The organism is Acinetobacter sp. 12966, from assembly GCF_031196995.1.
Taxonomy (GTDB): domain Bacteria; phylum Pseudomonadota; class Gammaproteobacteria; order Pseudomonadales; family Moraxellaceae; genus Acinetobacter; species Acinetobacter geminorum.
Genome location: NZ_JAVIMC010000071.1, coordinates 173,015 through 230,685, shown reverse-complemented (window position 1 = coordinate 230,685; position 57,671 = coordinate 173,015). Strand labels below are relative to the sequence as shown.

At 40.2% G+C, this 57,671-nt stretch carries 50 protein-coding genes and 1 riboswitch (2 of these 51 running past the window's edge); of the genes, 25 read left to right on the top strand and 25 right to left on the bottom strand.

Features of this window, described 5'->3' with window-relative positions; all coding sequences use genetic code 11:
• From hisIE to RFW85_RS11915, 7 genes are all read right to left on the bottom strand, one after another.
• Positions 1-589: the 5' portion of a bifunctional phosphoribosyl-AMP cyclohydrolase/phosphoribosyl-ATP diphosphatase HisIE gene (gene hisIE, locus RFW85_RS11945; RefSeq protein WP_309171559.1), read on the bottom strand. 185 nt of this gene lie to the left of the window's left edge; the window shows 589 of its 774 coding nt (coding positions 1-589); it begins with the start codon at positions 587-589; its stop codon lies off the left edge, out of view.
• Between the two features lie 174 nt (positions 590-763).
• Positions 764-1,150 carry a VOC family protein gene (locus RFW85_RS11940; RefSeq protein WP_078220074.1) on the bottom strand — a complete coding sequence of 129 codons (387 nt, stop codon included), beginning with the start codon at positions 1,148-1,150 and terminating at the stop codon, positions 764-766.
• A 26-nt stretch (positions 1,151-1,176) separates the two neighbouring features.
• Positions 1,177-2,490 (bottom strand): NAD(P)/FAD-dependent oxidoreductase, encoded by a 1,314-nt coding sequence (locus RFW85_RS11935; protein ID WP_078220075.1) that lies wholly within the window; start codon positions 2,488-2,490, stop codon positions 1,177-1,179.
• 123 nt (positions 2,491-2,613) lie between these two features.
• The gene (locus RFW85_RS11930; protein ID WP_078220076.1) at positions 2,614-4,233 is read right to left on the bottom strand and encodes an AarF/ABC1/UbiB kinase family protein; all 1,620 of its coding nucleotides are present in this window, start codon (positions 4,231-4,233) and stop codon (positions 2,614-2,616) included.
• Between the two features lie 12 nt (positions 4,234-4,245).
• The gene (locus RFW85_RS11925) at positions 4,246-4,914 is read right to left on the bottom strand and encodes an SCP2 domain-containing protein (RefSeq protein WP_134854067.1); all 669 of its coding nucleotides are present in this window, start codon (positions 4,912-4,914) and stop codon (positions 4,246-4,248) included.
• A gap of 11 nt (positions 4,915-4,925) precedes the next feature.
• A complete protein-coding gene (gene ubiE, locus RFW85_RS11920) occupies positions 4,926-5,873 on the bottom strand; it encodes a bifunctional demethylmenaquinone methyltransferase/2-methoxy-6-polyprenyl-1,4-benzoquinol methylase UbiE (RefSeq protein WP_002114829.1) in 948 nt (315 codons plus the stop codon).
• Between the two features lie 147 nt (positions 5,874-6,020).
• Positions 6,021-6,728, bottom strand: a complete 708-nt coding sequence (locus RFW85_RS11915) for a hypothetical protein (RefSeq protein WP_005079311.1) — start codon at positions 6,726-6,728, stop codon at positions 6,021-6,023.
• Between the two features lie 209 nt (positions 6,729-6,937).
• On the opposite strand from RFW85_RS11915, the gene RFW85_RS11910 reads away from it, so the two are divergent.
• The gene (locus RFW85_RS11910; RefSeq protein ID WP_309171558.1) at positions 6,938-8,356 is read left to right on the top strand and encodes a phosphate--AMP phosphotransferase; all 1,419 of its coding nucleotides are present in this window, start codon (positions 6,938-6,940) and stop codon (positions 8,354-8,356) included.
• 22 nt (positions 8,357-8,378) lie between these two features.
• On the opposite strand, the gene RFW85_RS11905 is transcribed toward RFW85_RS11910, so the two are convergent.
• Complete coding sequence (locus tag RFW85_RS11905) at positions 8,379-8,885, bottom strand: hypothetical protein (protein ID WP_005079307.1); 507 nt, start codon at positions 8,883-8,885, stop codon at positions 8,379-8,381.
• Between the two features lie 168 nt (positions 8,886-9,053).
• Here RFW85_RS11905 and RFW85_RS11900 point away from each other — a divergent pair, with 168 nt between their 5' ends.
• The 3 genes from RFW85_RS11900 (at position 9,054) to recD (ending at position 18,251) form a co-directional block, all read left to right on the top strand.
• Positions 9,054-12,689: an exodeoxyribonuclease V subunit gamma gene (locus tag RFW85_RS11900; RefSeq protein WP_309171557.1), complete on the top strand. Its 3,636-nt coding sequence runs from the start codon at positions 9,054-9,056 to the stop codon at positions 12,687-12,689.
• A gap of 3 nt (positions 12,690-12,692) precedes the next feature.
• The gene (locus RFW85_RS11895; RefSeq protein WP_309171556.1) at positions 12,693-16,391 is read left to right on the top strand and encodes a UvrD-helicase domain-containing protein; all 3,699 of its coding nucleotides are present in this window, start codon (positions 12,693-12,695) and stop codon (positions 16,389-16,391) included.
• Between the two features lie 108 nt (positions 16,392-16,499).
• Entirely contained in the window at positions 16,500-18,251 is a 1,752-nt protein-coding gene (recD, locus tag RFW85_RS11890) for an exodeoxyribonuclease V subunit alpha (RefSeq protein WP_309171555.1), read from the top strand.
• Positions 18,252-18,953: 702 nt separating this feature from the next.
• Here recD and RFW85_RS11885 read toward each other — a convergent pair.
• Complete coding sequence (locus tag RFW85_RS11885) at positions 18,954-20,252, bottom strand: serine hydrolase (protein WP_262470007.1); 1,299 nt, start codon at positions 20,250-20,252, stop codon at positions 18,954-18,956.
• Positions 20,253-20,462: 210 nt separating this feature from the next.
• On the opposite strand from RFW85_RS11885, the gene rpsO reads away from it, so the two are divergent.
• The 3 genes from rpsO to RFW85_RS11870 all read left to right on the top strand — a co-directional run bounded on the left by rpsO (position 20,463) and on the right by RFW85_RS11870 (position 24,374).
• Positions 20,463-20,732, top strand: coding sequence for a 30S ribosomal protein S15 (gene rpsO, locus RFW85_RS11880; protein WP_002114951.1), 270 nt, complete (start codon positions 20,463-20,465; stop codon positions 20,730-20,732).
• A 257-nt stretch (positions 20,733-20,989) separates the two neighbouring features.
• Positions 20,990-23,077 carry a polyribonucleotide nucleotidyltransferase gene (gene pnp / locus RFW85_RS11875; protein ID WP_171071986.1) on the top strand — a complete coding sequence of 696 codons (2,088 nt, stop codon included), beginning with the start codon at positions 20,990-20,992 and terminating at the stop codon, positions 23,075-23,077.
• A gap of 85 nt (positions 23,078-23,162) precedes the next feature.
• Positions 23,163-24,374 (top strand): magnesium transporter CorA family protein, encoded by a 1,212-nt coding sequence (locus RFW85_RS11870; protein ID WP_086264328.1) that lies wholly within the window; start codon positions 23,163-23,165, stop codon positions 24,372-24,374.
• 230 nt (positions 24,375-24,604) lie between these two features.
• Here RFW85_RS11870 and RFW85_RS11865 read toward each other — a convergent pair whose 3' ends face one another.
• The 6 genes from RFW85_RS11865 to RFW85_RS11840 form a co-directional block, all read right to left on the bottom strand.
• Positions 24,605-24,934 (bottom strand): chaperone modulator CbpM, encoded by a 330-nt coding sequence (locus RFW85_RS11865; protein ID WP_002114963.1) that lies wholly within the window; start codon positions 24,932-24,934, stop codon positions 24,605-24,607.
• Positions 24,935-24,945: 11 nt separating this feature from the next.
• Positions 24,946-25,902, bottom strand: coding sequence for a DnaJ C-terminal domain-containing protein (locus tag RFW85_RS11860; protein ID WP_309171554.1), 957 nt, complete (start codon positions 25,900-25,902; stop codon positions 24,946-24,948).
• A 134-nt stretch (positions 25,903-26,036) separates the two neighbouring features.
• On the bottom strand, positions 26,037-26,648 hold the full coding sequence (locus tag RFW85_RS11855; RefSeq protein ID WP_170247576.1) for a LysE family translocator: 612 nt from the start codon (positions 26,646-26,648) through the stop codon (positions 26,037-26,039).
• Between the two features lie 138 nt (positions 26,649-26,786).
• Entirely contained in the window at positions 26,787-27,662 is an 876-nt protein-coding gene (locus tag RFW85_RS11850) for an Hsp33 family molecular chaperone HslO (protein WP_017385390.1), read from the bottom strand.
• Between the two features lie 163 nt (positions 27,663-27,825).
• Positions 27,826-29,670, bottom strand: coding sequence for a monovalent cation:proton antiporter-2 (CPA2) family protein (locus RFW85_RS11845; protein ID WP_309171553.1), 1,845 nt, complete (start codon positions 29,668-29,670; stop codon positions 27,826-27,828).
• A gap of 76 nt (positions 29,671-29,746) precedes the next feature.
• Positions 29,747-31,975: a primosomal protein N' gene (locus tag RFW85_RS11840; protein ID WP_170247578.1), complete on the bottom strand. Its 2,229-nt coding sequence runs from the start codon at positions 31,973-31,975 to the stop codon at positions 29,747-29,749.
• Positions 31,976-32,123: 148 nt separating this feature from the next.
• Here RFW85_RS11840 and gspF point away from each other — a divergent pair, with 148 nt between their 5' ends.
• The 4 genes from gspF to RFW85_RS11820 all read left to right on the top strand — a co-directional run bounded on the left by gspF (position 32,124) and on the right by RFW85_RS11820 (position 34,962).
• Entirely contained in the window at positions 32,124-33,329 is a 1,206-nt protein-coding gene (gspF, locus tag RFW85_RS11835) for a type II secretion system inner membrane protein GspF (RefSeq protein ID WP_170247579.1), read from the top strand.
• A 23-nt stretch (positions 33,330-33,352) separates the two neighbouring features.
• Complete coding sequence (gene gspG / locus RFW85_RS11830) at positions 33,353-33,868, top strand: type II secretion system major pseudopilin GspG (protein WP_000784786.1); 516 nt, start codon at positions 33,353-33,355, stop codon at positions 33,866-33,868.
• 266 nt (positions 33,869-34,134) lie between these two features.
• The gene (locus RFW85_RS11825; RefSeq protein ID WP_017481973.1) at positions 34,135-34,479 is read left to right on the top strand and encodes a hypothetical protein; all 345 of its coding nucleotides are present in this window, start codon (positions 34,135-34,137) and stop codon (positions 34,477-34,479) included.
• A 144-nt stretch (positions 34,480-34,623) separates the two neighbouring features.
• A complete protein-coding gene (locus tag RFW85_RS11820) occupies positions 34,624-34,962 on the top strand; it encodes a tRNA-binding protein (protein WP_017481974.1) in 339 nt (112 codons plus the stop codon).
• Position 34,963: 1 nt separating this feature from the next.
• Here the strand turns inward: RFW85_RS11820 and lnt are convergent, their stop codons facing one another.
• Positions 34,964-36,523: an apolipoprotein N-acyltransferase gene (lnt, locus tag RFW85_RS11815; RefSeq protein WP_309171552.1), complete on the bottom strand. Its 1,560-nt coding sequence runs from the start codon at positions 36,521-36,523 to the stop codon at positions 34,964-34,966.
• Positions 36,520-37,359, bottom strand: a complete 840-nt coding sequence (locus RFW85_RS11810; protein ID WP_002114976.1) for an HlyC/CorC family transporter — start codon at positions 37,357-37,359, stop codon at positions 36,520-36,522. The genes lnt and RFW85_RS11810 overlap by 4 nt, the downstream gene beginning before the upstream one ends.
• A gap of 184 nt (positions 37,360-37,543) precedes the next feature.
• On the opposite strand from RFW85_RS11810, the gene tusA reads away from it, so the two are divergent.
• Positions 37,544-37,801 (top strand): sulfurtransferase TusA, encoded by a 258-nt coding sequence (tusA, locus tag RFW85_RS11805; RefSeq protein ID WP_002053527.1) that lies wholly within the window; start codon positions 37,544-37,546, stop codon positions 37,799-37,801.
• A 228-nt stretch (positions 37,802-38,029) separates the two neighbouring features.
• Positions 38,030-38,998, top strand: coding sequence for a hypothetical protein (locus RFW85_RS11800; protein WP_170247582.1), 969 nt, complete (start codon positions 38,030-38,032; stop codon positions 38,996-38,998).
• A 32-nt stretch (positions 38,999-39,030) separates the two neighbouring features.
• Here the strand turns inward: RFW85_RS11800 and RFW85_RS11795 are convergent, their stop codons facing one another.
• Complete coding sequence (locus RFW85_RS11795; protein ID WP_005065953.1) at positions 39,031-40,743, bottom strand: electron transfer flavoprotein-ubiquinone oxidoreductase; 1,713 nt, start codon at positions 40,741-40,743, stop codon at positions 39,031-39,033.
• A 187-nt stretch (positions 40,744-40,930) separates the two neighbouring features.
• Here RFW85_RS11795 and RFW85_RS11790 point away from each other — a divergent pair, with 187 nt between their 5' ends.
• From RFW85_RS11790 to RFW85_RS11770, 5 genes are all read left to right on the top strand, one after another.
• Positions 40,931-41,542, top strand: a complete 612-nt coding sequence (locus tag RFW85_RS11790; RefSeq protein WP_170247583.1) for a DUF1285 domain-containing protein — start codon at positions 40,931-40,933, stop codon at positions 41,540-41,542.
• Positions 41,543-41,588: 46 nt separating this feature from the next.
• Positions 41,589-42,455, top strand: coding sequence for a glutamate racemase (gene murI, locus RFW85_RS11785; RefSeq protein WP_170247584.1), 867 nt, complete (start codon positions 41,589-41,591; stop codon positions 42,453-42,455).
• 116 nt (positions 42,456-42,571) lie between these two features.
• Complete coding sequence (locus RFW85_RS11780) at positions 42,572-43,576, top strand: DUF4062 domain-containing protein (protein ID WP_170247698.1); 1,005 nt, start codon at positions 42,572-42,574, stop codon at positions 43,574-43,576.
• A gap of 73 nt (positions 43,577-43,649) precedes the next feature.
• The gene (hemH, locus tag RFW85_RS11775) at positions 43,650-44,666 is read left to right on the top strand and encodes a ferrochelatase (protein WP_063098029.1); all 1,017 of its coding nucleotides are present in this window, start codon (positions 43,650-43,652) and stop codon (positions 44,664-44,666) included.
• A gap of 23 nt (positions 44,667-44,689) precedes the next feature.
• Positions 44,690-45,334: an MBL fold metallo-hydrolase gene (locus tag RFW85_RS11770; protein ID WP_170247585.1), complete on the top strand. Its 645-nt coding sequence runs from the start codon at positions 44,690-44,692 to the stop codon at positions 45,332-45,334.
• On the opposite strand, the gene RFW85_RS11765 is transcribed toward RFW85_RS11770, so the two are convergent.
• Positions 45,331-45,525: a DNA gyrase inhibitor YacG gene (locus tag RFW85_RS11765; RefSeq protein ID WP_016144208.1), complete on the bottom strand. Its 195-nt coding sequence runs from the start codon at positions 45,523-45,525 to the stop codon at positions 45,331-45,333. The two genes, RFW85_RS11770 and RFW85_RS11765, sit on opposite strands and share 4 nt — an antisense overlap.
• Before the next feature lie 87 nt (positions 45,526-45,612).
• Here RFW85_RS11765 and RFW85_RS11760 point away from each other — a divergent pair, with 87 nt between their 5' ends.
• The 4 genes from RFW85_RS11760 to crcB all read left to right on the top strand — a co-directional run bounded on the left by RFW85_RS11760 (position 45,613) and on the right by crcB (position 48,552).
• Positions 45,613-46,251, top strand: coding sequence for an SAM-dependent methyltransferase (locus RFW85_RS11760; protein WP_170247586.1), 639 nt, complete (start codon positions 45,613-45,615; stop codon positions 46,249-46,251).
• Complete coding sequence (locus RFW85_RS11755; RefSeq protein ID WP_170247587.1) at positions 46,241-47,446, top strand: TIGR03862 family flavoprotein; 1,206 nt, start codon at positions 46,241-46,243, stop codon at positions 47,444-47,446. The genes RFW85_RS11760 and RFW85_RS11755 overlap by 11 nt, the downstream gene beginning before the upstream one ends.
• Positions 47,447-47,524: 78 nt before the next feature.
• On the top strand, positions 47,525-47,935 hold the full coding sequence (locus tag RFW85_RS11750) for a GFA family protein (protein ID WP_068930417.1): 411 nt from the start codon (positions 47,525-47,527) through the stop codon (positions 47,933-47,935).
• A gap of 45 nt (positions 47,936-47,980) precedes the next feature.
• Positions 47,981-48,047, top strand: a riboswitch (Fluoride riboswitch).
• Between the two features lie 124 nt (positions 48,048-48,171).
• Positions 48,172-48,552: a fluoride efflux transporter CrcB gene (crcB, locus tag RFW85_RS11745; protein ID WP_170247588.1), complete on the top strand. Its 381-nt coding sequence runs from the start codon at positions 48,172-48,174 to the stop codon at positions 48,550-48,552.
• Between the two features lie 502 nt (positions 48,553-49,054).
• On the opposite strand, the gene RFW85_RS11740 is transcribed toward crcB, so the two are convergent.
• The 3 genes from RFW85_RS11740 to RFW85_RS11730 all read right to left on the bottom strand — a co-directional run bounded on the left by RFW85_RS11740 (position 49,055) and on the right by RFW85_RS11730 (position 51,292).
• Positions 49,055-49,387 (bottom strand): HopJ type III effector protein, encoded by a 333-nt coding sequence (locus RFW85_RS11740; RefSeq protein WP_002114866.1) that lies wholly within the window; start codon positions 49,385-49,387, stop codon positions 49,055-49,057.
• Positions 49,388-49,637: 250 nt separating this feature from the next.
• Entirely contained in the window at positions 49,638-49,892 is a 255-nt protein-coding gene (locus RFW85_RS11735) for a type B 50S ribosomal protein L31 (RefSeq protein ID WP_002114896.1), read from the bottom strand.
• Between the two features lie 101 nt (positions 49,893-49,993).
• A complete protein-coding gene (locus RFW85_RS11730; RefSeq protein ID WP_170247589.1) occupies positions 49,994-51,292 on the bottom strand; it encodes an AarF/ABC1/UbiB kinase family protein in 1,299 nt (432 codons plus the stop codon).
• Positions 51,293-51,548: 256 nt separating this feature from the next.
• Here RFW85_RS11730 and RFW85_RS11725 point away from each other — a divergent pair, with 256 nt between their 5' ends.
• Positions 51,549-52,796 carry an SfnB family sulfur acquisition oxidoreductase gene (locus RFW85_RS11725; RefSeq protein ID WP_170247590.1) on the top strand — a complete coding sequence of 416 codons (1,248 nt, stop codon included), beginning with the start codon at positions 51,549-51,551 and terminating at the stop codon, positions 52,794-52,796.
• 32 nt (positions 52,797-52,828) lie between these two features.
• Positions 52,829-54,079: an acyl-CoA dehydrogenase family protein gene (locus RFW85_RS11720; protein WP_170247591.1), complete on the top strand. Its 1,251-nt coding sequence runs from the start codon at positions 52,829-52,831 to the stop codon at positions 54,077-54,079.
• Between the two features lie 33 nt (positions 54,080-54,112).
• On the opposite strand, the gene abeM is transcribed toward RFW85_RS11720, so the two are convergent.
• Both abeM and RFW85_RS11710 read right to left on the bottom strand, forming a co-directional pair.
• Positions 54,113-55,459, bottom strand: coding sequence for a multidrug efflux MATE transporter AbeM (gene abeM / locus RFW85_RS11715; protein ID WP_060465223.1), 1,347 nt, complete (start codon positions 55,457-55,459; stop codon positions 54,113-54,115).
• Positions 55,460-55,491: 32 nt separating this feature from the next.
• Positions 55,492-55,953, bottom strand: coding sequence for a DMT family transporter (locus RFW85_RS11710; RefSeq protein ID WP_199977357.1), 462 nt, complete (start codon positions 55,951-55,953; stop codon positions 55,492-55,494).
• Positions 55,954-56,069: 116 nt separating this feature from the next.
• On the opposite strand from RFW85_RS11710, the gene hemW reads away from it, so the two are divergent.
• On the top strand, positions 56,070-57,224 hold the full coding sequence (gene hemW, locus RFW85_RS11705; RefSeq protein ID WP_170247592.1) for a radical SAM family heme chaperone HemW: 1,155 nt from the start codon (positions 56,070-56,072) through the stop codon (positions 57,222-57,224).
• A gap of 46 nt (positions 57,225-57,270) precedes the next feature.
• Here hemW and RFW85_RS11700 read toward each other — a convergent pair whose 3' ends face one another.
• Positions 57,271-57,671: the 3' portion of an SDR family oxidoreductase gene (locus tag RFW85_RS11700; RefSeq protein WP_309171551.1), read on the bottom strand. 355 nt of this gene lie beyond the right edge of the window; 401 of the gene's 756 nt are visible here — the last part of the coding sequence; the start codon falls outside the window, past its right edge — the gene reads right to left on this strand; it ends in the stop codon at positions 57,271-57,273.

Here is a 57,671-nt window from a genome sequence, read left to right as displayed (position 1 = left end):
CTTTCGCAGCAATAATAGTTTCTACGCTTTCTTCACCGACTTTTTCCAAGATTTTATTGATGCCCTTTTTGTAGAGGCTTGCAACATATGACGTATCCGCTTCTGCTTGTTTACGCTCTTGCATTAATTGCCCTAAGTGAGCAAGTACATCCACTTGTTCTGTCGTGTGATCATGATCGTGGCTTTCAGTTTTGGCTTTATCGCCATAAATTGCAGTAGGATCTTTTAATTGTGCATCGACAATTTCCCAGCCCTGTGGGGTAAGTTTACGGTAGAAACAAGACTCACGACCTGTATGGCATGCAATACCGCCGTGTTGCTCAACTTGTAATATGATTACATCGCCGTCGCAGTCTAAACGAATTTCATAAACTGTTTGGAAATGACCTGATTCTTCACCCTTGTGCCAAAGTTTTTGGCGAGAGCGAGAGAAATACACCGCCTGTTTTTTTTCTGCTGTGAGCGCAAGTGATTCACGGTTCATCCACGCCACCATCAAAATACGTCCGGTTTGATGATGTTGAGCAATGGCAGGGATAAGACCTTGTTCGTTAAATTTTACTTCATCGAGCCATTGCGTGTTATTCATGAGGAATCACCAAAGAAATATGAACTATAAATTGATTTCAATCTGATGCTAAAAAATAGCTTGTATAGTGTACGGCATCAACGTCGCTTTGCGGAAAAATTCTTTGTCCTTTTTGTCTTTGCTAGCGTAATGAATAGCTTGTAACATTTACCAATCTGTATCTTATTCAAATGACTAAGGCATGAGGATATTTGAAATCTCAATCAAATTTTGATCTGGATCACGAATATAAACTGAAAGAATAGAATGCATTGCACCCGTACGTTCAACAGGACCTTCTTCAATTTGAATATTTAACTGATTAAGATGCGCAACCACTTCTGAAATGGGAGTGTCTGAAATAAAACACAAGTCGGCAGATCCGGGAGTCGGCTGTAATGCCTTCGGTTCAAACTCGTTGCCTTGATGGTGTAAATTTATCTTTTGATTTCCAAACTTTAGAGCCTTTCTATTACCTTTAAACGTGATGACTGCAAACCCCAATACGGTTTGATAGAAATGACAGGTAGATTCAATATTTGAGACAGTTAAAACAAGATGATCAAGATGGCTGATTTTCATGTGTTAATCACTATTATTTGGTGGGGTTAATAGTCAGACAGAGATTCGCTTTCTAAATGAAACGCACTGTTTCCTTTAGGTAATTGAGCAACCTGATCATAGTCAAGTTGTTGGAGTGGACCAGTCTTTAAGCCTGAAATTGTAATTGCCATTTCTTTTCGAAAATAAGGGATTTGATACATCCACGGAAAAACTAAATCTCTTAAACCTCCAGCCCACCAATGATCAGACTGATAAAGTGGTGTTAATAAGCGACTAAGAAATTGATAAAACTGGGTGGATGAACGGCGAAGCTGGTGGTAGTGCTGCCAGAGCAGGGACCAATCAATATTCTGGTTTTTTTGAGCATGTTGCAATGATTGAGAGAAAGCCCAAGCATCCAATAATGCCATATTTGCACCTTGACCTAACTGTGGACTCATTGCATGAGCTGCATCGCCAATTACCCCAATTCGACCTTGACCAAATTGAGTCATAACGACATCACGGTAGTTTGCAGATAACCATTTGGGCTGAGTTTGACTGTTATACAAAATTTCTTTCAGCCATTCTGCAACTTTGGGCCAACGTTCTGAGACTTGCTTTATCCAAGCTTGTTTAGCCTGCTCATCTTGTAAAAAGCTTTGTAATTGTGGAGTAGGTAAGCTCCAAAAAACGCTTGAAAGGCGTTGTTGAGGTTCTGTTGGAATGGCGCCTGTAGGAAGAATTCCCATCATAATTTTCGAGCAATCATAAAATTGATGCAGAATTTCAGAGTCGAGTACTTGGCACTCAGGAACGATACTCCACGCCGCACCCCAAGGGTAAGCTTGGTCAACCTTTACCCATGCTTTAGGTCTTAATTGACTACGAGCACCGTTGGCAATAAGTAGGCCATCAAAGCAAGCATCAAACTTATAGTTTTGATGCATGCCGAATAGCTGAACTTCATTGTTATGTTCTTCGAAGCTTTCAACAGAGTGGCTCATATACCAAGTAATTTGGCTTGAATATTCACTAAGCTTTTGAGTGAGTACATGACATAAAGTAGCTCGGTGTATACCTAAACCATAGAGATGTGCTGATGCTTCGTGATAGTGACTGTTAACTAAAAGACGCTTGTCTGGAAGTTGTCCTTCTAGACCTGTGACTCTTGCACCTAATGTTAAAGCTTTGTCGAGCACACCTAAGTGTTCAAATACAGCTAAGCCCGCAGGTTGTAGTAATAAACCGGCACCTACTGGAGATAACTCATCAACTTGTTCAAAAATAGTAACGTTATTGCCTTGGCGGGCGAGTAAAATCGCTGTGGCTAAACCTGCTGTACCAGCACCGATAATGGCAAAATGAGGTGTTTTCATTGTTTGTTCTTTTTAAGCATTTATGGGTTCAATTTAGCAATGAATGAATAGGTGAGCTATAAATTTTTTTAAAACTAAAGTTTTTCCATAAAAAATCCCTTGCACTGGCAAGGGATTTTGAACTTATTTCAATATGCGCCACAGCGCTAATAAACTACTCAGCACAATCAGAATAATCGAGACAAACCAAGGACTAATAATCGCAATAGTCAGTAAAATCAGCATGCTACTACCGAATATCCAACTGCGGCGTTGCTGATGTTCCATTTGCAAACGAAGTTGCTGAATTTCTCGTAACTGACGGTCTTGCCAAGCCGACTGATTTTTTAAACCATTTAAGCTATCAATAATTAAGCTTGGGAAATCTTGAGCGCCTAAAAGCAGGTCAGGTAATTGCTGGCCGAGCTCTTTTACATTTTTGACTGGGTTCATATTGGATTTGACCCATTCCGTCAAAATTGGTTTTGCCAATTTCCAGATGTCGAGCTGCGGATAAAGATCAGTACCTAAGCCTTCTACATGCACTAAAGTTTTGAGTAGCAGCATGAGCTGTGGTGGTATCTCAAGATGGAAGCGTCGAGCAATATCCATGACTTGAATTAAGATACCCGCAAAATCAAGTTGATCCATTGGTTTAGACACCATTGGCCCAACAGTGCGGCGCATTTCACGTGCTAAAGCGTCTTGGTCTGTACCTGGTGGAATCCAGCCAGCTTGATGCACAATTTGAATGAGCTGCATAAAGTTACTGTTCATGACCGCAAGCAACATGCGGGCAACCGTCATCTGGTCGTGTTTAGATAGCTCGCCCATAATCGCACAGTCCAGTGCAATAAAGCGTGGATTGTTTGGATTAATGGTTTCTACAAAGACATTACCAGGATGCATGTCGGCATGGAAAAAGTTATCGCGGAAGACTTGCGTGAAGAAAATGGTTAAACCTTTTTCTGCAAGTTGTGCGCGGTCCATGCCTAAACGGTCAAAGGTTGCCGTGTCTGAAATAGGAACACCTGTAATGCGCTCTGCCACCATGACATCTTTGGTGTCCATGTAGACTTCTGGCACATACATCATGGTTGAGCCAGTAAAGTAATGGCGCATACGGCGGGTGTTATCTGCCTCAATACTCAAGTCCAGTTCATTTAAAATGATCTGGCGATAGTCTTGAATAATTTCGGTGAGATGCAACGCACGGGCAGCTTCAAGGCGGCTTTCTAGCGTATTTCCTAGCCATGCCAGAATTTCAAAGTCTTGCAAAATTTGATTGCGAATGTCAGGGCGAGTGACCTTAACAACGACTTCGCGACCATCATGCAAAGCAGCAGTATGTACTTGGGCAATTGATGCGGCAGCTAGTGGCTGGTCATCAAAGCGAGCAAACAATGTATTAACGTCGGCTTTTAACGAATCTTGAATACGTTGTTTGGCAACATCTCCATCAAAAGGTTTTACTTGATCTTGAAGTAAAACCAGTTGAGCGAGCACCTCAGGTGGAATCAAGTCACGACGAGTAGACAGTAATTGACCAAGCTTGATTGCAAGTGGTCCCATATCTTCTAATGCTTCTTTGAGCTTTAAAGGATTTTTACGTTCACGACTCGACCATGCAGCTGGATGCATTTTAATAATATTTAATGCATGCCGAGCTTTAACTGGTAATTCATCCGCAGGGAACAACGTATCGAGTCTATAGTGCGCTGCAATACGCCAAAGTTCGAGTAAACGTGAAACATGCGGAATCATATACAGTCTTACCTAGTCTTGAGAGGGTTGTAGTTGTGCATTGAGTTGCTGCAATCTTGCTTCAAGACGGTCAATGTCTTGATTAAGCTTGCGAGTTGCTTGAGTTAAGTCGTCCATTTCCCAGCGAGGAGCGAATAGGCCGCTATCTTCTTTTAAGGCATCTTCAGCAAAAAACAGATGGCTTTGCACGGAGCGTTTTAAATGTTTTGGTGCAAGTTGAATCTTGCCAATTTCGTGGGCGAGTTGAGGACCGACCCATCTTGATAAATGCGCAGCTAAATCAGGTTCAGCTTGCTGCATAATCTTTTGAATATCCTGTAGGAGGTGGTAATCACCTTGGAGCGGGATATTACCAATCTGGTCTGGATCGCTGACCAATAATTTAATTAGTTCAACGACATCATTAACATGCAAAGTTGCAGTTGCTTCAGAAATTTTGAATTGGGCATCAAAAGGACGCTGTTCAAAAATAGAAGGCTTTTCACTATGACCTGTTACGGTAGGTTCAAGACGTACTTTTTCTTGGTCAAAGAACACATCGACAGAAAGCTGCGGGCTATCGATGACAACACGCAACATTTTGCCCTGTAACTGATTAAGCTGAATGCGGGTAACCGCATCCAGATCGATCAGATGATGAATGATACGTTCGACTGCACCGAGTGCCAGAATCGACCACATATCGTTATCCCTTACAGTTTGAAGCCACGGTGAACGGCAACGATACCGGCAGTAAGGTTGTGATAGTCACAGTTCTGGAAGCCAGCATTTTCCATCATACCTTTTAAAGTACGTTGGTCTGGATGCATACGGATTGATTCAGCCAAATATTTATAGCTTTCTGAGTCATTCGCAACCAATTTACCCATGATCGGTAAAGCAGTGAATGAATAGAGGTCATAAAGTTTTGAGAATGGCTCAAATACAGGTTTAGAAAATTCAAGAATCAGTAAACGGCCACCTGGTTTTAATACACGGAACATAGAAGCAAGTGCTGCGTCTTTATCTGTCACGTTACGTAAACCAAAGCTAATGGTTACAAGGTCAAAGCTGTTGTCTGCAAAAGGTTCTAATGTTTCAGCATTGGCAAGAACGAAGTCAACATTGGTACAGCCTGCATCAATTAGACGGTCACGGCCAACATTGAGCATAGATTCGTTAATGTCTGAAAGTACAACGTGACCTTGCGGACCAACTTCACGGCTAAATACTTTTGCTAAGTCGCCTGTACCGCCAGCAATGTCTAACACGTGTTGACCACGGCGAACACCAGACATGTTAATTGCAAAACGCTTCCACAAACGGTGAATACCAAATGACATCAAGTCATTCATCAAGTCATATTTGCTTGCAACTGAATGGAAAACTTCTGCAACTTTTTGTGCTTTATCTTCAGTTCTAACAGTTGAGTAACCAAAGTGTGTGGTTTCACCAACGTTGCCAGTATTGCCAGCACCACGAGGTAAATTGTATTTAGGTACAGAACCATTCACAGGTGTGTCTGTTAAGGTTTGCTGTAAAGTTTGTTGTTGCCCTTGAGGAGTACCTTGAGGTAAAGGTGAGCTTAGGAATGGGCTAACTTTGTCTGAACTTTGTGCCTGCTCAGTTGGAGATGTTGGCTTTTGGTTTTCGTTAGACATATTGTCTCTCCTAGACTCAAACTCAAGTGAAACGGAATAAGTTCTGCATGATGACAGATTTTGTCTATTTTTACAGGCATCATCATGCAAATATAATGAATAAAATCTCAACTTCGCGAGGTTGAGTTTTTCTATGTGCCGACCTTATCACACTCTAAACGGATTCGGATGCCCTGAATGTACATTTTCAATAATCTGGCGTTCTTTTTCAGTAAAAGTCTTGATAAAGGTCTCGGCCGATTTTAACGGTTTCATCGCACTAAAACCATCTTGAATGAAATCATACATCAATTCGAAGTGATATTTTTGGGCAATACCTTTACACATTTTAAAAGCAGTAAACATCATAAATGAACGCATGTATTTATCGAGTGCTGCTCCTAAATCGTCAAGCAGAGCAAGCTGCTGGTAACGAGCTTCTGCTTGATCGAGCTTAATTAAGGTTAAACGCATAATCTCATCAGTGAGTACTGTATCTGCCGGATAGTCCTCAAGAAGTTGCATTGCTACTTGCTCATCAAGTTGGGTTGCAAGTACAGCCAAACTTACCGATTTAGTACCCGTTTTAATTGCATTTTCAGGTAAGACTTTTTCTGCTTTATGCGCATATTTCAATAGGCGTTCAATTTGAGCTGCAAGAGCATCAAACTCTGGGCCACCATATAAACGATTTAAAAAGTACTCTGACATGAGCTTGTGCGCTGGCAAATTAAAAAAGTCATGATGCGTATCTTTCATCCGCTCTTTTAGCCATGTTTGTACATCTTGCAAACGCTGGGCAAGCACTGGATTATCGTGATAATTAAACGTTTTATATTGTTGTAAAAGATCATCAAAAGCAGCGAGTTTAGACATTTAAGGCTCTAATATTGGGCTATTTGCAAAAAATCATAAAAGGCATTGTAACCTTGTACTATGGCGAGTAGATGTAAAAAAAATGATTCATGCGTCAATTTTTAAACAGAATTTTGTCGCAATGACATAATTTGTATAGCAATTCATCATTTAACCGCATAAGTTAAAGATCATCGAAATTAAACAATAAAAGATTAGAGCCGTGGACTATGAGTGAACAACAACCAAAATTTGAGATTCGTGATGAAGAACAGCTTTCAGTCGATTTGATTGAAGCACAATATGCGTTAAAAGAAAGTCGGGGCAAACCCAACGCTAAAAGCACACTGATATTAATGAGCGGTATTGAATTGGCTGGAAAAGGTGAGGCTGTTAAGCAACTTCGTGAGTGGTTAGACCCTAGATATTTACGAGTCAAAGCAGACGCGCCACGTGTGCTGACAGATACAGAAGCATTTTGGCAATCTTACTCGGAGTTTATTCCGACTGAAGGACAAATTGTGGTGATGTTCGGCAACTGGTATAGCGATTTGCTCGTCACAGCAACGCATGTTTCCGAGCCTTTAGATGATTCGCGTTTTGATGAATACGTTGAAAATATGCGGGCATTTGAGCAAGATTTAAAAAATAACTATGTCGATGTGGTTAAAGTCTGGTTCGATCTATCATGGAAATCACTACAAAAACGTTTAGACAAAATTGACCCGTCAGAGCAACACTGGCATAAGCTGCATGGCCTAGATTGGCGTAATAAAAAACAATATGACACTTTGCAAAAGTTACGCCGTCGTTTTACCGATGATTGGTACATTATTGATGGCGAAGATGAAAAGCAGCGTGATCAGTTTTTCGCTCAATACCTTTTACAACACATGCGTCAACTTCCAGAGCATGAAACTGAAGTTAAAGGAAAATGGCAGCAGGCTAAAATTCCAGAGAGTTTATTAAAACCTTCTAATGAACCACTTGAAAAAGCTGAATATAAAAAAGAGCTTGATAAACTGAGTAAGAAAATTGCTGATTCAATGCGTTTCGATAAACGCAATGTCGTCATTGCTTTTGAAGGCATGGACGCAGCTGGTAAAGGTGGGGCCATTAAGCGAATCGTTAAAAACCTAGACCCGCGTGAATATGATATTCACTGTATTGGAGCACCTGAACGTTTTGAAGCACGTCATCCTTACTTATGGCGCTTTTGGAACCGCATTAATGAGGCCGAAAAAATCACGATTTTTGATCGGACATGGTATGGACGTGTACTCGTTGAACGTGTCGAAGGTTTTGCTTCACCTTTAGAATGGCAGCGTGCCTATGATGAAATAAACCGCTTTGAAAAAGATTTATTTGATAGTCAAACGATTGTAGTAAAAATTTGGCTGGCGATTAGTAAAGATGAGCAAGAGCAGCGTTTTAAGGCCAGAGAAGAAACACCGCATAAACGCTTTAAAATTACCGCAGAGGATTGGCGTAATCGTGATAAGTGGGACGATTATTTAAAAGCGGCCGCAGATATGTTTGAGCGAACTAGTACTGAATATGCACCTTGGTATATTGTCGCAACCGATGATAAATATACGGCACGTTTAGAAGTGTTGAAGGCCATTTTAAAACAGCTGAGAGCAGACTAAGCTCTCAGCTACAAGGCAAACATTAATTTACAATAGTGCTACGGCTTTTTTGCTGAATACGTTTTGCAAGGTTATAACTATCATTCAGATGAGTTTCTGCTATTTTTTTCATCATGAAATAGCCCAAACTTGCTGCTACAATTTGCCCACCTAGTGGTATAAATTTAGTCACCTGTTTCGTTACGATTTTGCCAAGAAAGCCATTAAATGTTTTTTTAACTGTAGTACGCGCTACTACAAAGCCTGAAAATTCAAAACCGCGTTTACGTAATTCATCCCAATGAATTGTTTTAGTTTTCGGGTCGTAGACACTCACGTGTTCAGGTGCTAAGCCAAAACGGGAATTGATATCTGGAATAAGGTACGACAAAATTCCCAAATCGACTGCTACGTCAAAAAAAGGAATCGGTACAATTGCCGCTCCTGCTGAGACGTAAGCTCTTTTTTTGATGAGATCATGACACTCATCGCGAATTTGTTCCAGATTTAGGCTAGGATCAATATAGTCAGGAATCTTGTCAATTTTCATAATGTCTACCTGTATAAGTTTCTTGATGGCGTCATTTAAACCAAGTGTAAGTGACCCCAAAGTTAAATTATGCTGTGTTTAAACCAACGTGACATAGTCAGATTCAGTTGTATAGTAATGAATGTTTATGATTTTGTGCATAAATTATGCAAGCAGGATATGAAATAAATGGGGATTCATGTTATTCAAAGTCAACGTATTGATGTGTTGTTGCAAGGTGTATTGACGTCTACATCTCAAGCTTCAGCGCATCCATTACAGGTTTTGAAAACCCAGCATTTTATTGTTCCAAGTCCTGCGGTCGAGCAGTGGCTGATACAAAAACTTGCAGAACAGCAAGGCATGAGTGCTAATTACCAGTTTCACCAACGGGTACGCGGCTTCCAGTGGTACGCCTACCAGCAAGTTTTAACTGCGCATAAAGAACAGGTTCGTAAAGCGAACATCCCCCGTTTAATTTTTAAATGGCGGGTGCATCAAGCTTTGCACGAATTCATTCAACCTGACACGATAAGTATAGATTCGTCGCATCCTTTACATTCTATTGTTCAGCGTATTTATGACAGCGCAGATCGACTCGAACAAGGCATAGACAAACAATTAAAAAAACAAAAAATGCTGTACTGGGTCGCTGAGCAGGTTGCTGATCTATTTAGTAACTATATGATTTATCGTGGGCAATGTCAGCGTGGTTGTGAAAATAGTTGTACCTGTCCGGAAAACTGGTTGTCTGCTTGGGGGCAGGGCCGAGCACTAGATATTGAAAAATATATTGTGCAAAAAGATGAAGAAGTGACTGCTTTTGCATTACATCAAACTGAGGAGCTAGAACGTTGGCAGCGTTGGTTGTGGCAACAACATTTTCATGATGACTTTTTGCAGATGCAGCAAATTGATGCATTGTTTTGGCAAGAGTTAGATCATTCAGACCGCAGTAAGCGTGCTATTTCAAGATTACCTAATCAGGTGGTGATCTTTACCTTATTAGATTTGCCGCCAAGCCAGTTACAGTTCTTGCGCCGTTTAGGCCAATACGTTGATGTACTGATTTTGCACTATAACCCTTCACAAGAATATTGGGCCGATAGTGTCGATCCACTCTGGAAGCAGCGTTATGATTTAGGTGTAAAAGAGCGTTTTATTGCGAAAAATCCAAAGGCTACTGATGCTGAAATTAGCGATTTCTTTAATAAATTTACACTCAATTTTAATGCTGAAGCGCGTGAGTCTAGACACCCGCTTTTAACTAGATTGGGTAAACAAGCCCGCGACCACTTTTCGCTATTGTCGAATTTATCTACGGGTGAAGAAGGTAAGTGGGTTGATGCTTTTGTGGATGATTTTCCTGAAAGTCTGCTCGGTAAAGTTCAGTCAGATATTTTGCATTTAGTGGAACCTCAAGCTAAGCAATATGAACTCGCTCCAGACGATGACTCTATTCAGATCCATGTTTGTCATTCAACTTTACGTCAGCTTGAAGTTTTAAAAGAGCAATTGATTGGTTGGTTGGCCAAAGCACATGAACAGCCGCGCCGCCCAAACGATATTTTAGTTTTAATTCCTAATTTAGCCGACATAGAGCCTTTAATTCGAAGTGTATTTCCTGCTACTGCCACTGAGCAGGGTGTGCATTTGCCAGTCAAGATTGCAGGTGTTGCATCACTTGATGCACTGAATGCTTGGCGTGCTGTAATTGGGCGTATTCAGCTGATGCAAGGACGTTTTAGCTTTGATGATTTTGCTGACTGGTTAAGCTTGCATGCGACTCAGCAACGATACGAACTTGAATATGCTCAGGTTGAGCGAATTTTAAATTTACTCGCCGATGCAGGCTTTAAACGAGGATTGGATGCAGAGCATCTCAAGTGCAGTTTGTGTGAGGGTGATGATGATTATCGATATAGTTTTAAATTTGCCTTAGAGCGATTGGCCCTTGGCATTGCTGTGCCTGTGCATGCAACATTTAATCAGGTGTTGAGTTATGCCAAAGTTCAACCGAGCGATTTCGAGTTGGTGGGTACACTCATTCAGATTTATCAGGATTTGAATGAGCGTCGTGATTGGCTTACTCTGCATGAGCAGGGGAAAGTCTATACCGTTGAATATTGGCTTCAGGTACTGAGCAAAGATATTGTTGAATTTGAGCAGGTTGGTGTTGCTGCCCTAAAAGCTGTGCGAGAAATTGTTAAAAAACAAGAGCGAATGTTGACCCTCGCAAGTTATTACGCCGAGACAGAAACAGGAACTTTGCGCAAAATCACCTTGCCACTACCTTATATTATTGAAGAAATTCAACGGACTTTAGAAAGTCAAAGTGCGCAAGCTGAGCCGACTGGGCAAATTACTTTTGCCCAAATTGGACACATTCGACCGTTACCTTATCGTTTAATGGTCCTGCTAAATCTGGATGCAGGGCAATTTCCAAACCGCGATACCCATGTTCCATTTGATTTAATGGATGCACTGCGTCAACAGTTAGGCGATCGTTCTCGACTTGAAGATGATCAAGGGGCGTTTTTAGATGCTTTATTATTAGCCCAAGACAATTTATGGCTGTTTTATAACGGCTTTGATGTGAACGATGGCGAGGTGCGAGAACCTTCGAGTATTCTTCAAGAGTTCCGTGAACATCTTGCCTTGATTGTGAAAGCTGAAGACGGTGTACCTGAAAGTGTCGTTATTGAAGGGATTGAAATTCCATCACAATTAAAACAACTCTATCACTTACATGATTTACAGCCCTTCGATCCGAAAGGTTTTACTGTAGAAAAAAGTGTTATTCGCTATCAAGATCATTGGTTTAAGGTCGCTTCACAAATTCAGCAAGTTTCAGGAAACCGTCAACCTTGGGCGAACACAACCTATCCGCTACAAGCACCGGACATGTTGGTTTTAGAGAGCCAACAGTGGATACAGGATGTGACATTCCCTGCACGGTTATATTTGAAAACTTTAGGGGTAGAAAACTTAGGAAGTGTCGGAGTGCTCGACCAAAATGAACCTTTATTATTAGATGGTTTAGGGCGCTATGCGATCCGACATTTTTTACAATACTCTGAACAGCAAGCACAACCTGAAGTATTAATTGATCAGTTGCCTGTAGGTAAAGTCAAATATAGCGCATGGCAACAAGGTGTGTTCGAGCAAGAATGTTTGCTTGAACGCCTTCATCATTATGCACCTGCAGTGACACAAACAACTCAGCGTATTTGGCGAATTGCTAAACAGCTTCATATGAATATTACCGTTCCGAAGTCTGAAACTCGGGACTGGGTCAGCATGGAACCTTCAAGTGCTCGCGCAAAAAGACGTGCTAAAGTTTGGTTAGAATATCTGCTCTGGTTAGCTTATTTGAATGAGGGTAGTGCAGGAGCTGAAAAACGCCGTATTGTGGTTTTTAGCGATCAAACTGTGATTTGTAGTGGTGTAAGTTCTGAGCAAGCTCGGCAATATTTACAGCCATGGTTTAAAATCTGGCGTCATGCACAGCAACAACCATTGGTTCTACCAGCAGCCTTATTATTAAAACCATTAGAAAAAGCCAAAGCATATCAGTGGGAAACAACAAATCAGGCAGAAAAAGCAAAACTGGATGAGAAGAGCTACACTGAGCTGTTAAAATACTGGAATGAAACAGGGTCATTTACCACAAGGGATATGACTCAAAATGAAGCTTGCAAGTTGCATCGAGACTGGAGCTTTATTTTACAAGAACAAGATGCGCAAGCTTTGCTTCAACATGCTTGTGATGAGTTTGCGTATGATCTGTATCATCCAGTTTTTCAATTTCAACATTCGGAGTAAGACATGAACTCAAGAGTACAGGTGTCTTATCAACCTATTATTGATATTGAATTTAGTGGCTTACACTTAATTGAAGCTTCGGCAGGTACAGGAAAAACCTATACTTTATCGAGCTTAATGGTCCGTATCTTTCTTGAAAAGTACTTGCCTCGACAAGTCATTGCAACCACGTTTACCCGTGCTGCCGCTGCTGAGTTAAAAAGTCGTATTCGCGCCCGTTTGGTCGAAACGTATCGTTACTTAGAGACCAAACGCAGTTTTACAGAACAAGAAATACTTACGCAGGCCGAGCAAGAGCCTGACGTATTACTCCAACATATTTTAAAAAGCTTTGCGACGCGTATTGCCTATGCGTGTGAACGTTTAAAATTGGTCATCGATCAGTTAGACGAGTTATTTGTCGGGACACTCGATAGCTTTAGCCAAAAACTATTACGTGAGTTTGCCTTTGAGAGTGGTAAAATTGAACGCGCTCAAATCACTGATGATGCAAAAACCTATAGTCGACAACTGATTCATGATGTTTTGCGTGAATGGATACAGTCTCAACCTCAAACTGTGATTGATGCTTTATATCTGGCAGGAGAGTTAAAAAGTGTCGATAGTTTTGTCAAACTGGTCGAAGACTCACTTAACTTTAGTTCCGCTCATTTTAAACTTCCCGAAAAACCAACCATTCAATTTGAACAACTTGCTCAGCTCAAACAGTTGGCAACAGAAATTGACTTAAGTCTTTTAGAGCCGTATTACTTGCTTGATGGCGAACACTATAAGCATGTGAGCGGGACGGTATTTCGTAATGGGGCGTTTAACAAATTATTTAGTGAATGTTTACCGCAGCTACTACAAGTTTTAAAGCAAAGCGACAGTATTTTAGTTTTTGATGGGTCTTTGACTGCACAACGTGAGCTTGTTTTTAAGTTTTTAGGTCAACTTGTCGATCAAAAAGTTTTTAAGAAATGTCCTGCCGAAATTTCAGATGGTTTCTATCAACATCCTTGTATTCAACAGATTCAACAGCTATTTGGTGTGCTGAAAAACTACGCTGAGCAGTTCGACCAGCTTCATATTTTTTTAAAAGCCTATTTATGTGTTGAGGTTAAAAAACGTTTACCACAGGTTTTGCAAAATAAAGGTGAAACTACTTTTTCTCAGCAAATTCGAATACTTTCTGAAGCTTTAAAAGGTGAACAGGGACAGCGTTTCGCTGTGTTTGTGCAGGCGCGTTATCCCTTAATTTTGGTCGATGAATTTCAGGATACCAACCAAGATCAAGACGATATGCTGGCGAGCATTTGGCGTCATCCAGAGCGCTACCAAAAAAGTTGCATGATTATGGTCGGTGATCGTAAACAGGCGATTTACGGTTTCCGTGGTGGGGATATGCTCACCTTTTTAAATGCCTATAAAGATATTCAAGCCAAACATGGCCGCGAATATAAGTTAATTCATAACCATCGTTCCGTTGCAGATCTGGTTGAAGTGGTCGATGCCTTATTTCAAAGGCAAATCGACTTTGGTGAAGAGGTTCAATATGACCCAATTCGAGCAGGAACTCGACCTCATCCGGTTTTAGTTGATCAAAACCAGCCTAACCCACATCCTTTGCGGTGGTTGATGCTCAAAGATAAAGAAACAGAAGCTCAGCAAGTTGCTTGGAAGATTCGAGATTTACTTAACCAGTCACATGTTGGAGAGCTATATTTTCAAAAAGATGCTCAGACTCAAACCTTAAATGAAGACGATATTGCGGTATTGTCTCGTAATCATGATGGGCTGGATAAAGTTCAATTTGAGCTAGAGCGTTTAGGAATACGAGTTAACAGGCCATCAAAACGAAGTGTTTTCGATTGCTCGATTGCTCAAGATGTGGGTGCTTTGTTGACTGCCATACTTCATCCTTACGATGAGGCAAAAGTGAAGCGAGCTTTAATTAGCCGTCTATTTGCCATGGATTTAAAACAACTCTTGCAACTTGAGCAGACAGCCGAAGGGTTAAGCCAGTTTATGACTGGTTTTGACACGATTAGAGAGTTGTGGTCCGCTCAAGGCTTTTTAGTGGCATGGCAACAATGTCTCATCCAGTTTGATATATGGCAAAATTTAGTTGCTGCTCAAAGTAAAGATAATGAACGGGTTGTGGTGAACTTGCGTCATTTAACTGAAATTTTGAGTCAGCACAGTGAGAAATACTCAGGCGCGCAAAACCTTTACCATTGGTATCTCAAACAGTTGCGTTCTCCTCTTGACCGTGATTGGGAGCTAGAACGTAAATTGTCGAGTGAGGCTGGTGTTCAACTCATGACCATTCACCAGTCAAAAGGGCTGGAATTTAAGATTGTATTTTTACTAGGTGCAGACAAGCCCTTTCGAGAAAATAATAAAACACTCAATTTTTCGACCCAAGACATTGTCAAACCGGACTCAAACCAGACTTTGACTCAACGTGTCGTTGCGATTGCTGACAAGACTTATTTGAATGAAATAGAACTTAAGCAACATGAAGACCGAGCGCTCGCTGAACAGAATCGTCTTTGGTATGTTGCTTTAACGCGAGCAAGCCACCGCGTCTATGCTGTTCTACAAGATATTGATGGCAAGTCAGTATCAGGCCTCGCGTTTTGGAAAAATAGGATTGAGCCTTTTCAACACCGTTGCTGTACGGATGAAATGGTTTTGGAGCAGATTCCACAGGCAATTCACTTAGCCAAACAAACAAGTATTATTGAAATACAAGCACAACGGTTTCCGGAACAACGTTTTTATTCGAGAGGTAAAACTAGTTTCAGTTACTTGGCACAGCATTTAAAACATAAAGCTGGCACAGATTTATTGGCGAGTCAGAGCAATGATGCTGTATTAGCAGAAGATGAGTTGGACTTGGTCAACACTGCTGAAGCAAGCAGTGCTCAGCCGATTGACTGGATAAAGAGTAACTTCCCTCGAGGAACGCTTGCCGGTAATTTTTTGCATGAAATATTTGAGCATATTGACTTTCAATGTTCAGATGACTGGGTCATAGAAATACGTCGTCGTTTTAAAAATGACTATAGTGGCCTTTGGCAAGATTTACTTAATAAATATAACGAGAGTTTCCCAGAGCAAGAAGATGCCGAAAATCTGCTTTACCAGTCCGTTGCAGACTGGTTGAAAGATATTTTGCGAACACCGCTTTATCAAGGTTTCCGGCTCAATCAACTTCAACAAGAACAGTATTTGTCAGAATTTCCTTTTTATTTGGCGCTCTCAGATCGGGTTTTAGCAATGACACGTATTCAGCAACTCTTCGCTGAGTATGGGTTGAATATGCCGGAGTTACTTGAGGCTCGCTCAGCACGTTACCTCAATGGTTCTATCGATTTGGTTTATTTTGATGGGCAGCGTTATCACATTGCCGATTATAAAAGTAATTACTTAGGTGATGATCTTGCAGACTATCGTAGCGATAGCATTGCTCAAAGTATGTCTTTGGCAAGTTACTGGCTACAAGCAGGTTTATATCTCGTTGCGTTACACCGCTATTTGCAAGTCAAAATGCAGGATTATCAGATTGAGCAACATTTGGGTGGGGCAACTTATCTTTACTTACGTGGTATGAATGGTGAAGCGGAGCAGGGGTATTATTACTGGGAACCTAGTGTCGAGTTTATCCTTCGTCTTGATGCCATTTTGGGATATTTTGCTGAGGATAAAATAGCATGAAAAATGCTGATAAAAAGCGTAATTTGAAGATTAACAAATACTTGACATGTGGATAAGCCTGTCTATAACCATGTGGACAAGCGTGTGGAAAACTAGGTGGATAAGTGTGTGGACAATCTAAATAGCCCTGAACAAGCCGATTTAAGCTGGTTAACAACGTGGAGTAACTTCTTAAATCAGGTTCCATTTACTGAACAATCGCAAGTACCAGAAGCCACTTCTTACTTGCAACAGCTTATTGAAGCGAGCTTACAAGGCGATAGTTGTATTGATATCAGTTCAGAGCAAATTGCAGCACTTGGTCAGCTTGCTATATCTGCCGATCAAGCAACTTCAAAAGTTGCGCCATGCGTCTACGATGAGCAGGGGTTGGCATTATACCGATATTGGCACCTAGAGCAACGACTTGCAGAACAAATTTGTCGATTAAAGCAACAATTAATTCAACCTGTTTCTTGTGATGACTATTTAGACCTGCTTACCGATCCTCATCAACAGGCAGCTTTAAAGATGGTTGCTCGGCAGGGCTTGAGTATTATTACGGGTGGGCCAGGTACAGGCAAGACTTATACACTTGCACGTATCATTGCTGTACTTAGCCAAGCAATTCCACATATTCGTGTGGCGATGGCTGCTCCAACAGGTAAAGCCGCACAGCGCATGCAAGAGGCCTTACAGAACTCATTTAATGACCCTAAATTGCTTGAGTCTGGATTAGTGAGTGAAGAGCTAAGAAATCAGGGAACACAAACGATTCACCGTTTGTTAGGGATGGGACATAGTCAGACACCACGGTTTAATCAAAAACAGCCTTTGCCTTATGACGTGATTGTCGTGGATGAGGCTTCTATGCTGGATTTAAACCTGGCTACTCTTTTATTTGAAGCTGTGCCTGAGTCCTGTCGAATTATTTTATTAGGAGATGCAAATCAGCTCGCTTCTGTCGATGTTGGGGCGGTTCTTGCAGATTTGCAGCAAATACAGGCACTAGCCGACAACAGAGTACAACTACAAACCAGTCGTCGTTTTGCTGAAGGTGCATTGATTGGACAAGTGGCTAAATTTATTCAAGCTCAAAATTATCAACAAGACCATGTAAAGGTTTTGCAGCGATTTGAAGTTGATATTGTTCAGGTGTCAGAATTAAAGCCCATACTTTTACAAAGAGATATGCCAGATGTTATTCAGCTTGAATATTTACCAGAAGGAAATCACGCAGAAGTCGAAATTTATTATCAGAAGCTCATGCTCGGTTTCCAAGGATATGTAAAAAGCCTAAAAAATTATTTAAAAGAAGAACGCTCGATTGAACAGGTCCAAAACGTAGTAAAAGCATTTGATGACTACCGGATTTTAACCGCGGTTCGTCATGGCCCGTTTGGGTTGCAGCAGTTAAACCAATATGCGCAGCGTTGGTTGCAACAGCAACTTTCAATAGTGACTCTCGGAGGATGGTATGTCGGTCGTCCTGTAATGATGACTTATAACGATTATCAGCTCGGTATTTCAAATGGGGATATTGGTTTGTGCTTTGAGCATAGAACTCAGCCACAACAATTTGAAGTATATTTTCCAAGTTTGAACAAATGGGTCGCTGCAAATCGATTGCCTAAAAGTATTCAGAGCGCATTTGCCTTAACAATTCATAAATCGCAAGGGTCTGAATTTACTCATACTGCTGTCGTTTTAGATCAGGCTGCCAAGAACTTATTAAGCCAAGAGTTAATCTATACAGCCATTACACGCGCTAAGAAAGTAGTCAGTCTTTTGGTGCATCAAGAGGCTTTGTTACAAGCATTTACAGTTCGTACTACACGAAAAAGCGGTTTAGTTCAAAAAGTTAATCGGTTAGTTCGTTAAGCCAAACTTAATATTTTCACCCTTGTAAGAAAAAGCTTACATAGATTCGAGATATTTGCTGCTAGAGTACACCCCGTGTTTTTGAGATTATAAACACACAACGAGCTTGGCACGGAATGTCGGGCAAAATCGCACAATAATAATAACTTAAGTCGAGAGACTGCGAACTTACAATGAAGTAGGTGTATAAAGAGGAAACTTACAGCCGCTAAGCCTTGTAGTTTTGGGAGAGACTACAGGGCTTTTTTATATTTTGCTTTTCTAAGGCTTCTAAAAAACTACCAGAAAAGATCAATTTTAAGCCTATCTCTAGTATATTTCGGTTGAGAAAAATATATCAATAATATCAATATATTTATCTGTAATATGATTCTTAAATAAGCATTTTTCCTGTGAATTGTTAAGTTATATGTTATACAGAACTGTACGTTAAATGTTGAAAATGACTAAACACCAAATATTATACAGACCTGTACGTTTTTACTTACATGATGATAAGAAAAATACTACTTTTCTTCATAATTGGATGTGTCACAATACATCACATAAGGAAATAGAAACGAAAACATTGGAAGTGAGTTAAAACAACAAGAAGGATGTGACTAGCATCTCACCAACGATAATAAAAACAGTAATAACACGATAAACAAAAACTACAGCGCAAAAAACCCAAGCAGAAATGCTTGGGTTTTTTATTTGCTTTTAAACTAAGTTGGTTTCATGAGAGTCGCTGCCGAATAAAGAACGACGTTGATCTCTAGGAATTCGTGGGCACTGGCTGGAGATTTGATAGAGTACTTTAGCTAAAGCAGGTAGGTGAGTACCTACTACAGATTTACCTGTCGTTAATAGGGAAACACTAATATCTCTTTCTGGATCGGCCCAGCATAAGATATTGGAGAACCCTAAATGGCCAAATGCTTGTCCTGTCATTGGACCAAAAAGGCCTACCGGGTTACTGCCTAACATTGGCCCTAAAGCATAGCGCATTGGAATTAATAAAGTCCGGTCAATGTTAACGCCTGTGGTTGGTAGTGTTGCTCTGAAAATTGTTTTCTCACTAAAGATTTGCTGACCGCCGTAGCTTCCTCCACTTAAAAGCATTTCAAAGAAGCGGCCGGCTTGTTCTGCACTGGTATAGATGTTTCCAGCTGGACAAATGGTGTCCATAAAACGACTATCGTTCGTCACATCAACTGCAAGTTGTAAACCGCCACCTAACACATGATTCAGGTAGTGATCGGTACCAAGGCGAGGGTGCAGACCTGTTGCACAGTTTAAGGCGACTTCTGAACGGTACTCTGGTTTTAAGCCATAGTTGAAATAGGGCATTCCCATCGGTTTTTCGATAGTTTGATGTACAAATTCACGTAAATCCTGCCCAGTCACCCGTTCAATGACTTCTCCTAAAATATAACCTGCCGTAACAGCATGATAGGCAAGGTGATTGCCAGCAGGAGACACAGGTCGGGCAGCATATAAACGTTTTAAAATTTCGTCTTTATCAAATAACAATTCTGGTGTGACATCGCCATCAATATAGGGAATGCCGCCACGATGTGCTAATAAATGAAAGATCGTTGCACGGCGCTTACCATTGACCCCATATTCAGGAACATAATAGCTCACGGGATCAAGTAAATTGATTTCACCCTTTTCATCTAATAGATGAATCAACATGGCTGTAATCATCTTTGATGCTGAAAATAGGCAAACAGGTGTATCTGGTGTTGCAATCAGAGCATTTTCTTGAAGTCCTGCCGGAGAGTTCCCTTGGGCATATCCAATACTTCTATTCAGCAAAATTTTATCTTGCCTGCGTAAACAAAAGGTAATGAGTGGATAGTTTCCGGTTTTATATAGTGCTTCTATACTTTTCCAGATTTTTTGAATCTGGTGATCGCTCATTCCACCCTGTTCAGCAGCAACTTCATCTTTTTGTCGAATGACTTGCTCAATATTGTCCGGTACTGGACAAGTGTTAGTTGAAAAAATTTTCACACGTCCCTCGCGCTTCTTTCTTTTTATTCGAGGCTAGTGTGAAGGGTTAAGGTCTTGATGTCAGTGTCTAAAATGACAAGTTACTGAAAACTATTTTGCAATCCACCTATAGATACCTTAAAATAGGCGACTTGCTGTAGTGATGCACGGCAGTCAGTTGCCTCAACTGATTAATATCGTTTACTTTTTTAAGCATCTCGGAGAAATCGAATGGCTTTAACTAATGCAGACCGCGCAGAGATCATTGCTAAATTTGCTCGCGCTGAAAATGACACTGGTTCACCAGAAGTACAAGTAGCTTTATTGACTGCTCAAATCAATGATTTACAAGGTCACTTCAAAGCTCACAAACACGACCACCACAGCCGTCGTGGTTTGATCCGTATGGTTAACCAACGTCGTAAATTGCTCGACTACTTAAATGGTAAAGACCACGGTCGTTACACTGCTTTGATCGGTGCTTTAGGTTTACGTCGTTAATTCGATTTTCACTTTGTTTTCGCTATTTCGCATGTCGCAATGCTTTATCGCTGAAAAGAGAGTTTCACTTAATGCTAGGTTAAGTGATTTTTAGAAGGGGCGCTTGTGCGCTCCTTCTTTGCGTTTAACTTATTTTAAATAATTGATCTAGTGTGATGGCTTCTAAGCTTTGTCATTTATCTACCAATCGGTGTAGTCTGAATGCCAAACCTTAGGGGTCTCACTAGAATAAAATTAGGAAAATACAATACATGTCAATGTTTAATATCGTTCGTAAAGAATTCCAATTCGGTCAACATCAAGTCGTTTTAGAAACGGGTCGCGTTGCACGTCAAGCAAACACAGTTTTAATCACTATGGGTGGCGTAACTGTTTTAGTTGCAGTTGTTGCTCAACCTAAAGCAAAAGCGGGCCAAGACTTCTTCCCGTTAACAGTTAACTATCAAGAAAAACAATATGCAGCTGGTCGTATCCCTGGTGGTTACGGTAAGCGTGAAGGTCGTGCTTCTGAAGCTGAAACTTTAATTTCACGTCTTATTGACCGTCCAATTCGTCCGTTGTTCCCAGAAGGTTACTTCAACGAAATTCAAGTAACAGCAACTGTTGTTTCTTCTGACAAAACTATGGATGCTGACATTGCAGCAATGCTTGGTACATCAGCAGCATTGTCTATTGCTGGTACTCCTTTCCGTGGCCCAATCGGTGCAGCACGTGTTGGTTTAATCAACGGTGAATATGTTCTTAACCCGAACTTTGAACAGTTGAAAGAAAGTGACCTTGACCTTGTGGTTGCAGGTACAGAATCTGCTGTACTGATGGTTGAATCTGAAGCGAAAGAACTTTCAGAAGACCAAATGCTTGGTGCTGTGCTTTTCGGTCATGACGAAATGCAAATTGCAATTCAAGCAATTAAAGAATTTGCGGCTGCTGCTGGCGCTGTTGAATCAACTTGGGTTGCTCCAGCTAAAAACGAAACTCTTCTTGAGCAATTAAAAGCAGCTTTCGAAGCGAAAATCTCAGAAGCATATACAATTGCAGTTAAACAAGACCGTTATGCAGCACTTGATGCACTTTATGCAGAAGCTTTAGCTCAGTTTGTTCCAGAAAATGACGAAACTGGTATTGCTGATGAAGTAAACGAATTATTCGAAGACCTTAAATACCGTACAGTACGTGACAACATCTTGTCAGGTAAGCCACGTATTGATGGTCGTGATACTAAAACTGTTCGTGCTATCGACGTTCAAGTTGGCGTATTAGATCGTGCACACGGTTCTGCATTATTTACACGTGGTGAAACTCAAGCGTTGGTAACAACAACTTTGGGTAATACTCGTGATGCGTTAATGGTTGATACCCTTGCTGGTACTAAGACTGACAACTTCATGTTGCACTACAACTTCCCTGCATACTCTGTAGGTGAAACAGGCCGTGAATCTGGTCCTAAGCGTCGTGAAATTGGTCACGGTCGTTTAGCACGTCGTGGTGTTCAAGCAGTTCTTCCTGCGGCTGACCGCTTCCCGTATGTAATTCGTATTGTATCTGACATTACTGAATCAAACGGTTCATCTTCAATGGCTTCTGTATGTGGTGCTTCATTATCACTTATGGATGCAGGTGTTCCGCTTAAAGCACCAGTTGCGGGTATTGCAATGGGCTTGGTGAAAGAAGGCGAGCGTTTCGCAGTACTTTCTGACATCTTGGGTGATGAAGATCACTTAGGTGATATGGACTTTAAAGTAGCAGGTTCTGCAAACGGTATTACTGCACTTCAAATGGACATCAAGATTGAAGGTATTACTGAAGAAATTATGGAAGTTGCATTAAACCAAGCATTTGCTGGTCGTATGCACATCCTAAACGAAATGAATAAAGTCATTTCACGTGCGCGTGCTGAAATCAGTGCTCATGCACCGACGTTTGAAGTTATTAACATTAACCCAGACAAGATCCGTGATGTTATTGGTAAAGGCGGCGCAACTATCCGTCAAATTACTGAAGAAACTAAAGCTGCAATTGATATCGAAGACAACGGTACTGTTCGCGTATTTGGTGAAACTAAAGCTGCTGCTAAAGCTGCAATTGCTAAGATTCAAGCAATTACTGCTGAAGTTGAACCAGGTAAGATCTATGACGGTAAAGTAATTCGTATTGTAGAATTCGGTGCGTTTGTAAACATCATGCCGGGTACTGATGGCCTTCTTCACATTTCGCAAATTTCAAATGAACGTATTGCGAACGTAACTGATGTTCTTAAAGAAGGTCAGGAAGTGAAAGTACAAGTTGCTGATGTTGATAATCGTGGTCGTATTAAATTGACTATGAAAGACATTGAACAAGCATAATTGTTCTGGTGACATGAAAAAGTCCGCTTGATGCGGACTTTTTTTATGGCATGATGCAAGTAATACAAAAACAGATCATTGTGGTATGCAGGTTTATTACTTTTATCGCCATCACGCTGACGGCTATGTCTTTTTAAGCCGTGAGCAGCATAATGAACACATTCTGGAGTTTTTCTGGATTGATAGTGTCAGAACGGATGTGGTGAACCATAACGAAGAATGGCAACAAACGATTCAGCAGCTTTCAGACGTGGTTATCAATGAATTTCATATGCGGGATATTGCGAATATTGAGCATCCTTGTGCATTTGATACGCTTGAAGAATACGACCTGCTTATTTTTAGAAAGCTCGTTACACCTGATGATGAAATTAAAAATGGGGAATCCCATGAGAGTGTATTTGGTCTAGCAACCACGCCGATTAGCTTTATTTTTACCCCTAAAGTTCTGATTAGTGTTCGTGAGCAAGGCAATAAGTCGATTGAAAACTATATTCAACGTCTCGAAAATATTTTATGTAAAACTTTGGAAGAACAAAACAAAACCCGTAAGCTGCCTAATTCACCTGTAGATTTATGTTTACGTCTGCTGAATAGCATGGTGGATGGCTACCTTGATATCCGTTCACCTTTAACTAGAAGAGTTGAGCATTGGCAACAACAATTGTTGCAAGGTAATCGTCGTTTTAAACAGTGGCATCAACTGTTTCATGAAAACATGGCCTTTCAGCAGGTTGAAAATTTATGCGAAGAGCAAATCGAAACCTTACAAGAGTTTCGTGATGAAATTGTAGAAAACTATCATCATGTTATTGGTGAGAAGACGCATAGTTCTCAAGATCTTTTATTAGTTCGTTTGAATGATTTAATGAGTCATGTCGAACGTATTCAAAAACATACTTTGCGTTTACGTAGCGCCATTCAGTCGGCGATTGATTTGCACTTCTCAGCAATTGCCAACCAGACCAATGAGAATATGCGTATTCTTGCCATTATTACTGCTGTATTTGCACCGCTTACGCTTTTAACCGGTATTTATGGAATGAACTTTGAGTTTATTCCAGGGCTTAAATCACCGGTAGGTTTCTGGATTATGCTCGGTGTTATGCTGCTAAGTACTGTTTTGTTACTGTACTATTTTTATCGACAACATTTGGTGGGGCGCGGTGAAAAAAGTGTGATTGATTTACTGGCTCAACAGCATCGCCAAGATCGAATGAATTTGTTTTGGTTTCTGGAGTATGAGCCGATTAAGCAGACATTGAAGGAAGTGGAAAAGATTACTCGGTTGAAATAAAAGTGATTTTCAAAAAATGAGTAAAGTTGATGTGTTAGCATTGCCTCAAATATAGAGGTTAATTAGATATTCTTTGTATAGGCCTGTCCTTACTTTTGACTGGGCAAAAGTAACAAAACCCTTTATTGGACTGACGGTACATCCATGTTACCGCAGTCCAAAAGGCGGCATCCCTGCCGCCCGTCACCTTAGTTCATGCCTGTTTTAATGGTTATTTAGAAGAAAAAATCTCAATGAAAATGCTTCAACTGTTTTCTAAGTTGTTGCACTTCATCAATCAAATCTAACATCACAGCAACTGCTGCCAAACTTGCGTCAAAGTCACGTTGCAGACGATACGCTTTACGTGCACGTGCGACATCTTCACCCATAAACTGGTGTGCTTCAGGTGTATTCTCGACTGATAAAATATCATATTCAATGAGCTGAAGAATCCAGTCAGGACTTTGGCCGCAAGCTTGGGCAAATTGTTGTAAATCAAATGTCGATTGTTCATCAACGACCTCTGCACTAAAGGTATGGCCGTCATATACAATTTCTCGATAGTGAATGGTTGTCATGATCTTGCTCCCTAATGAGATGAACGAGGTTCGAATGAAGCAAAGGCTTCTGCCAGTTGCTGATACGCTTCTTTTTCTTTTTCAGAATTTGCAGGGGGGAATACAATATTTAAAATTAAATACAGATGCCCTGGCGTTTTATTTGGTATCCCTTTGTCTTTTAAACGTAGCTGTTGTCCTTGTTTTGCATTTTTAGGTAAATTGACATGTAAAGATCCTGCCGGTGTTTTCACTTCAATACCTTGACCTAATGCCGCTTCCCATGGGATTACATCTACGGTCAGATATACGTCACTGCCTTCGACATGAACACGGTCTGTATCTTTATACTGGATTTCAATATAAAGATCGCCGTTGGCACCGCCATTAATCCCACTTTGGCCTTGTCCACTTAAGCGAATTTGTTGACCTTCTTTCATGCCTTTTGGTATTTTCACCTGCAAGGTTTTGCGTTGAACTTCAGGTTCGCCATAAGCGTTTATGGTTGGAATTTGCAAAGTAATTTGCTGTGTTGAACCATGATAGGCAATATCAAGATCAACCTCTATGCTGGCATGTTGATCTTCACCGCGATAACTACGTTGTTGTCTTTGATAGTGTTGTTGCCCACCGCCAAAGCCTGCACCAAAGCGACCAAATAAATCTTCAAAACCACTAAAGTCTGCTTGTTCACCACCTGTAAAACCTTGGCGATAAAACTGTGCTCCATCAAAACCACCTTGTGCAGCACCCTGACCAAAGTTATTAAAACCTTGAGGGTGATCTAACATTTGGTCATATTCGGCTTTTTTTTCTGCATTGCTTAATGTGTCGTAGGCAACATTAATGGCCTGCATCTTTTCCTCTGCATCTTTTTCTTTGCTGATGTCTGGATGATATTTGCGGGCCAATTTTCGATAAGCTTTTTTAATTTCATCAGCAGAGGCTTTGCGGGTAACCCCTAATTCTTCATAATAATTTTTTGCCATAATGTTTTATCACGATGGTGTTGTTTATTTCATTATGAAACGATTTTTAGAGTTTTCAATAAGCTAGATTGTATAAGAGTTGTTCTATTACGAAATACAGAGGTATAGAAAAATTAGACTATACCTCTAATGAATTAGATGAAACTCTGATATAAGCCGTAAAGAGCAATAAGTAGAAGTAATAAACCGCAGAGGCCTAATATTTTTGGATATAAATGACTGTTAGAAAGGCGGCGGAAAAAGATATAAACCAAAGATAGGGTGAGGAAGTCTAAAACGATCCATGTCAGCGTAAGTAGGGTTAAACTTAAATTTAATTGAGGAGTAATAGAGACAAATTGCGGAAAGAAAGCCGAGAAAAAGATAATATCTTTCGGGTTTGAAATGCCGACAAGAAAACCTTTTTTAAAGCCGCCATTTTGTGCTGAAACTGTTTGTATCGCTTCTGGGTGAGGTGCTTGAATCACTTCTTTAAGAATACTCAACCCCAGATAGCCAATATATAGGCACCCTAAAATACGAATGATATTGAGGTAACTATCATTAACACTCAGTACTCCTTTTAAAACCAGTACTGAAATAAAAATTAAAACAAGGGATGCTAGGTTTGTACCAAAAATGGTTTTCAGTGCTTTTTTATAGCCTCCTTTAAGTCCAGCGCTTGCAACTAAAATCATGACAGGGCCAGGGGTCGCAATCATGATAACTACACTAAAAATAAAGAGAAAATAATCAAAATAATTCATGGTATTTAGGCATCTTATTTATTAGGCTATAAAGTAGCCTTATATTATCCTATTTAAATTAACATGTTGAAAATTATCATCAAAAAATACAGCTAAATAAAAAAGGCGGTATAACCGCCTTTTTATAAAGTTAAAAGATTAACTTAAATGTTCACCAAATAACGCTAAAGCTTCTTCAGCGGTAAAGGTATATTGCGTATTACAGAACTGACAGTCCATACGAATCGGGTTCTGTTGTTCTAGGGTTTCATGAACAGCGTCTACACCAATTTGAATCAGGGCATTTGCACAGCGTTCTTTTGAACATGTACAGCCAAATTTTAATGCTTCAATTTCTGGTAACCGAACTTCTTCTTCGTTATATAAACGATATAAGATTTCGTTTGCATCTAAATTGGTAAGCTCTTCAGCTTTTAATGTTTCGGTCAACATCGTCAAACGTGGCCATAAATCTTCATCGACCAAGTTTTGCTCTTCTTCATCGTGACGTGGCAAGAGTTGAATCAGTAAACCGCCAGAACGCTTATCTGTACTTGCCAACACAATACGAGTTGGAATTTGTGCAGACAAATCGTAATACTGCATCAAGCAGCCTGCTAAATTTACTTGATCAAGCGGCACGATCCCTTGATAACGTTCGCCAAATTCCGGTTCAATGTTAATAAATAAAACTGGATTAACTAAAGCACCAAGAACTGTGCTGCTGTCTGTTGCTTCAACAAAGCGAGGGTCGGTTTCATAGTCCGCTAAAGCACGAACCTCTCCTAAATGATTACATTCAGCCATCGCCCATTTGAAGGTGCCGCTAGCCTGGATTTGCAAGCTGATACGGCCTTTGATTTTTAGTGTACTTGCAAGTAATGCAGTCGCACTCAACATTTCACCTAGCAGAATTTTAACCGCAGGCATATAGTCACGTTGAGCTAAGATAGTTTGTAGGGCTTCTTCTAGATGAACTACTTCTCCACGTACTGGAAAGTTCTCTATATAAAAGCGTTGGCGTAAATCAGACATAATATTCTCCAGGGCCCTAAGCAGAGTATAACTATTTCGTTTTAATCAAGCTTAGGAAATGCAGCTAAGCCGCAAGCCGGACAGGGGCAGCTTTGTGCCCATTGTCCAATTATTTAGGCAATGTGAATAAGTCCTTAATATAGCCATTTTCTGAAATCTCAAGTTATTCTAGATGATCTCTTGTAATGTCGATGCGATTTGGTTGTAAATGACGCTTTAAATTAACATCATGTTTTGATGTAGCCTGTTGCTGCGCATCACTTTCAAACAAATGTTCAAGCTCGGCTAAGGCATTACGATGTGTTTCAAAAATCTTCTGTTCATCAGTATAAATACTTTGCTGCTGTATGAGCAATTTCTCATCATAATCCCGAAAGATTTCGATATTGTTATAGGCTTGTTCATCAGAGATACCGAGTTCTCGCAAAGCGCGGTAAGCCATTCCTAATGAAGATAAATACGTTTCACGCCAAATGTATTCAACACCTAAATCTCTTAAAAGATGGACATGGTGACGGTCGCGAGCACGAGCCAACAGCTTTAAGTTTGGATAATTTAATCTAAGATGACGTGCGACGTTCATAGAGTCTTCAACATCATCGATTGCTAAAATAAATACTTTGGCTTTTTCAATACCGGCAGAACGCAGTAAATCGGGCTGGGTCACATCGCCATAATAGAGCTTACCGCCGTATCGGCGAACAAAGTCCACTTGATGAAGATTGTTGTCGATTGCAGTAAAGCCTAAATGTTGTAGGCGAGCAATACGCGCGATGATTTGTCCAAACCGACCAAAGCCGGCAATGATAATCGGGTTATCCTGCTGAGGAATTTCATCATACTCGGGAGGACGTTCTTTATTAAACAGAGGAATGACCTGAGTTGCCATGATCCAGTAAATTACTGGTGTAAGTACCATCGACAACGTCACGATCAGAGTCACGGGTTCTAATATAGCTTGAGTTAAAACCTTCTCACTTTTGGCAAGGCTCAAAATTACAAAAGCAAATTCTCCGCCTTGTGCCAAGCAAGTACCTAAAAGCAAGCTGTTATTCCAACTGTATTTTTTATAGCGGGCAATAGCGGTCAATATCAGCGTTTTGATGAGTAATAAGCCGATTGCACCACCAATAATAAGCAAAGGCATTTCAATGAGCAGTGACAGCTGTGTGGTCATGCCAACGGTCATAAAGAATAAGCCAAGCAATAAACCTTTAAATGGTGCAATACTCGCTTCAACTTCGTGGCGAAATTCTGAATCTGCTAATAATACACCTGTGAGGAATGCACCTAATGTGGTGCTAATTCCTAAAGTGTCCATAAGCAAGACAACAGCAAGAATAATAAATAATCCTACTGCTGTAATAAGTTCAGTCGCTCCACTTTTGGCAACAAAGCGGAAGAATGGACGCATCACATAGCGACTAAACAGAAATAGACCAGTAAAGGTTGCAATAATAGCCGCAAAATAAGCTACCCCATGATGGGTTGATTCTGTTCCTGCTAATAATGGAATAATGGCAAGTAAGGGAATAGCCGCTATATCTTGGAAAAGTAAAATGGAAAAAGACTGCTGACCATAAGTCGTATTGAGTTGCTGCTTTTCGGTCAGAAGTTGTAATACAAAAGCGGTGGAAGACAGCGCAAGGGCAAAACCAATGACAAAGCTGACAGAAAGCTGCTGTTGAAAGAGTAACAGTACGATCAGCATAAGAATGGCCCCACTAATGAGGACTTGCAGACTTCCCATTACAAAAATAGAGTCACGCATTTCCCATAAACGTTGGGGGCGCAACTCTAAACCAATCAGGAACATTAATAAGATAACGCCAAATTCGGCAAGTTCCATAATTGCTTCAGGGTCATGTGCAATATTTAAAACACTAGGACCTAGAAGTATTCCTGTAAATAAATAGCCTAAAACTGTTGCTATCCCTAGGCGTTTGCCAAGAGGGACTAAAATCAGAGAAGCTCCAAGAAAAATTGTTGCTTGCAGTAAGAATGACATTCATTGCCTCGAATGTATTAGTCTCTTTTAAGTGTAAAGCCAAAAAGGCTTCTTCACACCATGATATTCAAGCCATCTAATTAAATTCTTGCGGATCAACATCAATTGAGAGTCGAAGTTGATGCTGCCGAGGTGCATGAACCAATTGTGACCACCATTGTCTTAAGTAAAAATGGAAGCGAGCACGGTCAGCAGATAAAATCACCATGTGGGCGCGGTAGCGTCCAGCTTTACGTTCCATCGGTGCTGGAATCGGCCCCCAAATATCAACAATTTCACCCGCAATTTGGCGTAAATGTTCTGCCGCTTCATTTAAAAATTGCAAGGTATAGTCACGATCTTTGGATTCCGCACGTATCAGTACTGCATAACGATAAGGCGGAAGCAATGCGACTTTACGTTCCGCAAGAGTCTGTTTGGCAACCGCCCGATAATCTTTTTCGATGAGCGTGGTGAGCAAAGGGTGATCTGGTCTTAGGGTTTGTAAATAAACATGGCCTTTATGTTCACCACGGCCTGCACGTCCAGCGACTTGTACAATTAACTGCGCAGTACGTTCTGGCGCACGAATGTCGACACTAAGTAACCCAGCATCAATATCTAAAATGGCAACCAAAGTTACGTGTGGGAAATGATGACCTTTTGCCAACATTTGAGTGCCAAGCAAAATTGTTGGTTTGTTTTGATGAATCCGATCATAGATTTTTTGCCAGCTACCGACACGACTGGTGCTGTCACGGTCAACCCGAATCACATCATAGTCTGGAAATAGTTCTTGTAAGTGCTCTTCAACCTTAGCTGTTCCAGCACCTAGGGTTTTTAGGCTTTTTTGCTGGCATTCAGGGCAGTGATCGGGCAAGCGATGAACAGTACCGCAGTGGTGGCAGTGTAAATAAGAATAAGGCTGAGTGTGCAACGTAAAATGTGCATCACAATGTGGACAATTTGCTTGCCACCCACAACTTTCACAGACCAGTACAGGTGCATAGCCACGACGGTTTAAAAAGATTAAAACCTGTTCTTTTCTTGCTAACGTATGCTTGATTTGCTCAATAAGAGGTTGGCTAATTCCATGTTGCTTTTTGACAATTTTAAGATCGATCAAATGCATTTTAGGTAAAAGCGCATGGCCTGCACGTTGGTTAAGTTGCAGTGAAGTTAATTTACCAGTTTCGACCAAATAATAACTATCGATGCTCGGTGTTGCTGAACCTAAAATAACAGGACAGTTTTGTAAGTGACCTCGGTACAGTGCGACATCACGTGCATGGTAACGGAAGCCTTCTTGTTGTTTATAAGAGAGGTCATGTTCTTCATCTAAAATGATTAAGCCCAAACGTGGCAGTGGCGTATAGATGGCTGAGCGGGTTCCTAAAATAATAGATGCTTTGCCAGTCTGAGCCTGTTGCCATGCTTGTAAGCGTTTGGAGTCATTTAAGCCTGAGTGCAATAGAGCAATATCACAGTTAAAACGAGACTTAAAACGAGAAATCGTTTGAGGGGTTAAACCAATTTCTGGGACTAACACCAGTACTTGTTTACCTTGCTTTAGCACTTCGTGCATGATGTGCAGATAAACTTCAGTTTTACCACTTCCTGTTAAACCATCTAATAAAAAGGCTTGGTATTGGTGCTGTGCGTTTACGACGTGTTGGGTTGCTTTCTTTTGGTCTTCATTGAGTGTAAGCGGCATTTGTGCCAATTGAACAGGCGATGGGCTAAAATCGTGTGGTTCAAGCGTACAGTCAACTAGTCCCTTCTTTTGAAGTGCTTTTAGCGTAGCCGTTTCTACACCACTTAAATTAAGAATATTCTCTGTAGTTCCGGCAGGGTGTAACTTTAAAATTTGATACGCGTCTTGTTGCTTAACAGAACGTTTAAGAAGTGCTTCAACATTATCACATGGCGTGATTTTCCAAAAATGGAACAAAACATCCATTGGTTTGCCTTGACGCAATAATGCAGGTAGGGCGGTTTGCATGACCTCACCAATTGGAAATTGGTAATACTGAGCCGACCATGTCAATAAACTTAAAACTTGTTCATCTAAAATAGGCTGTTCGTCTAAAAGGTCAGAAATGGCTTTAAGCTGAAAGGTGCCTGTAAATGATTCACTTGGGTCAACTTTTTCAGTAATGATGCCAATCAGATTTTGGCGTCCAAATGAAATAGCGACGCGTGAGCCTACATGAGCCCGTTCATATTGTGCTTGGGTGAGTGTATAGTCAAAAGTGTCGTACAGATGCACAGGTACGGCTACACGCACACGATAAACAACTGAATCAGGCTTTGGCGTTATGGTCATAGAGGCTCATTTCGTCAATTTTAAAAAACGGCATAGCGTCGTGAAGAGGACTTGGGTATTCTACACAGGCTATAGAACGAATATGAATGATTGCGTAGCATAGATGCAACAGCAGCGACTATTATTTTTGGAAAATTAGAACATTACCATGCCTGCATATCAATTTACTGCCATTGATGCTTCAGGGAAGCAGCAAAAAGGGGTGCTTGAGGGAGACTCAGCGCGCCAGATTCGCCAACAATTACGTGATAAAGCATGGACACCAATTAGCGTTGATCCCGTTGAACAAAAAGATAAACATCAGAGTCAGGGATTATTCCAAAAAAAGTTCAGTGCTTATGATTTGGCGCTCATGACCAGACAACTTTCGGTTTTAGTTGCTGCTGCTATTCCACTTGAAGAAGCTTTGCGCGCCGTGAGCAGGCAAAGTGAAAAAACACATGTGCAAAATCTTTTATTATCTGTGCGTTCTCGAGTCTTAGAAGGGCATTCACTCGCACAAGGTATGCAGCAGTCTGGACGTTTCCCTGACCTTTATATTGCAACGGTGGCTGCTGGCGAGCGTTCTGGGCATTTAGATCTCATTTTAGATCAGCTTTCGGATTACACCGAAAACCGCTTTGCCATGCAAAAGAAAGTTCAGGGCGCAATGATTTATCCAATCATTTTAATGCTAATGTCTTTTGGTATTGTGATGGGTTTAATGACTTATGTTGTGCCAGAGATTGTAAAAACTTTTGATCAAAATAAAGATGCTTTACCTTGGATTACAGTCGCTTTAATGAAAGCGAGTGATTTTATTCGCCACGCGTGGGTATTTATTATTCTTTTTGCGGTGGTGGGTGTTGTTGCATTCGTACGGTTTTTAAAAACCACTGCTGGACATTATGCTTTTGATCGATTAACACTCAAATTGCCATTATTCGGTAAACTGTCCCGTGGTATTAATGCTGCACGATTTGCCAGTACCTTATCTATTTTGACCCGTTCAGGTGTCCCTTTGGTCGACGCCTTAAAAATTGGTGCTGCTGTGACCAACAACTGGGTCATCCGCGATTCAATTGCACAAGCAGCTGAGCGAGTGACAGAGGGGGGTAACTTAGGTACGCAACTGGAGCGCAGTGGTTATTTCCCACCAATGATGGTACAAATGATTCGAAGTGGAGAGGCATCAGGTGAGCTCGACAGGATGTTAGAACGAGCATCGACCATGCAAGACCGTGAGGTGACGACATTTATTTCAACCTTACTGGCATTACTTGAACCGCTTATGCTGGTTTTAATGGCAAGCATTGTACTGGTTATTGTAATCGCGGTTATGCTGCCAATCGTAAATATGAACAATATGATTTAATAACTTTGATATTAGAGATAATGATGAAGATGGTCATGAAACAAAAAGAGCACGTTAAGGATGCTCAAAAAACCTCAAGCGTAGCTTTCGGACTTGCGGCACGTTCGAGCGGTGCTCGAATGAAACGTGCCTCAGGCTTTACTCTCATTGAAGTCATGGTTGTGATTGTAATTTTAGGGGTGTTAGCAGCTTTAATCGTACCAAATGTCATGGGGCGTAGTGAAAAAGCCAAAATTGATACGACTCAAATTACCTTGAAAGGGGTTGCGGGTGCCTTAGATCAATACAAGCTCGATAATGGGCATTTCCCAACCATGCAAGAAGGTGGTTTAGATGCGCTTATTAATCAACCTGCTACAGCAAAAAACTGGATGCCGGGTGGTTATGTGAAAGGTGGTTATCCTAAAGACAGCTGGAAAAATGATATCCAATATGTCGTACCTGGAAAAGACGGCCATCCTTTTGATCTATATTCATTTGGCGCAGATGGTAAAGAAGGTGGTGAAGGTAACGATGCCGATATTTATTATCAGCCTTAATTAAAATGTAAGAGAGATTATCGATTCGGTTAATAAGATAAAACAATAATCCGAATTGATAATCTTTCTTAATCATAAAAATATAATAATGCATTGAAAATAAAGTAAAAAAGTTAATATCTAGATTTGAGATTTATAATAAGAATTATTCCCATATTTAATGGTTACAAGAAAGTTAAAATGTAGAGAAAAATAAGCTATATATTTAAATAAAACCTTTGCATAATAATTAAAAAGCACTTTATTCAATTAAAAAGAGAGATTAAATGAAAGCATTTCTCATATTAGATGAAATGACTCAGTTTCATTGGGTAATGCTCAAGTCTGTCCTATTGATTTTGGGTTTGTTGCCGATTGCTGAAGTTTCATTAAAGTTATGGCTGAGTACAGAGGGAAGTAGCCAAATCATGATTGGTTTCTTCGCATTAAGTATTGTGAGCGCATGGTTAATGGTGAGCTTCTTTACTGCATTAAAAGCGAGCGTCTGGCAAGCTAAACAAATATCAACTAAATATGAGCAATTCCTTTTTAAAGCTTACCGTTATGTACCCATGGTTTTTTTATCGAGTTTAGTTGCTTATTTATCTCTGCAACTATCGATTGCTTTTTAATAATATTTTAAAAACAAATTTTAGATAAAACGTAGACTAAACATCTACGTTTTATTTTTTAACTGGACTTAAAAACTGGGTGTTTCTTCATTTGTACATATTATATGCTTCAAATCAGTAATTTAAGAACATGAGAAATATGAAATGGAACAAATCGAGTGGAATGATTTTTTAAAAGTAGAGCTTCGCGTTGGTAAAATTATTCAAGCCGATGTTTTTGAAAAAGCGCGTAAACCTGCTTATATTTTGCATGTGGATTTTGGTGAGGAATTGGGTGTACGTAAATCAAGTGCACAGATTACAAAGCTTTATCAGCCACAAGATTTGATTGGTAAGTTAGTTGTTGCTGTAGTGAATTTTCCCAAAAAACAAATTGGTCCTATTCAGTCAGAATGTTTGGTGACAGGATTTCATAACGCAGATGGTGATGTAGCACTTTGTATCCCAGAGTTTGAAGTGCCTCTGGGTACAAAGTTATTATGATTTAGCGACGAGATTTAAAAGAAACATCAACTTTACGTGGACGGTAAACCCAACCTAAAATCAGCAGTAAGACCGCAAATCCTAAAATTGGATAATCACCTAAACGGTTATAAAGAGTTTGGCCTTGCATAGCAGGTAAATCACCTCTCAAGACGAACTCTTTATCGATTGGTGCTTGTTCAGTGATATGACCATTTTGATCAATAAACGCTGTTACACCTGTGTTGGTTGCACGAATAAACCAGCGACCATTTTCTTTAGCGCGCATCTGCACCATTTGTAAATGTTGCCAAGGCCCAGCAGTACCCGTAAACCAAGCATCGTTAGATACAGTGACTAAAAAGTCGCTGTCTTCTGCATTACGTCTTGTCAGGTTTGGATAAGCCACTTCATAACAAATTGCAGCAGCAAGCGCATGCCCTTTAATTAAGAGTGGTTTCTGGTCGCTCTCACCACGTGTAAAACCGCTCATGCTCACATCATTTTGCATAGCGGGTAATACCCAAGAAAGTAACCCAGCAAGCGGGATATATTCGCCAAAAGGAACAAGACGCTGTTTTTTATAGAGACCGCTTGAATCGCTCCCCGAAGCCATAATACTGTTGTAATAAAGCGGACTGCCGACTTGATGTGATTTTGCAACATCCCAGTAAGGAATGCCGGTTACCCATGCAGTATGGTTCTTTTTAGCTTGTGCATCCATTGCATCCAAAAACGGTTCGATATCGGTTTGGAAAAGCGGAATTGAAGATTCAGGCCATACTATCAGGTCACGGCCCCATTCAGATTGTGTCAAACCAGCATAAATTTCTAATGTTCTAACTTGGTATTCAGTCAGCCATTTTAAATCTTGTGGAATGTTACCTTGAATGAGCGAAACGCTAAGTGGTTTAGCAGCTTTCGGTTTTACAAACTGTATATATGATGCTCCCCATGCACCCAGAACTAACAGGGCAGAAGGGATAACCCAGAAAATACGTTTACGAAGAACTTCGACTAAAGCACATGCTAATACAATGACAACGAAGGAAATTGCATAAATACCAAATAGCGGTGCATAACCATCGAGTAAACGTTCAGTAAAAGCGTAACCTACAAACAACCATGGGAAACCTGTAAATATCCAAGTTTTTGCCCATTCAAAAACAATCCAAAGTGGGGCAAAAGTAAGTGGTGTTTCAGGGAAAAACCGTCGGTAAACCCATGTTTGAAATGCTGTAAATAAACCCATCACAAGAGCCATAACAGCAATCATACATACGCTTAGAAAAGCATTGGTATCGCCATATACATGGATGGAAGTATAGAGCCAGAAAGCGCCTACAAACCATAAGCCAAATCCATAGCTCCAACCAATAGCAAAGGCTTGTTTAGCTGAACGCTTGTGTAATGTTGCATAGAGTAGGGCTGGAGATAAAATTGCCAACCACCACCAATAATAAGGTGCCAGTGAAAAACTGAATACGGCACCTGAAAATAAAGCAATGAGTAAAGGGAAAATTAAAGGAAGCTGTTTTTGTTGTTGCGAAGAATCTAACAGCTTTTCAAAGTATGCTCTCATTGACGTACAGCTCGAATCAGATGAATAGTGCGGGCATCTGCTTCAACGATTGTAAATAACCAATTTCCAAGCTCAACAGTTTGACCTTGTAAATCACTTACTAGACCAATCTCTTGAAGCAATAAACCACCGACAGTTTCTACTTCATCGTCAGAAAAATCAGCATCTAAAACAGTATTGAAATGTTCAATTGGTGTAAGTGCTTGCACCATCCATGCATTTGCTACCGTATGGTCATTGTCCGGAACAATGTACTGAGCATCTTCATCGACAGTGTCGTGCTCATCTTCAATTTCGCCAACGATCTCTTCAAGAATATCTTCGAGCGTAACAAGACCTGCTGTTGAGCCATATTCATCAATCACAATCGCAATGTGAGTCTGAGTATGTTTTAACATGCGTAGTACTTGATCGGAACGTGCACTTTCAGGAACAAATAACGGTTGGCGCATAAGAACTCGAATATCAACTTTGGTATTCGGTTCAGTTAGAAACGGCAACAAATCTTTTGCGAGCAAAATCCCGACAACATTGTCAGGCTGATCGGCAGAGAAGACGGGAAAGCGTGAGTGAGCAGACTCGACCAGTACATCAAGAATATCAAGTAATTGATCATCTTCTTGTAAACTGATCATTGCTGTTCGTGGCGTCATGACTTCACGAATTTTTGTAGCTGGAAGGTCAAGAACGCCTTCAAGCATAGCAACAGTATCTGGTTCTAAAAAGCGGCGTGAATTTTGGACTAATTTTAATAATTCATCACGGGTTTCTGGCGCTGTACCTAACCATTTTCGTAAGCCTCGCATTCCCCACGACGGACTTGGTTCCTCTTGCATGATCTTTCCTAAAGACTCAATGTATCAAATGAATACACAGATCATACCGAAGAAAAGATGCTTATGCATCTATAAAACAAGCTAAAAGACAAAACGTATATTGTTATGTAAAAGCCAGTTACAGTTAACAGCTCAGTAATTTGTTTATGCTAAAATGTGAAAATTCTATTTGTTCGAGTTTGTTATGTCAGAGCAACCCATTTCACCTACTGTACAACTCAATACGCGTGGTTTACGTTGTCCGGAACCTGTGATGATGTTGCATCAAGCCATCCGAAAATCTAAGTCAGGCGATGTGGTTGAAGTCTTTGCAACAGATAATTCGACCTCTTGGGATATTCCTAAGTTTTGTATGCATTTGGGCCATGAGTTGTTGTTGCAAGAAGAACGCTTAGATGAAAATGGTCATAAAGAATTTCATTACTTAGTGAAGAAAGGTTAATAGAATAATAAGGCTTCTAATAAAGATGATTAGAAGCCATGAATAATTCAACTTTAATTTGAAATAATAATTTTTTATCGCTTAGAAATACAGTTTTTTTGTAATTTGTCTTTATTATGGAAGTAATAATTAGTGATTTTTATTCGATGAATGTGTAATTTAATATTATATTTTTTTATATTTTAATTGTTGGTAATTAAATATCCTAATCTATAGGAGAAGTATTCTGTGTCTGCTAATTATCTTGAAAAGATAAAAAAGTCTATAGAAGTATTACAGCCGTTTTCCGTAATATTTCCTTTAATATTTTCTAGTGTGGGTATATTGATAATAAAAAAATATTTAGACGGTGTAGGGTTGTCTGATAATTTTATTTATGTGCTTGGTAGTCCATCTATAATAGCTGTTATAGCCGCATATTCTATTTTATTTGTGTTTTCAGTAGTTGTTATAATGGCCTTAATGCCCATGGTGATGATTACATTTGAAATTCAAACCAACCGTATTTGGGGGGATTTTCCGACAATATCTGGAAAGAAAGTAGTCTATAATACATTTATAAATTTATTAGGAATGATAAGTCTTGTTGCTATATTTAAGTTTCTGGATAAACCTCCTGTAATAATATATTTTATAATAGCTCTGCTTATCACATTTTTTTTATTAATTCCTTATAAAAATAATCCAGAAAATCCTAATAATAATCTAGGTGATTTGATTGTTTATAGCCTTGTTGTTTTTTTAGGAGTTTGTTTTGGTATTTATCCGTTACTATTTCTTTTTAAGATTGCTTTACTCATTGAGGTTGAATCTTTACAGTGGGTGATTTTATTTCTAATGGTAATAGCATATTGTTTGTTCTCAGCAATTGTCTATTCAGGAGGAGCAAATAAGCGAGTGGAAAATCTAATTATTTTCTGTACGCTATCTCTATTTTCATCTTTATTTCTTTTATCAGCTGATACTATTAACAATATTGCAAAAAAAACTGGATTAGGTATGTATGAGGATACCGTTTATTTAAATCAAGAATATATAAAAGAGCTGGGAGGAGATTTTACAAAAGAAGGCCCATACCATCTATATGTAAAGCTTAATAGTACTAATGAATTATGGGCTAAGGTTGGAGATAATGATGCACATTTATATAAAATACCTAAAGACAAAATAATAGGCAAAAATATTAATAATAAGTAATAAAAAAGCCCCGAATAATCGGGGCTTTTTTATTACATATTAGGATAATTCGGGCCACCGCCGCCTTCAGGCGTTACCCATGTGATATTTTGAGATGGGTCTTTAATATCACAGGTCTTACAGTGAACACAGTTCGCTGCGTTAATCTGGAAGCGTTTAGAACCATCATCATTTTCCATGATTTCGTAAACACCAGCTGGGCAGTAGCGCTGTGCAGGCTCATCCCATTTTGGTAAGTTCACATTCACTGGAATTGAAGGGTCAGTAAGCTTCAAGTGAGCAGGCTGGTTTTCTTCATGTACAGTGTTTGAGATAAATACTGAAGATAAACGGTCAAATGTAAGCTTGCCATCTGGTTTTGGATAGTTTGGCTTAAAGCTTGTTGCATCAACAGTTTTCAATGCAGCAAAGTCTTGCTTCAAGTCATGTAAAGTGAATGGCACTTTAAAGACATTCTGGTCGATAAAGTTAAATGCACCACCCATCCATTGACCAAATTTATGCATTGCTGGGCCAAAGTTACGAGAGTTATAAAGCTCTTCTTTTAACCAGCTATTGTTAAATTTGTCAGTGTATGAAGTCAATTCTTTAACGAATAAATCTTCGCCTTCAGTAACACGTGCAATGGCAAGATCACCGCCTTTTTCTACACCCGCAGCAATGGCTTCAAATACAGCTTCACCACATAACATGCCTGATTTCATGGCAGTGTGTGAGCCTTTGATTTTTGCAAAGTTTAAGAAACCTGCATCATCACCAATCAAGCAACCGCCCGGGAAAGTTAATTTAGGAAGAGAGTTGAAACCGCCTTTCACTACAGCACGTGCGCCGTAAGAAATACGTTTACCACCTTCTAAATACTGTTTAATCAGTGGGTGAGTTTTCCAGCGCTGCATTTCCATAAATGGATACATGTGTGGATTTTCATAAGACAAGTCCACGATCATGCCCAACGTAACTTGGTTGTTTTCAGCGTGATATAACCACCAGCCACCTGAAGAAGCAGTTTCTGCTAAAGGCCAACCTGCACCGTGCATGACTAGGCCCGGTTTATGTTTTGCTGGATCAATTTCCCAAAGTTCTTTAATCCCGATACCGTAGTGCTGTGGATCAGCATCTTTATCAAGATTGTATTTAGCAATTAGGCGTTTACCTAAGTGACCACGGCAACCTTCAGCAAAGAGGGTGTATTTAGCGTGAAGCTCATAGCCTGGAGTAAAGTTATGCGTTGGTTCGCCATCTTTACCAATACCCATGTCGCCTGTTTGAATACCTTTTACAGTACCATCTTCATGATAAAGCACTTCAGATGCAGCAAAGCCAGGGAAGATAGAAACTTCTAACTCTTCAGCTTTTTGTCCTAACCAACGAACCACGTTACCTAAAGAGATCACATAGTTACCATCGTTATGCATGGTTTTAGGAACCATCCAGTGAGGTACTTCTTTAGAAGTGGTGTCTGAAAGTAAGAAGAAAGTTTTGTCTTCAGTTACAGGGACATTAAGAGGCGCGCCTTCTTCTTTCCAGTTCGGGAAAAGTTCATTGATGGCACGTGGCTCAAGCACAGCACCAGACAAGATATGCGCACCTACTTCAGAGCCTTTTTCAACTACACAAACAGAAAGATCGGGTAAGTTTTTTTCAATCGCTAATTGACGGATCTTAATCGCAGCAGATAGACCTGCAGGTCCTGCACCTACGATGACAACGTCAAACTCCATCGATTCACGTTCGATGTGTTCCATGTAGGACTCCTCAATACTTAAAGGTGGCAACCGTCATATTTAGAAAATTCGGTGCTGCCGTGAGTGTTTTAATCCATAGGCGCAAATATGCTATTGTGCCTTTTATCGTTTGGGCTAGTATAGTTTTAAACCATGATCTAGCCAATTGGCTGAGTCGTAACATTTTTTCGTCAGCAAGGCATAAACTATGGTAAATCAAAATAATTCACCATCGGATATGGGAAAAATACCGTTATCTGATGATAAAAACTTAATGAACATTGCACAATACTTAAAAGATGTACAGCAAAGTCACAAAAGGTCAATTCCACCTTTAGAGCAGTGGCATCCAAAGCATTGCGGCAAAATGGATTTGACGGTGAAATCCAATGGAGAATGGTGGCACGAAGGTCAATTAATTAAGCGCCAAGCTCTATTGGATCTGTTTACCAAAGTCCTATGGAAAGAAGAAGGCAAATTCTACCTGAAAACCCCTGTAGAACAAATTGAAATCGAAGTTGAAGATGAACCTTTATTAGTCAATCAGGTAGATCAGGTCGAAATTTCAGGTGGGCAGTTTTTACAACTGACAACGACCAATCAAGATGTGATTTTGGTTGATGCAGAACATCCAATTTTTATGCGTGAATATGCGGGGGAATTACGCCCTTATGTGCATGTCCGTTTTGGAATTAACGCGCTGATTCAACGTCAGGCTTTCTATCATTTGGTGAACTATGGAACACTGATTGAAAATGACAAAGGTGAAACTATTTTAGAGCTAAAAAGTGGTAATTTGCTCTTGCAATTAGGCACTTGAGGTTTAAGCTTTAGGGAGTGAAATTTTCTGACATTTCAGTACAGCTATGACCGCCATACAACCTTTATTTTCTGAACTAGAACCTATGCCTAAAGCATCAGCAGATGCCCCAATTGGTATTTTTGATTCGGGAATTGGAGGAATGTCAGTTGCAGCAGAAATTGCCAAATATTTGCCCAATGAACGTATTGTGTATTATGCCGATACTGCCTACGTTCCTTATGGTCCGCGTTCTGATGAAGAAATTAGGGAGCTGACTGCGCGTGCTGTTGATTGGCTATATCGTCAAGGTTGTAAAATTGCAGTCGTCGCATGTAATACTGCCTCAGCATTTAGTCTCGATCATTTACGTGAGCATTATGGTGAACACTTTCCAATTGTTGGATTGGTTCCAGCATTAAAACCTGCCGTATTACAGACACGTTCTAAAGTGGTTGCTGTCTTGGCAACGCCTGCTACTTTTCGCGGCCAGCTTATTAAAGATGTAGTCGCGAAGTTTGCTGTTCCAGCAGGCGTTAAGGTGATGACTTTAACTAGCCTTGAACTTGTTCCCTGTGTAGAGGCAGGTCAGCAAATGGGTGAGGCATGTTTAAAGGCATTAAAAGAAGTTTTACAGCCCGCCGTTGAGCAAGGTGCCGACTATTTAGTGCTCGGTTGCACGCATTATCCTTTCTTAAATCAAGCAATTCATCATCTTTTTGATAACCAATTCACACTGGTTGATTCTGGATTGGCAGTTGCCCGACAAACAGCCCGTATTTTGATAAAAAATGAGTTATTATGTGACCAAATAGGTCAGAATGTTGCACGTATTGAATGTTATGTCAGCGGTAATAATGCTGAGGCACTGCAACCTGTTTTACAACATATGATTCCACAAGAGTTAACTTGGACACTTCATAATCTGAACTGATCTTTTAGCATCATTTAGAAAGCAGTGTTTTTTAGATTTATTATTTTATTTGGGGCGGTTCATGATCTTGGCTGATATTAAGTCAGGGATAGATCATGGAGCGAAAGGGTATTGTTATGCTCGATACACGCTATCAGATCTTTATTTCAACGTCAGGTCGAGAGATGCAACCTGAACGTATAGTTCTCTCTCAAACTTTAGTCAGTATGGGTTTTTTTGCTTGGGGATTAGAACATCGAACCCCCCTAACAACTACACTTGCACGTCGACAGATTGATGAATGTGATTATGTCGTTTTGCTGCTAGGTAGTCAGTATGGAGAGCAGTCAATTTCTGGTGTGAGTTATTTATCTTTAGAATATGAATATGCATTAAGTCAGGCTAAACCCATTATTGTGTTCATGCATGAGCAGCCCGAAAACCGTGAAATACATTTACAAGAAACACATCCACAGTTGAAAGATAAATTTTTCGCATTTAGAAAAAAGTTATTACTTGATGTGAATCATATTTTTTACTTTAAAACTCCACGTGAACTAGAGTTGGCTGTCCGTTTAAATATGCCTTTAATGATTGAGCAACATATGGGCCAAGGCTGGATTCCTGCTCATCAAACTCATCAGTTAGAAGATGAAATTAGACTATTAAGAAGTAAAATTTCCCAGTTAGAACAGCAGTTAGCAGAATCATCACCGCAGGAAAAAGAGGTTGCTCCACAAGATATTTTTGCATTTGAATATCAGATTCAAGCTTTTCAAGATGGCAACTTTAAAGAGCTTAAACGACAAAGACAAATGACTTGGTCGCAGTTGTTAAGCATATTGGCAAAGCGTTTTGAAACAGCAATGCCAGAAGAGAATTTTGGGATATGCTTAAATGAATATTTAAATCAGGCTGGTCTAGAAGATGCTCGTCAGGAGTTACCTCGCGCTCATGCTGTTGCCTGCGCTCAGATTAACCATAAAGCGCTATTTCGGATTAAAAAACAAATGCAGTCACAGGGCTGGATTGTTCCAACCCAAACTGAAAAATCATATAGCTTATGGAAGTTGACGACTAAAGCTCAAAAAATATTGCTTAGTTATAAATGGAATCATCGGGGTATTCGATTAAAAGCTTAGGGCGATTCAATTTATATATGACAATAAAAGCTGTTACATTAGTGATATAAGATGAATTGAAAGGCATTTACACATGTCGTTTGAACAAAAACCGAAAGTCACAGTCATTTTAGCGAATTTAGGCACACCGGATGAAGCCACTGTTCCGGCGGTACGCCGTTTTTTAAAGCAGTTTTTATCTGATTCACGCGTGATTGAAATACCGAAATTTATTTGGTGGATTATTTTAAATCTGTTTGTGTTACCTTTTCGCCCAAAGAGGGTAGCACATGCCTATGCTTCGGTATGGTCAACAGATTCACCAATGCGTGAAATTGTGTTTGAGCAAACTCAACGTATTCAGGCTTATTTGCAGCGAGAAAATAATCAGTTTGATTTAACCGTGATACCGGCGATGACCTATGGTAATCCGGGTATTGATGCAGTTTTAGAAAAATTGGCGACTAACCCGCAAGAGCATGTCATTTTATTGCCTTTATTTCCTCAATATTCCGCAACGTCTACAGCGCCGTTATATGATGCATTTGCCAAGTGGATTCCAGCTCAGCGGAACTTGCCGGGTTTAACGATTATTAAAGATTATTATCAACATCCAATGTTTATTCAGGCATTAGCAGAAAGTGTTTTAGCCTACCAAGAGCAGCATGGTAAACCTGAAAAACTATTGATGTCTTTTCATGGGATTCCACAGCCGTATGCAGATAAAGGCGACCCTTATGCAGATCGTTGTCGTATTACAGCAAAGTTAGTCGCTGAAGCTTTACATTTAAAAGATGTTGAATGGGCAATTAGCTTCCAGTCACGTTTTGGAAAACAAGAATGGGTTAAACCTTATACAGACCAGCTTTTACAAGATTGGGCGAAGCAAGGCGTTAAGTCAGTACAGGTATTAAGCCCAGCTTTTTCTGCTGATTGCTTGGAAACTCTTGAAGAGTTAGCTATTCAAAACGCTGAGTTATTTCAAGAGGCGGGCGGTGGTAGCTATGCTTACATTCCTGCTTTAAATAGCGATCAAGCTCATATTGATTTGCTTGCAGGATTAGTTCAGGCTAATCTTGATGCCCTTACCTATACCTTAGCCCACCGTTAATTGTGTTTTAGCCAGAGGTTCTTATGCTGCAAGTCAAAATTGTTCCAGTTACTGCATTTGCCCAAAATTGCTCTCTTCTTTGGGACAGTGAAACAAAAGAAGCAGTTTTGATTGATGCTGGTGGTGATGCTGCTGTTTTAAAAAATGAAGTTGAAGCGTTGGGTTTAAAGGTGAAGGCTCTTTGGCTCACTCATGGGCATTTGGATCATGCAGGAGCGGTGGGTGAGCTTGCCAAAGAATGGAACGTTCCAGTTATTGGGCCACATAAAGAAGATCAGTTTTGGCTAGATATGATTCAGGAAGTTTCAGCACGTTATGGTTTTCCAATTCCACAGCCTGTAAAAGTCGATCAATGGCTTGAAGGTGGCGAAGTGCTAAAACTTGGCGAAGATGAGTTTGAGGTACGTTTTGCTCCCGGTCATACGCCAGGACATGTTATTTTTTATAATAAAAACCATGGATTGCTGTGGACAGGTGATGTCTTGTTTAAAGGCTCAATTGGCAGAACAGATTTCCCGCGTGGTAATCACGATCAGTTGATTGAATCGATTAAACGAGAATGTTTTAGTCTGCCAGATGATACTCAGTTTATTTCTGGACATGGTCCGATGAGTACCATTGGCTATGAAAAACAATTTAACCCTTTTGTTGCAGGTAAAGCGGGTTAATCCTCGTAATCATCTTCATTTTGACTACCCTTGTCATGCTGAGGCGCATCTTGGGTAGGCAGTTTATATTCATCATTCGCCCAAGCGCCTAAATCGATTAATTTACAGCGCTCTGAACAAAACGGACGAAATTCATTACCTTCCCAAACACTTGGTTCACCACAACGTGGGCAGGGGAATGTACGTGGCATAAAGCGATATCCTCAAAGTGAAGAGAAATAGATTAGGCAAAAGTCAGGTGACTTGTTAGACTTATGCCGATTTTTATTTAGTTTGATGTGATTATGCAGATTCGTCAATTTCAAGCACAACGTATGCAAGCGCCTCGCGATTTTACCCCAATTGAAAATACCCCAATTTGTGTAGAAATTGGAGCGGGCAAGGGTAAACATGCTTTGCTTTTTAGCGGGCAACAGCCGCAGCACACATTGTATGCAATTGAACGAACCCGAGAAAAATTCTTGGCAATGCAAAAACAGCATGGTCTGGAACCAAGAGATAATTTAATCCCTGTACATGCAGATGCTTTGCCTTGGGTGGTACATGCATTACATCCTGCTCAAGTTGAACATTTCTTTATTCTCTATCCAAACCCAGAACCCCATAATCCAGCACAGCGCTGGTTGAATATGCCATTTTTTGAGTTCTTAATTTCTCGCCTGCAAACAGGTGGAACCATTACTTTGGCAAGTAATATTCCTGAATATATTGAAGAAGCTGAACAACAATTAATTAATGTCTGGAAGCTGCCTTACCAAAAAGAAAAAATTGCTCAAACATCTGCACGTACTCATTTTGAAATTAAGTATTTAGAACGTGGAGAACTTTGCCAACAGCTTGTGATTACTAAACCTGAAGGTTACAGCACACGTTTTGATGAGTTTGCCCCATTACAAGGTCAAGAACATGGCGAATAAGCGGGTTGCCATTATTGGTGCGGGGCCGGCTGGTTTAATGGCAGCTGAGGTACTGAGCCAATATGCTTATGAGATTGATGTATACGAGCAAAAGCCTTCAGCGGCACGTAAGTTTCTGATGGCAGGTAAAACTGGGTTAAACATCTCGCACGCCGAACCTTTAGCACAATTCATTGAACGTTATGATCATGCAGAATGGCTCAAACCGTGGGTTGAAAAATGGGATGCGGGCTGGATTCAAAATTGGATGAAAAGTCTGGGAATTGAGTCTTACGTTGGTACTTCAGGGCGTATTTTCCCTGTCGAAATGAAAGCAGCACCTCTATTACGTGCTTGGCTAAAACGTTTGGCAGAACAGCAAGTTAAATTCTTTTATCGACATCGTTGTATTAATTTACAAGATACAACGGTGACTTTAGAAAACCAAAATAATCAAAGCACTGAAACTTTTACCCAGCAATACGATGCGGTTGTATTGGCTTGTGGAGCTGTGTCGTGGTCACAATTAGGTAGTGATGGTGCATGGCAGCAATGGATGGATCAATCCAGTATTGAACCTTTTCAAGCAAGTAATGCAGGGGTGTTGCACACTTGGTCAGCTTTTATGGAAGGCTGTTTTGGTGAACCTTTAAAGCGTATCAATGCATGGGTTGAACCTAGCCAGATTACACATGGTGATATTGTGATTACTCACTATGGTTTAGAAAGTGGTGTCATTTATAAACTAGGACGTGCTTTACGAGAGCATCAAAAACAAGGAAAAAGTTTAAATCTATTTTTGGATTTATTGCCTGATGTAGAGTTATCACAGTTAGTTAAAAAATTACAGGCTAGCAAAAAACAATCGCTCACCAATATCTGGCGTAAAGCAGGCTTAGACACAGCTAAAATTAACTTAATTCGAGAAGTGGTTGATAAAGCACTATGGAGTCAACCAGAGGCTATGGCTCAGCAAATTAAAGCACTTCAAATTAAGCTAGATGGCTTTAGACCTATTGAGGAAGCAATTAGCTGTGCTGGTGGTGTTAAGCAAGGTGCATTAACTGAAAGCCTAGAGCTTAGACAAAACTCAGGTGTTTTTTGCTGTGGTGAAATGCTGGACTGGGATGCTCCTACAGGTGGATATTTGCTTACTGCATGCTTTGCTACAGGGCGCGCGGCTGGTGAAGGTGTGCATTCATTTTTAGAAAAATAACAGAATAATTTGGTGCTATGTTTGATATGTGAAAAGTGTTATTTTTGAGCGATCAATAATAATAGGATTTACGAGAACATGTCTCAAGCATCACAAGTTTATCAAGGAAGTTGTTTATGTCAGGGTATTCGCTATGAAATTAAGGGCGATATCGGAGATATTATTCAATGCCATTGTCAACGCTGCAGAAAATCCAATGGAACAGCATTTGCCACGAATGCTCCTGTTAAAAGTACAGATTTTAAAATTACCCAAGGTGAAGATCTCGTCAAAAAATTTGCTGTGAACGGGGTGTATCGCTGGTTTTGTAGCGAATGTGGTTCACCTTTAATTAGCTCGCGTGATGCTCAGCCTGAATTATACCGCTTAAGAATTGGGACACTTGATACACCACTAGACCAAAAGCCGACAATGCATATTTTTGCTGCTTCTAAGGCAGAATGGGAATGTATTCAGGATGATTTACCACAATTTGCTGAACGCCCATGATTTTAAAAAGTATGTTTAAATCAAATTCAAAATGATCTAATATACTTTAAACAGGGAGATGGCATTCCTCCCTTGAAAAACCGCCGTATTGGCTAATGATGCCTACGTTACCCTCATGTATTTATATCGCTGGGTACGTAGGTTATTGCGTACCTTGTTTATTTTTGGAGTACGCTGTGTCATATTTCCCTTCATTATTTTTTGCTCTTTTAGCGTCTATCTAAAGGGGTGGTCCTATGTATTATCCTTTACTTTCAATTGCTTTAGGCTCAGTTCTAGGGGCATGGCTACGTTGGTTTTTAGGTTTAAAACTTAACCCGATTTACCCGCAAATTCCACTCGGTACTGTCACTGTTAATTTGGTCGGTGGTTTTATTATTGGTTTTGCAATTGCCTATTTTGCTCAAAGTGATTTAAGTCCTAACTATAAGCTTTTTGTAATTACTGGTTTTTGTGGTGCTTTAACCACATTTTCAACGTTCTCGATTGAAATCGTCACTTTATTACAAAGTGGTAAGTTAGGAATGGCGATGTTGGGGATCTCCATTCATTTAATTGGATCGTTAATTTTTACGTGTTTGGGGTTGGCGGCTTATCATTGGGTAGCGGGGCATTGAGTTTTTATATTTAAGAATTGACCATGATTTTAAGTTGTGAGAGCTCATCGAAGTTGAGTGTTGGGTAGAATTTTCACGACGGAGTCTTATCGTTGAGTTATCTAATGGAAGCAGCTAATTAAGTTACTTTGGTTGTGCCCAAAGTAACCAAAGGCATCTGTCATTCGCAGAACCTGTTCACTGAATCCATTTATCTTATGCTTTGCAAAAACGATCTTTTATTGAAACCACGCAGGCTGCGAATGACGTTATCGCGTATCGAATGTAAGAGGCTAGTAAAATAATTAAGAAAAATAAGGCATTTACTATCGTGACAGACGGCATGGATGCCGTCGTTTCGCTGTGCTACATGGATGTAGCATCAGCGCAACAAAGGATTTTTGTTACTTTTCATCCTTGAAAAGTAAGCTTAGCCTATACAATCCATCATTTGGATATCACTTCCATTTAAGGCAGTGCTCATAATAAAAATTAAGTCGTTTCTATTATTTATTTAAATCTATTACTTTTCAGTTAAAGCCTGACCTTCAAACTTCACACCATCCCAACCATTTTGCATAAACTGACGAATATTTTGATGATCAGTTCCTTCTGGTGTAGCCAATACAGATGCGTAGTGTTCTGCAAATAAACTTAAAGTTTGTGCTTGGTCTAAACCTTGTAACTTGGCAAAAGAGAAAACTTTTGCACTGCCTTGATTTTCAGTAGCAGCGTTATGCTGTGCACCATTTTGAAAAGCCGTTGGAGTATGTTGGTAACGTGCTTCAATATGAGCTAAAACGTCTGAAAATTTTGCTGTGCCTGCTTGTAATTGGGCAAGTAACTCTTGTGCCATAATCTTAAACTTCCTATCAAATGGGGCTTAAGCATAGCATTGAATACATGCTTTGAAAGCTTGGCAATTATAAAAATCGAGGAGTTATTGAAAAAATCAGAAGAGTTTTTAGACAACTTGTGGATAAGTTTTCTTTTATACACAGTTTAGAAATGATCGAAAAAATACACATAAAAAAAGAAGCCTAAGTGGAGGAGATAGTCTTAGGCTTCGAATGATTTAAGTGTATTGGTCGAATCTTAACGTAAGATTAACTCTTACGATTAAAGCGAGCGAAGCGTTTATTGAAGCTTGCTACACGGCCTTCGTTACTTGCTTGACGTACTTCACCTGTGTAGAAAGGGTGTGAGGCACTTGAAATATCAAGAGTCACATAAGGATAAACTTTCCCTTGATATTCTTTGGTTTGTTTAGACTGAAGAGTACTACCAATTAAGAAGTACACGTCTGCATTGGTGTCATGAAATAACACTTGTTGATAAGCAGGATGAATATCTTTACGCATGAGAGATTGTCCTAAATTATTTTTGATTAAAGAAATGTTATAACATAACGTTTATAAAGTCAATGTAACCTCTAAAAGGCTACATTGATCAGTAAATTAAGTTAGTTAGAAGGCGGTACAAGTTCTTCAAATAGATCGTTTAGATTGTCATGAACTTTTAAGTGAATTAGGTTCCAGTAATGTCCTGAAATGGTTCTGTTGACCATTAAAGTATCTGGTGATGGTTTAAAGACATCCCAATACTTCAAAGATTTTTTCACAAGTAACATGCCATCATGATGTGATGAGTTTTCTGCAAAATCATAAGTGGTGGTAAGCGGGCGTAATAATACTTCAATCCAGAGTTTATATAGATCACTCGGGAATTTGCCTTTTTCAGCCAATGAATGTAGTTCAAATAATTCTGTTTCGATCAAATCGATATTTTCATGGCGAGCTGCATTTACTAAGCGTTTAAAGTGCTGCACGATTTCATTTGAAAGCGTTTTAACACTGCCATAGTCATAAATAATGACACTGCCATCTTGGCGGAAAGCAAAGTTACCCGGATGAGGATCACAGTGAAAGCGTTTTAAAAAGAACATTTCCTGACCTAAAGCACGAATCAAGCGACGTCCAATGGTATTTCGAATTTCGATTGGCCAAGCGCTGGCAGTTTCAATGCTGTCACCTTGTTCGAGACTCAAGGTTAAAATACGTCTTGAAGAGTAATCTTTATAAACGGTCGGGATGATAATTTTGTCATCTAATTGGCTATGGAATGTTTTGAAAACCTCAAGATTTTGAGCTTCAATTTCATAATTGAGTTCTGCTGAAAGGCTATCCTGAATTTCTGCAAAAAGCTGATCCTGCAACTTTTTATCAATTTTAAGTACGCCCATTAAGCGAAGGGCTAAACGTACTTGTTTTAAGTCACTTTCACAGGCTTCATCAACACCCGGATATTGCACTTTAACCACGACTTGTTCGCCACTAGGCAAAGTAGCTTTGTGAACTTGTCCAATCGATGCAGCAGCAAAAGGTTCACTATCAAAAGATTTAAAAGCCACATTAAGCGGTTTCCCAAGTTCTCGTTCAATTTGCTGTTGAATCGCAGCAAAAGGCATGGCTGGCGCTTGGCGTTGTAGCTTTGAAATTGCTTTAGCGACTTCTGGTGGGAAGATATCTTTATATTGCGAAGCAATTTGCCCGACTTTCATGACGGCACCTTTCATTTCTCCTAAGGTGTCGGCAATTTGCAAACCAATATCCTGAAATAATTTGGTTTTTGAAGCCAGCTTTTGCTCTTCATCTGCTGTCAAGTTTCGAATCGAGTTAGAAACGGTTTTCGTTGCAATGCTCGCGGTCATTCCTGCAAGTTTCATAAAACGTTTGCCTGGTGAACTTGCATTCTTTGCCATATCTTCGATACCTCATTGACTACAACATAATATTGCCTAGTTTTGATCATAGGTGACAAACCTTAAAAAGCCTATATGAAATTGTTTATCTCATGTAAGAAAATTTTCGAAAAACAGAATGTTATTTTTATAGTAAAAAATATGAAAAGCTTGTGAAAATCCATTTCATAAACAAAGCTTTAATATCTATAAAGTGCCTGTTTTTTTGGTGGTAATGTGAATGACAGGTTAAATAAAAATAGAGATAACAAAAGTTATGACAAGTTTAAGTTCGGCCCATGGGCGGTCTCAGGCGGTTCCTTTATCTGTGTTTGAGCAGTCAAAAGATGCGCATATTATTCGCTCCGATGAAGAGGCAATCCAGATTGCCAAACAACTTGCCCAAGAGTTTGCACAAGAGGCATCAGAGCGAGACAGAGAGTGCCGTTTACCTTTAAATGAAATTCAACAGTTCTCACAAAGTGGCTTATGGGCCATTACAGTTCCTAAGCAGTTTGGTGGTGCACAAGTCAAATATCGAACCTTGGCTGAGGTCATCAAAACAATTGCGAGTGTTGATCCATCCCTTGCGCAGCTTCCTCAAAATCATTTGGCTTTTATTGAACATTTACGTCTTGATGCAGACCCAGAACAACAACAGTTTTTCTTTAATTTAGTGTTGAGAGGTATTCGTTTTGGAAATGCTTTTTCGGAAAAACATAGTAAAACGGTTGCAGACCTCACTACAACATTACGAAAGACCGAGCACGGTTATGAAATTAATGGCAAGAAGTTCTTTGCAACTGGTGCCTTACTAGCACATTGGATTCCGATTGTCGCTGTAAATGAACAGGGACAGCCTTACGCAGCGCTAGTTCCTCGGGAAACTTCAGGAGTTAATATTATTAATGATTGGTCTGGTTTTGGGCAACGAACTACGGCCAGTGGAACCGTTGAACTTAATCAAGTTCCAGTACGTGAAGAATATCTAATCCCGATTTATCAGGCTTTCAAACGTCCTACTCCAGCAGGTGCAATTTCACAAGTTATTCAAGCTGCTGTTGATGCTGGTATTGCACGTGGCGCAATTGAAGAAACAATCCACTATGTCAAAAATCATAGCCGTGCATGGGTCGATTCAGGTTTGGAAAAAGCGAGCGATGATCCCTATACGATTGCAAACATTGGTGATTTAAAAATAAAACTTCGTGCAGCAGAAGCAGTATTAGATTTAGCAGGAGATGCGATTGATCAAGCGATTGCCGACACGACAGAAGAGCATGTAAACCAAGCGACATTATTAGTTGCTGAAGCAAAAGTACTCACTACAGAAGTTGCGATTTTAGCAGCGAATAAGCTTTTTGAGTTGTCTGGAACACGATCGACCTTGTCGGAGCTTAATCTTGACCGTCATTGGCGTAATGCTCGCACTCACACCTTGCATGATCCAGTGCGTTGGAAATATCACATTGTCGGTAATTACTACCTCAATGGCATCCATCCACCGCGTCATGCATGGAGCTAAAGTGCAGAAAAAATAAGATTAGGAGAATAAAGATGACGATTACGCAAATTGAATTAGAAGAATTGTCTGTCGGCGCCGATTATGAAAAGGTCGCAAGTAGATTTCGCCCAGTTTTTGAAAAAATTGCCCAAGGTGCAATTCAACGAGAAAAAGAACGAATCTTGCCTTTTGAACCGATTCAGTGGTTAAAAGAACTCAAGTTAGGTGCGGTACGTGTACCTGTTAAATATGGTGGAGATGGGGTGTCATTGCCACAACTTTTCCAGCTTTTAGCAGAACTGGCGCAAGCGGACTCGAATATTGTGCAAGCTTTGCGTGGGCACTTTGCTTTTGTTGAAGACCGTTTAGTTGCGCATAAAGAGCATTCGCAGGAGGTTTGGTTTCAGCGTTTTGTACAGGGTGATTTAGTTGGGAATGCATGGACCGAAGTTGGAAATGTGCAAATCGGTGATGTCGTTACACGAGTAACCAAAGATGCTTCGGGTAACTTGGTGGTAAATGGAGAAAAATACTATTCAACCGGAAGTATCTTTGCAGACTGGATCGATTTATTTGCTTACGATGAAGTGAATGACCGTCATGTGATCGCTGCTATTTATCGCCATGAAGCTGGGGTAAGTGTGATTGATGATTGGGATGGCTTTGGTCAAAAGACAACGGGCAGCGGTACTTTAAAAGTACATCAGGTGCATTTGCCAGCCTCGCACCTTATTCCATTTGACCAACGTTTTAAATATCAAACTGCTTTTTATCAGGTTGTCCACCTTGCAACCCTAACAGGGATCGCGCATGCCGCGGTCGAAACTTTTAGTCAAGAAATAAGGGCGCGAAAGCGTATTTTTAGTCATGGTAATGGTGACCTTGTTCGTCACGATCCACAAGTTTTACAGGTGGTGGGTAAAGCCTCTGCTCAAGCTTATGGAAGTCTAGCAATTACGATTAAAACAGCTGAAGCATTACAAAAGGCTTATGAAAGCCACTTTAGTGAGTTAGAGGTGAAAGAACATCAGTTTAACGTAGATGCAGAGCTTGAGTCGGCGCAAGGACAGGTGGTGATTTCTAATTTAGTACTCGATTTAACCAGCCAATTATTTAATGCTTTAGGTGCATCGGCAAGTAGTCAGGTCAAACAACTCGACCGTTTCTGGCGTAACGCACGCACGGTATCTTCGCATAATCCACTTATTTATAAAGAAAAGGTGATTGGAGATTGGGAAGTAAACCGTACCGATTTACCTTTTGTCTGGCAAATTGGGGCAAGCCCGCGAGCCAAGTCTGCATAAAATAAAAAAGCCGATGTTTCATCGGCTTTTTTGTTAGGTCTGGCTTAAACGTTTGGTATTTAAATAAAGCCGTGAGAGTAATAAAACACAAGCAATGCTTAAACCAATAATCAAACCTAGCCACACACCAGCCACGCCCCAATGGGTATAACGTGCTAAATAAAGCCCGATAGGGAACGCGATCACCCAATATGCCATAAGCGTAATCCACATCGGTGCTTGCGTATCTTGCATCCCTCTTAAACAGCCTGCGGCACTCACTTGCAATGCATCCATCAATTGATAACCCATTGCAAACCAGAGTAAATACATGGCAACAGGAACAACGTCTATGTCTTGAGTATAAACCGATACAATTTGTTCACGACCTAGAGCAATAAAAGACATGGTCAATAAGGCAAAAAATATTGCTGTGCTCAGACCAATTTTTTGGACTTGGTACATCGAAGCCCAGTTCTTTTCACCATAATAGGTTCCCACACGAATGGTTAAGGCAATCGCAAGTGAAAGCGGAATCATAAACAGCACTGAGGTGACTGAAATTGCGACTTGATGCGCTGCAATAAACACTTCACCAAGCGGGCTAAGCACTAATGCGCCAGTACTAAAAATACTGACTTCAAAGAACACAGCTAAACCGATGGGTAGGCCAAGCTGTAAAATTCTTTTTACCCAAGTCAGGTTAATTTTATCGAATCTGCTAAAAATAGACGTGTTTCGATAAGCCGAAGCTTTGTAAATATAGCCAGCTAATGTAATTAGCATGAGCCACTGTAAAATGGAGGTTGCAAAGCCACAGCCTGCGCTACCCAAGGCAGGAATTGGTCCTAAGCCATACATAAAGATCATGTTTAGAGGGATTAAAACCACTAACGCCAGTAAGCTAATGACCGTTACAGGACGTGGATGGCCTAAAGCCTCAGAATAACCGCGTAGGGCTGCGTACATGGTCACAGCTGGCATACCTAAACCAATCGCATGTAAAAACAAACTTGCTTTAGGCTGTAGGCTCTCTGGTACGCCAAACACATGCAAGAAAAACGGCATAAGCTGCAAAATGAGCATAGCCATTACGCCTAAAATGATGGCGACCCATAAGGATTGACGGACAATGACAGGAATTTGTTCTGTATTTCTTGCGCCCTTTGCTTCAGCGACCAAAGGCGTAGTTGCAATCATAATGCCACTGAACAGAAGCATGACTGGGATCCATAAACCGACCCCTACCGCAATTGCTGCTAAATCGGTTGCAGATAAATGCCCAGCCATAATAGTGTCAATTAACCCAAATCCCGCTTGAGCAAACTGGGTAATTAAAATCGGTAGCATTAAGTGGAAGAGTTGTTTTAATTCAGACCGAAAAGATGTGACATTCGACACAAAAGGTACTCTTTTTAAATATAAAAATGAAGCTAACGTTGCAAAGTGAGTAACACACCGACAAAGATGATCACGCCACCAAGAAACCGTTGCCATGTAACAGGTGTCTTTTCTGTACCTAACCAACCAAAATGGTCAAGCAACATAGAAATGACCAATTGCCCAAAAACGACTAGACCTGTAAAGGTTAAAAAACCAAGTTTAGGTGCAGTATAAATGCTCATGCTAATTGCATAAACCCCAAGGAATCCTCCTGTCCAAAGAAGCCATGGAATATTTGTTATTTCACTTAAAGAGGGCTTTTCGGCACTTTGGAAGAAAACCATAACTGCTAAAACAATAGTACCTATGAAAAATGATAATAAAGCTGCCTGCAAGGGTGAGTGTAGTTGCTCGCGCAGTTGAGCATTGATTGCAGTCTGAAAAGCCATGGCAACACCGATTCCCATAGCTAGAGGTAAGATCAGGAAAAGTTGACTAGAGAATTTCATCATTTTTATCAATATTTAAGTATGTTTAAAAACAGTCTAAAGCAATTAAGGTATGTTTTCATAAGCCCATTGATGCAGTCATGTTAAAATAGAAATATTGTGTAAATTGGACCTGCTCCTTGGCCGTATTAAACCCTGCTTCTGTTCCTTTATCTTTATATATTCATATGCCTTGGTGCGTGCGTAAATGTCCATATTGTGACTTTAACTCGCATGCCGTACCAGATGGAGCGTTTTCGGCAGAACTCGAGCAAACCTATTTAAAAGCATTGGTGGCCGACTTTGAAACTCAAGTTGAGATGGCTCAGGGACGTTCAATTCATAGTGTATTTATTGGTGGTGGAACGCCTTCACTTATTTCTGCTAAAGGCTATGCATGGCTGTTTGAACAGCTTAAGTCATTGCTCAAATTTGAAGATGGCTGTGAAATCACCCTAGAGGCAAATCCCGGAACACTAGAACATGACCCGTTTGCAGGCTATTTAGACGCAGGTATTAATCGTTTATCGATTGGTGTGCAGACTTTTAATACAGAGCACTTGCAAAAGCTTGGGCGTATTCATTCAGCCAACAATGCTATGGATGCAATTGAGCAGGCACGACAAGCAGGCTTTAAGCGTGTTAATGTCGATTTAATGCATGGCCTACCTGAGCAAACGCTAGAACAAGCGCTGTATGATTTAAAGGTTGCTGTAGAGCATGGCGCGACACATATCAGTTGGTATCAACTGACTATTGAGCCAAACACCGTATTCTTCCGTACTCAACCCGTTTTACCTCAAGATGAAGTGCTAGAAGATATTCAAGAGCAGGGAGAGGCTTATCTAAAAGCCAATGGTTTTATAAATTATGAAGTGTCGGCTTGGCGTAAAGAGCAGCCTTCAGCGCATAATTTAAATTATTGGGAATTTGGTGATTACCTTGCGATTGGTGCAGGGGCACATGGCAAAGTTACACAACCAGATGGTGTGTACCGTTTCCAAAAAACTCGCTTACCGAAAGACTATTTGGCTAAGGTTCCAGCCGAACATTTGCAAATGAAAAAGATTGAGGCAGAAGAGCTACCTTTTGAGTTTATGATGAATGCTTTACGTTTAAATGATGGTGTAGAAGCTGAGCTATATGAGCAGCGCACAGGTTTAAGCCTAGATCACTTAAATGAAGTACTCACTTCACTACGAGCTAGAAAGCTATTGGTAGATGAGCATTGTCGTTTGGCTTGTACTGAGCAGGGGCATATTTTCTTAAATTCGGTACTAGAAGAGTTCTTGTAAAGAAGCAAATTAAAAAGCCGCACATTGAGATGCGGCTTTTTTGATTTTAGCGAGTGGTATAGCCGCCATTTGCAAAAATTGTTTGGCCGGTAATCCACCAACCATCGGTTACCAGAAAGCGAACTAAAGGTTCGATATCTTCAATTTTGGTGAGTCCACCTAAAGCTGAAGCTGACTTATGGTAAGCGACTGCTTCGGCAGATTCCTGACCATAAAAGAAAGGTGTATCCATTGGGCCTGGTGCAACCGCAGTCACGGAAATCTGGCGATCACCAAATTCTTTTGATGCAGCACGTGTGTAATGCTCAACAGGTGCTTTTAAACCTTCATAGGTTGAATAGAGTCCAGTATAGGTTGCAAGAAGCGAAGTCACGATTGAACAGATCTTGCCGCCGTCATTTAAATGACGACCAGCCGATTGAATAAAGAAATAGGCAATTTTTGAGT

What these genes read in the sequence shown, in the direction of transcription:
- RFW85_RS11770 (WP_170247585.1), top strand. Translation starts at nt 44,690, where the DNA reads ATGCTGCAAGTCAAAATTGTTCCAGTTACTGCATTTGCCCAAAATTGC.
- RFW85_RS11930 (WP_078220076.1), bottom strand. Translation starts at nt 4,233, where the DNA reads ATGATTCCGCATGTTTCACGTTTACTCGAACTTTGGCGTATTGCAGCG.
- RFW85_RS11825 (WP_017481973.1), top strand. Translation starts at nt 34,135, where the DNA reads ATGAAAGCATTTCTCATATTAGATGAAATGACTCAGTTTCATTGGGTA.
- gspF (WP_170247579.1), top strand. Translation starts at nt 32,124, where the DNA reads ATGCCTGCATATCAATTTACTGCCATTGATGCTTCAGGGAAGCAGCAA.
- crcB (WP_170247588.1), top strand. Translation starts at nt 48,172, where the DNA reads ATGTATTATCCTTTACTTTCAATTGCTTTAGGCTCAGTTCTAGGGGCA.
- RFW85_RS11765 (WP_016144208.1), bottom strand. Translation starts at nt 45,525, where the DNA reads ATGCCACGTACATTCCCCTGCCCACGTTGTGGTGAACCAAGTGTTTGG.
- RFW85_RS11915 (WP_005079311.1), bottom strand. Translation starts at nt 6,728, where the DNA reads ATGTCTAAACTCGCTGCTTTTGATGATCTTTTACAACAATATAAAACG.
- RFW85_RS11925 (WP_134854067.1), bottom strand. Translation starts at nt 4,914, where the DNA reads ATGTGGTCGATTCTGGCACTCGGTGCAGTCGAACGTATCATTCATCAT.
- RFW85_RS11730 (WP_170247589.1), bottom strand. Translation starts at nt 51,292, where the DNA reads ATGGCAAAGAATGCAAGTTCACCAGGCAAACGTTTTATGAAACTTGCA.
- ubiE (WP_002114829.1), bottom strand. Translation starts at nt 5,873, where the DNA reads ATGTCTAACGAAAACCAAAAGCCAACATCTCCAACTGAGCAGGCACAA.
- murI (WP_170247584.1), top strand. Translation starts at nt 41,589, where the DNA reads ATGACCGCCATACAACCTTTATTTTCTGAACTAGAACCTATGCCTAAA.
- RFW85_RS11905 (WP_005079307.1), bottom strand. Translation starts at nt 8,885, where the DNA reads ATGAAAATTGACAAGATTCCTGACTATATTGATCCTAGCCTAAATCTG.
- RFW85_RS11720 (WP_170247591.1), top strand. Translation starts at nt 52,829, where the DNA reads ATGACGATTACGCAAATTGAATTAGAAGAATTGTCTGTCGGCGCCGAT.
- RFW85_RS11855 (WP_170247576.1), bottom strand. Translation starts at nt 26,648, where the DNA reads ATGAATTATTTTGATTATTTTCTCTTTATTTTTAGTGTAGTTATCATG.
- RFW85_RS11845 (WP_309171553.1), bottom strand. Translation starts at nt 29,670, where the DNA reads ATGTCATTCTTACTGCAAGCAACAATTTTTCTTGGAGCTTCTCTGATT.
- RFW85_RS11865 (WP_002114963.1), bottom strand. Translation starts at nt 24,934, where the DNA reads ATGACAACCATTCACTATCGAGAAATTGTATATGACGGCCATACCTTT.
- RFW85_RS11935 (WP_078220075.1), bottom strand. Translation starts at nt 2,490, where the DNA reads ATGAAAACACCTCATTTTGCCATTATCGGTGCTGGTACAGCAGGTTTA.
- gspG (WP_000784786.1), top strand. Translation starts at nt 33,353, where the DNA reads ATGAAGATGGTCATGAAACAAAAAGAGCACGTTAAGGATGCTCAAAAA.
- RFW85_RS11750 (WP_068930417.1), top strand. Translation starts at nt 47,525, where the DNA reads ATGTCTCAAGCATCACAAGTTTATCAAGGAAGTTGTTTATGTCAGGGT.
- RFW85_RS11810 (WP_002114976.1), bottom strand. Translation starts at nt 37,359, where the DNA reads ATGCAAGAGGAACCAAGTCCGTCGTGGGGAATGCGAGGCTTACGAAAA.
- lnt (WP_309171552.1), bottom strand. Translation starts at nt 36,523, where the DNA reads ATGAGAGCATACTTTGAAAAGCTGTTAGATTCTTCGCAACAACAAAAA.
- RFW85_RS11900 (WP_309171557.1), top strand. Translation starts at nt 9,054, where the DNA reads ATGGGGATTCATGTTATTCAAAGTCAACGTATTGATGTGTTGTTGCAA.
- RFW85_RS11850 (WP_017385390.1), bottom strand. Translation starts at nt 27,662, where the DNA reads ATGTCTGATTTACGCCAACGCTTTTATATAGAGAACTTTCCAGTACGT.
- RFW85_RS11940 (WP_078220074.1), bottom strand. Translation starts at nt 1,150, where the DNA reads ATGAAAATCAGCCATCTTGATCATCTTGTTTTAACTGTCTCAAATATT.
- RFW85_RS11895 (WP_309171556.1), top strand. Translation starts at nt 12,693, where the DNA reads ATGAACTCAAGAGTACAGGTGTCTTATCAACCTATTATTGATATTGAA.
- RFW85_RS11710 (WP_199977357.1), bottom strand. Translation starts at nt 55,953, where the DNA reads ATGATGAAATTCTCTAGTCAACTTTTCCTGATCTTACCTCTAGCTATG.
- rpsO (WP_002114951.1), top strand. Translation starts at nt 20,463, where the DNA reads ATGGCTTTAACTAATGCAGACCGCGCAGAGATCATTGCTAAATTTGCT.
- tusA (WP_002053527.1), top strand. Translation starts at nt 37,544, where the DNA reads ATGTCAGAGCAACCCATTTCACCTACTGTACAACTCAATACGCGTGGT.
- RFW85_RS11735 (WP_002114896.1), bottom strand. Translation starts at nt 49,892, where the DNA reads ATGCGTAAAGATATTCATCCTGCTTATCAACAAGTGTTATTTCATGAC.
- RFW85_RS11740 (WP_002114866.1), bottom strand. Translation starts at nt 49,387, where the DNA reads ATGGCACAAGAGTTACTTGCCCAATTACAAGCAGGCACAGCAAAATTT.
- RFW85_RS11910 (WP_309171558.1), top strand. Translation starts at nt 6,938, where the DNA reads ATGAGTGAACAACAACCAAAATTTGAGATTCGTGATGAAGAACAGCTT.
- RFW85_RS11790 (WP_170247583.1), top strand. Translation starts at nt 40,931, where the DNA reads ATGGTAAATCAAAATAATTCACCATCGGATATGGGAAAAATACCGTTA.
- pnp (WP_171071986.1), top strand. Translation starts at nt 20,990, where the DNA reads ATGTTTAATATCGTTCGTAAAGAATTCCAATTCGGTCAACATCAAGTC.
- RFW85_RS11725 (WP_170247590.1), top strand. Translation starts at nt 51,549, where the DNA reads ATGACAAGTTTAAGTTCGGCCCATGGGCGGTCTCAGGCGGTTCCTTTA.
- hemH (WP_063098029.1), top strand. Translation starts at nt 43,650, where the DNA reads ATGTCGTTTGAACAAAAACCGAAAGTCACAGTCATTTTAGCGAATTTA.
- RFW85_RS11840 (WP_170247578.1), bottom strand. Translation starts at nt 31,975, where the DNA reads ATGACCATAACGCCAAAGCCTGATTCAGTTGTTTATCGTGTGCGTGTA.
- RFW85_RS11860 (WP_309171554.1), bottom strand. Translation starts at nt 25,902, where the DNA reads ATGGCAAAAAATTATTATGAAGAATTAGGGGTTACCCGCAAAGCCTCT.
- RFW85_RS11755 (WP_170247587.1), top strand. Translation starts at nt 46,241, where the DNA reads ATGGCGAATAAGCGGGTTGCCATTATTGGTGCGGGGCCGGCTGGTTTA.
- RFW85_RS11780 (WP_170247698.1), top strand. Translation starts at nt 42,572, where the DNA reads ATGCTCGATACACGCTATCAGATCTTTATTTCAACGTCAGGTCGAGAG.
- RFW85_RS11795 (WP_005065953.1), bottom strand. Translation starts at nt 40,743, where the DNA reads ATGGAACACATCGAACGTGAATCGATGGAGTTTGACGTTGTCATCGTA.
- RFW85_RS11870 (WP_086264328.1), top strand. Translation starts at nt 23,163, where the DNA reads ATGCAGGTTTATTACTTTTATCGCCATCACGCTGACGGCTATGTCTTT.
- RFW85_RS11820 (WP_017481974.1), top strand. Translation starts at nt 34,624, where the DNA reads ATGGAACAAATCGAGTGGAATGATTTTTTAAAAGTAGAGCTTCGCGTT.